The sequence below is a fragment of the Pseudomonas phytophila genome, assembly GCF_025643095.1.
In the GTDB taxonomy this organism is placed as follows: Bacteria; Pseudomonadota; Gammaproteobacteria; order Pseudomonadales; family Pseudomonadaceae; genus Aquipseudomonas; species Aquipseudomonas quasicaspiana.
Map to the genome: position 1 here is coordinate 3,901,122 of NZ_CP081201.1, position 57,671 is coordinate 3,958,792.

51 protein-coding genes (2 of these 51 cut by a window edge) are annotated in these 57,671 nt (G+C 58.2%); 27 read left to right on the forward strand and 24 right to left on the reverse strand.

What is annotated here, in order from left to right; all coding sequences use genetic code 11:
• The 3 genes in view from K3169_RS17595 to K3169_RS17605 are tightly spaced (at most 50 nt apart) and all read right to left on the reverse strand, a layout consistent with a single transcriptional unit that may run on beyond the window.
• Window positions 1–38, reverse strand: partial view of a TRAP transporter substrate-binding protein gene (locus tag K3169_RS17595; protein WP_027900488.1) — the 5' end (the start) only. 988 nt of this gene lie to the left of the window's left edge; 38 of the gene's 1,026 nt are visible here — the first part of the coding sequence; the start codon lies at window positions 36–38; the stop codon falls past the left edge of the window.
• A 50-nt stretch (window positions 39–88) separates the two neighbouring features.
• Window positions 89–1,369, reverse strand: a complete 1,281-nt coding sequence (locus tag K3169_RS17600) for a TRAP transporter large permease subunit (protein WP_263267267.1) — start codon at window positions 1,367–1,369, stop codon at window positions 89–91.
• Window positions 1,366–1,929: a TRAP transporter small permease gene (locus K3169_RS17605; protein WP_099269412.1), complete on the reverse strand. Its 564-nt coding sequence runs from the start codon at window positions 1,927–1,929 to the stop codon at window positions 1,366–1,368. The genes K3169_RS17600 and K3169_RS17605 overlap by 4 nt, the downstream gene beginning before the upstream one ends.
• Window positions 1,930–2,408: 479 nt before the next feature.
• Between K3169_RS17605 and K3169_RS17610 the strand changes: the two genes are divergently transcribed.
• The 14 genes from K3169_RS17610 to K3169_RS17675 all read left to right on the forward strand — a co-directional run bounded on the left by K3169_RS17610 (window position 2,409) and on the right by K3169_RS17675 (window position 19,513).
• Window positions 2,409–2,864: an NUDIX hydrolase gene (locus K3169_RS17610; RefSeq protein WP_263267268.1), complete on the forward strand. Its 456-nt coding sequence runs from the start codon at window positions 2,409–2,411 to the stop codon at window positions 2,862–2,864.
• A gap of 69 nt (window positions 2,865–2,933) precedes the next feature.
• Window positions 2,934–4,628, forward strand: a complete 1,695-nt coding sequence (locus tag K3169_RS17615) for a diguanylate cyclase (protein WP_263267269.1) — start codon at window positions 2,934–2,936, stop codon at window positions 4,626–4,628.
• Between the two features lie 142 nt (window positions 4,629–4,770).
• Window positions 4,771–6,567: a methyl-accepting chemotaxis protein gene (locus K3169_RS17620; RefSeq protein WP_231677105.1), complete on the forward strand. Its 1,797-nt coding sequence runs from the start codon at window positions 4,771–4,773 to the stop codon at window positions 6,565–6,567.
• 279 nt (window positions 6,568–6,846) lie between these two features.
• The gene (locus tag K3169_RS17625) at window positions 6,847–7,992 is read left to right on the forward strand and encodes an ABC transporter substrate-binding protein (RefSeq protein WP_263267270.1); all 1,146 of its coding nucleotides are present in this window, start codon (window positions 6,847–6,849) and stop codon (window positions 7,990–7,992) included.
• A 9-nt stretch (window positions 7,993–8,001) separates the two neighbouring features.
• Entirely contained in the window at window positions 8,002–9,087 is a 1,086-nt protein-coding gene (locus K3169_RS17630) for a FecCD family ABC transporter permease (RefSeq protein WP_099269407.1), read from the forward strand.
• The gene (locus tag K3169_RS17635; protein WP_049826912.1) at window positions 9,084–9,872 is read left to right on the forward strand and encodes an ABC transporter ATP-binding protein; all 789 of its coding nucleotides are present in this window, start codon (window positions 9,084–9,086) and stop codon (window positions 9,870–9,872) included. The genes K3169_RS17630 and K3169_RS17635 overlap by 4 nt, the downstream gene beginning before the upstream one ends.
• Before the next feature lie 302 nt (window positions 9,873–10,174).
• The gene (locus tag K3169_RS17640; protein WP_027900148.1) at window positions 10,175–11,227 is read left to right on the forward strand and encodes an ABC transporter substrate-binding protein; all 1,053 of its coding nucleotides are present in this window, start codon (window positions 10,175–10,177) and stop codon (window positions 11,225–11,227) included.
• A gap of 714 nt (window positions 11,228–11,941) precedes the next feature.
• Window positions 11,942–12,871, forward strand: coding sequence for an ABC transporter permease (locus K3169_RS17645; protein ID WP_027900149.1), 930 nt, complete (start codon window positions 11,942–11,944; stop codon window positions 12,869–12,871).
• Window positions 12,872–13,669 carry an ABC transporter permease gene (locus K3169_RS17650; protein WP_027900150.1) on the forward strand — a complete coding sequence of 266 codons (798 nt, stop codon included), beginning with the start codon at window positions 12,872–12,874 and terminating at the stop codon, window positions 13,667–13,669.
• A gap of 252 nt (window positions 13,670–13,921) precedes the next feature.
• Window positions 13,922–15,382 (forward strand): NAD-dependent succinate-semialdehyde dehydrogenase, encoded by a 1,461-nt coding sequence (locus K3169_RS17655; protein ID WP_263267271.1) that lies wholly within the window; start codon window positions 13,922–13,924, stop codon window positions 15,380–15,382.
• Between the two features lie 130 nt (window positions 15,383–15,512).
• Window positions 15,513–16,598, forward strand: a complete 1,086-nt coding sequence (locus K3169_RS17660; RefSeq protein WP_231671289.1) for an ABC transporter ATP-binding protein — start codon at window positions 15,513–15,515, stop codon at window positions 16,596–16,598.
• Window positions 16,599–16,896: 298 nt separating this feature from the next.
• On the forward strand, window positions 16,897–18,186 hold the full coding sequence (gene gabT / locus K3169_RS17665) for a 4-aminobutyrate--2-oxoglutarate transaminase (RefSeq protein WP_263267272.1): 1,290 nt from the start codon (window positions 16,897–16,899) through the stop codon (window positions 18,184–18,186).
• 109 nt (window positions 18,187–18,295) lie between these two features.
• Window positions 18,296–18,982 carry a hypothetical protein gene (locus K3169_RS17670; protein WP_263267273.1) on the forward strand — a complete coding sequence of 229 codons (687 nt, stop codon included), beginning with the start codon at window positions 18,296–18,298 and terminating at the stop codon, window positions 18,980–18,982.
• A 39-nt stretch (window positions 18,983–19,021) separates the two neighbouring features.
• The gene (locus K3169_RS17675) at window positions 19,022–19,513 is read left to right on the forward strand and encodes an Lrp/AsnC family transcriptional regulator (RefSeq protein WP_027900155.1); all 492 of its coding nucleotides are present in this window, start codon (window positions 19,022–19,024) and stop codon (window positions 19,511–19,513) included.
• Between the two features lie 170 nt (window positions 19,514–19,683).
• Here K3169_RS17675 and K3169_RS17680 read toward each other — a convergent pair whose 3' ends face one another.
• The 3 genes from K3169_RS17680 to K3169_RS17690 form a co-directional block, all read right to left on the reverse strand.
• The gene (locus tag K3169_RS17680) at window positions 19,684–20,967 is read right to left on the reverse strand and encodes an NAD(P)/FAD-dependent oxidoreductase (RefSeq protein ID WP_263267274.1); all 1,284 of its coding nucleotides are present in this window, start codon (window positions 20,965–20,967) and stop codon (window positions 19,684–19,686) included.
• 74 nt (window positions 20,968–21,041) lie between these two features.
• Window positions 21,042–21,746, reverse strand: coding sequence for an HAD-IA family hydrolase (locus K3169_RS17685; RefSeq protein ID WP_099268336.1), 705 nt, complete (start codon window positions 21,744–21,746; stop codon window positions 21,042–21,044).
• A gap of 141 nt (window positions 21,747–21,887) precedes the next feature.
• On the reverse strand, window positions 21,888–22,835 hold the full coding sequence (locus K3169_RS17690; RefSeq protein ID WP_122705321.1) for a LysR family transcriptional regulator: 948 nt from the start codon (window positions 22,833–22,835) through the stop codon (window positions 21,888–21,890).
• A 148-nt stretch (window positions 22,836–22,983) separates the two neighbouring features.
• Between K3169_RS17690 and K3169_RS17695 the strand changes: the two genes are divergently transcribed.
• Complete coding sequence (locus tag K3169_RS17695; RefSeq protein ID WP_263267275.1) at window positions 22,984–24,411, forward strand: aldehyde dehydrogenase family protein; 1,428 nt, start codon at window positions 22,984–22,986, stop codon at window positions 24,409–24,411.
• 1,260 nt (window positions 24,412–25,671) lie between these two features.
• Here the strand turns inward: K3169_RS17695 and K3169_RS17700 are convergent.
• The 3 genes from K3169_RS17700 to K3169_RS17710 all read right to left on the reverse strand — a co-directional run bounded on the left by K3169_RS17700 (window position 25,672) and on the right by K3169_RS17710 (window position 29,643).
• Window positions 25,672–27,348, reverse strand: a complete 1,677-nt coding sequence (locus tag K3169_RS17700; RefSeq protein ID WP_263272320.1) for a GMC family oxidoreductase — start codon at window positions 27,346–27,348, stop codon at window positions 25,672–25,674.
• A 15-nt stretch (window positions 27,349–27,363) separates the two neighbouring features.
• Window positions 27,364–28,401, reverse strand: a complete 1,038-nt coding sequence (locus tag K3169_RS17705) for an ABC transporter substrate-binding protein (protein WP_122395171.1) — start codon at window positions 28,399–28,401, stop codon at window positions 27,364–27,366.
• Window positions 28,402–28,689: 288 nt separating this feature from the next.
• Complete coding sequence (locus K3169_RS17710) at window positions 28,690–29,643, reverse strand: LysR substrate-binding domain-containing protein (RefSeq protein ID WP_263267276.1); 954 nt, start codon at window positions 29,641–29,643, stop codon at window positions 28,690–28,692.
• 108 nt (window positions 29,644–29,751) lie between these two features.
• Here K3169_RS17710 and K3169_RS17715 point away from each other — a divergent pair, with 108 nt between their 5' ends.
• From K3169_RS17715 to K3169_RS17725, 3 genes are all read left to right on the forward strand, one after another.
• Window positions 29,752–30,837, forward strand: coding sequence for a tartrate dehydrogenase (locus K3169_RS17715; RefSeq protein WP_099268331.1), 1,086 nt, complete (start codon window positions 29,752–29,754; stop codon window positions 30,835–30,837).
• 472 nt (window positions 30,838–31,309) lie between these two features.
• Window positions 31,310–32,140, forward strand: coding sequence for a DUF1206 domain-containing protein (locus tag K3169_RS17720; RefSeq protein WP_263267277.1), 831 nt, complete (start codon window positions 31,310–31,312; stop codon window positions 32,138–32,140).
• Between the two features lie 111 nt (window positions 32,141–32,251).
• On the forward strand, window positions 32,252–32,581 hold the full coding sequence (locus K3169_RS17725) for a hypothetical protein (RefSeq protein ID WP_027899337.1): 330 nt from the start codon (window positions 32,252–32,254) through the stop codon (window positions 32,579–32,581).
• A 154-nt stretch (window positions 32,582–32,735) separates the two neighbouring features.
• Here K3169_RS17725 and K3169_RS17730 read toward each other — a convergent pair whose 3' ends face one another.
• The 9 genes from K3169_RS17730 to K3169_RS17770 form a co-directional block, all read right to left on the reverse strand.
• Window positions 32,736–33,833, reverse strand: coding sequence for an SMP-30/gluconolactonase/LRE family protein (locus tag K3169_RS17730; protein ID WP_263267278.1), 1,098 nt, complete (start codon window positions 33,831–33,833; stop codon window positions 32,736–32,738).
• 140 nt (window positions 33,834–33,973) lie between these two features.
• Window positions 33,974–34,711, reverse strand: a complete 738-nt coding sequence (locus K3169_RS17735) for an SDR family oxidoreductase (protein WP_122395167.1) — start codon at window positions 34,709–34,711, stop codon at window positions 33,974–33,976.
• 237 nt (window positions 34,712–34,948) lie between these two features.
• Window positions 34,949–35,209 carry a hypothetical protein gene (locus K3169_RS17740; protein WP_263267279.1) on the reverse strand — a complete coding sequence of 87 codons (261 nt, stop codon included), beginning with the start codon at window positions 35,207–35,209 and terminating at the stop codon, window positions 34,949–34,951.
• An 87-nt stretch (window positions 35,210–35,296) separates the two neighbouring features.
• Window positions 35,297–35,731, reverse strand: coding sequence for a GNAT family N-acetyltransferase (locus K3169_RS17745; protein WP_263267280.1), 435 nt, complete (start codon window positions 35,729–35,731; stop codon window positions 35,297–35,299).
• A gap of 115 nt (window positions 35,732–35,846) precedes the next feature.
• Window positions 35,847–37,958: a TonB-dependent siderophore receptor gene (locus K3169_RS17750; RefSeq protein WP_263272321.1), complete on the reverse strand. Its 2,112-nt coding sequence runs from the start codon at window positions 37,956–37,958 to the stop codon at window positions 35,847–35,849.
• A gap of 136 nt (window positions 37,959–38,094) precedes the next feature.
• Entirely contained in the window at window positions 38,095–39,123 is a 1,029-nt protein-coding gene (rtcA, locus tag K3169_RS17755) for an RNA 3'-terminal phosphate cyclase (protein WP_263267281.1), read from the reverse strand.
• A gap of 5 nt (window positions 39,124–39,128) precedes the next feature.
• Window positions 39,129–39,923, reverse strand: a complete 795-nt coding sequence (locus K3169_RS17760) for a nucleotidyltransferase domain-containing protein (RefSeq protein WP_263267282.1) — start codon at window positions 39,921–39,923, stop codon at window positions 39,129–39,131.
• Window positions 39,924–39,953: 30 nt separating this feature from the next.
• Window positions 39,954–41,294 carry a HEAT repeat domain-containing protein gene (locus K3169_RS17765; RefSeq protein ID WP_263267283.1) on the reverse strand — a complete coding sequence of 447 codons (1,341 nt, stop codon included), beginning with the start codon at window positions 41,292–41,294 and terminating at the stop codon, window positions 39,954–39,956.
• Window positions 41,295–41,298: 4 nt separating this feature from the next.
• Entirely contained in the window at window positions 41,299–42,525 is a 1,227-nt protein-coding gene (locus K3169_RS17770; RefSeq protein ID WP_263267284.1) for an RtcB family protein, read from the reverse strand.
• A gap of 269 nt (window positions 42,526–42,794) precedes the next feature.
• Between K3169_RS17770 and rtcR the strand changes: the two genes are divergently transcribed.
• Window positions 42,795–44,411, forward strand: coding sequence for an RNA repair transcriptional activator RtcR (rtcR, locus tag K3169_RS17775; RefSeq protein WP_263267285.1), 1,617 nt, complete (start codon window positions 42,795–42,797; stop codon window positions 44,409–44,411).
• Window positions 44,412–44,447: 36 nt separating this feature from the next.
• Window positions 44,448–45,194, forward strand: a complete 747-nt coding sequence (locus tag K3169_RS17780; RefSeq protein WP_231677000.1) for an NUDIX hydrolase — start codon at window positions 44,448–44,450, stop codon at window positions 45,192–45,194.
• Between the two features lie 12 nt (window positions 45,195–45,206).
• On the opposite strand, the gene K3169_RS17785 is transcribed toward K3169_RS17780, so the two are convergent.
• Complete coding sequence (locus tag K3169_RS17785; RefSeq protein ID WP_263267286.1) at window positions 45,207–46,103, reverse strand: serine hydrolase domain-containing protein; 897 nt, start codon at window positions 46,101–46,103, stop codon at window positions 45,207–45,209.
• A gap of 176 nt (window positions 46,104–46,279) precedes the next feature.
• Between K3169_RS17785 and K3169_RS17790 the strand changes: the two genes are divergently transcribed.
• A complete protein-coding gene (locus K3169_RS17790; RefSeq protein WP_027901468.1) occupies window positions 46,280–46,687 on the forward strand; it encodes an SRPBCC family protein in 408 nt (135 codons plus the stop codon).
• A gap of 125 nt (window positions 46,688–46,812) precedes the next feature.
• Window positions 46,813–47,664 (forward strand): CAP domain-containing protein, encoded by an 852-nt coding sequence (locus tag K3169_RS17795; protein ID WP_027901469.1) that lies wholly within the window; start codon window positions 46,813–46,815, stop codon window positions 47,662–47,664.
• 153 nt (window positions 47,665–47,817) lie between these two features.
• Here K3169_RS17795 and K3169_RS17800 read toward each other — a convergent pair whose 3' ends face one another.
• From K3169_RS17800 to K3169_RS17820, 5 genes are all read right to left on the reverse strand, one after another.
• Entirely contained in the window at window positions 47,818–47,949 is a 132-nt protein-coding gene (locus tag K3169_RS17800) for a YHYH domain-containing protein (protein WP_122395202.1), read from the reverse strand.
• A gap of 89 nt (window positions 47,950–48,038) precedes the next feature.
• Complete coding sequence (locus K3169_RS17805; RefSeq protein ID WP_263267287.1) at window positions 48,039–48,476, reverse strand: YqaA family protein; 438 nt, start codon at window positions 48,474–48,476, stop codon at window positions 48,039–48,041.
• A gap of 25 nt (window positions 48,477–48,501) precedes the next feature.
• Complete coding sequence (locus tag K3169_RS17810; RefSeq protein ID WP_099268319.1) at window positions 48,502–50,556, reverse strand: PAS domain-containing sensor histidine kinase; 2,055 nt, start codon at window positions 50,554–50,556, stop codon at window positions 48,502–48,504.
• 93 nt (window positions 50,557–50,649) lie between these two features.
• On the reverse strand, window positions 50,650–52,269 hold the full coding sequence (locus K3169_RS17815) for a methyl-accepting chemotaxis protein (protein WP_263267288.1): 1,620 nt from the start codon (window positions 52,267–52,269) through the stop codon (window positions 50,650–50,652).
• Window positions 52,270–52,561: 292 nt separating this feature from the next.
• Entirely contained in the window at window positions 52,562–53,398 is an 837-nt protein-coding gene (locus K3169_RS17820; protein WP_099268317.1) for an IclR family transcriptional regulator, read from the reverse strand.
• Between the two features lie 250 nt (window positions 53,399–53,648).
• Here K3169_RS17820 and K3169_RS17825 point away from each other — a divergent pair, with 250 nt between their 5' ends.
• The 5 genes in view from K3169_RS17825 to K3169_RS17845 are tightly spaced (at most 24 nt apart) and all read left to right on the forward strand, a layout consistent with a single transcriptional unit that may run on beyond the window.
• Window positions 53,649–54,677, forward strand: coding sequence for an ABC transporter ATP-binding protein (locus K3169_RS17825; RefSeq protein ID WP_122395150.1), 1,029 nt, complete (start codon window positions 53,649–53,651; stop codon window positions 54,675–54,677).
• Window positions 54,674–55,546: an ABC transporter permease gene (locus K3169_RS17830; RefSeq protein WP_027901475.1), complete on the forward strand. Its 873-nt coding sequence runs from the start codon at window positions 54,674–54,676 to the stop codon at window positions 55,544–55,546. Before K3169_RS17825 ends, K3169_RS17830 begins: the two co-directional genes overlap by 4 nt.
• Window positions 55,547–55,549: 3 nt before the next feature.
• Window positions 55,550–56,344, forward strand: a complete 795-nt coding sequence (locus K3169_RS17835; RefSeq protein ID WP_027901476.1) for an ABC transporter permease — start codon at window positions 55,550–55,552, stop codon at window positions 56,342–56,344.
• A gap of 24 nt (window positions 56,345–56,368) precedes the next feature.
• Window positions 56,369–56,659: a (2Fe-2S)-binding protein gene (locus K3169_RS17840; protein WP_099268313.1), complete on the forward strand. Its 291-nt coding sequence runs from the start codon at window positions 56,369–56,371 to the stop codon at window positions 56,657–56,659.
• Window positions 56,656–57,671, forward strand: the 5' portion of a protein-coding gene (locus K3169_RS17845; protein WP_263267289.1) for an FAD/NAD(P)-binding oxidoreductase. The gene runs 355 nt beyond the window's last position; only the first 1,016 of its 1,371 coding nucleotides appear in the window; the start codon lies at window positions 56,656–56,658; its stop codon lies beyond the right edge, outside the window. Before K3169_RS17840 ends, K3169_RS17845 begins: the two co-directional genes overlap by 4 nt.

Sequence of the window (57,671 nt, forward strand, 5' to 3'; positions counted from 1 at the left end):
CAGGCACCTGCCAGCAGGGTTTTCATCAGTTTTTGCATGTCACTCTCCATATTGTTTTTAGAGTCGAGTTACGGAATGCCCACCGACATCAGCCGGTGAAAAACTTCAGCGGTACAAGCACCAGCGAAGGGAACAACACCAGCAGAAACAGGACCACAAACTGCGCCAGCATGAACGGCCAGACACCGCGGATGATTTCATCCATGCTGATTCTGGACACGCCGCACACCACGTTCAGCACCGTGCCCACCGGCGGCGTGATCAGGCCGATGGCGCAATTGATCATGAACAGCACGCCGAAATACACCGGATCGATACCGGCCATGACCACCGCGGGCATCAACACGGGAGTCAGCAGCAGAATCGTCGGCGTCATGTCCATGGCGGTGCCGACCACAATCACCAGCAGCATGATCACGACCAGGAGAATCGTCTGATTGTCCATGAACGGCTCAAGCACGCCAGCCAGTTGCTCAGGCAACTCGGCGATCGTTACCAGCCAACCGGAGACCATGGCTGCAGCGACCAGGAGCATCACCACTGAGGTGGTTTTCGCGGACGAAAGGATCAGGTCGTACAGTTGGTTGATCTTCAACTCCTTGTAAATTACCAATGCCACAAACAGCGAGTACACCGCTGCGACCACTGCGGCCTCGGTCGGCGTGAAAATACCGAACTTCAGACCGAAAACGATGATTAGCGGTAAGCCCAGCGCCCAAAGGCCTTCGATCAACACGCGCATGACTTGCGCAGCACTCTGCTTGGGAGGCGGCTGGATATCTTCCTTGCGAGAGACGTACCACCAGGCCACTGCAAGCGAAGCGCCGAGCATAATCCCCGGGACGATCCCGGCCAGAAACAGCTTGGAAATCGAGACGCCGGACGCCACACCAAACACGATGAACCCAATGCTTGGCGGGATCACCGGGGCAATAATCCCCCCTGCCGCAATCAAGCCCGCCGAGTGAGCCCGGTTGTGCCCGGCCCGCACCATCATCGGCACCAGCAGTGCGGCGAGCGCAGCGGCATCGGCCACGGCAGAACCCGACAGCGAGGCCAGCAGGCAGGAGGCCAGAATAGCCACGTAACCCAAACCACCGCGCTTGTGCCCCACCAATGCCATGGCAATGTTGACGATGCGTTTGGACAGGCCGCCCGCGTTCATGATTTCGCCAGCCAGCATGAAAAACGGCACGGCCATCAACGGGAAACTGTCGGCACCGTTGAGCAGGTTCTGCGCAATGATCTGCGCATCGAACAGATCAAGCTGCACCATCAACGCCACGCTCACCAGCAACAAGGCGAAAGCAATTGGAATGCCCAGCGCCATGGTGGCGATCAGCGAACCGAGAAAAATAACCAGAGTCATGGGTGAGTTCTCTCGGTGGTCGATGACGGGGTATGGATATGCTTGATCTCCTCGGCGGCATCGCTGTCAGTGACCATCACCAGCTCGTCGTCCGCCAGTTTGCCGCTCAACACCAGGTACAAGTCATACAACAGAATGACCGCAGCACAGGCACCGAAGACCAGCCCGGCCGCGTAGAACAACGCCATGGACAGCCCCGACGCGGGCGCGACCACATCCAGATTGATAACCGCTTGTTGCCAGCTTCCGCTGAAAATCAGCCAGCAGATGTAGAGCATCAGCACATGGCCGATCACCAGACAGAAACGCTTGCCACCCGCCGGCAAACGACGCACCAGACTGTCGAAGCCCATGTGCGCACGTTCTTTGAGCGCTACCAGCGAACCAAGAAAGATCATCCAGACGAACAGCCAGCGCGACAGTTCTTCCGAGACGCTGATGCCTGAGTTGAAGGCGTAACGGAGCACCACGTTGCCGAAAACCAGAACGAGCATGCCAATCATGCAGAGCACGATGAGCAACTTGAGCAGCTTGAAATACAGGTCGACTATTCTTTTCATTATTATTGCCTCGCGGAAACCCTGAACCTGACGCGATTAACCCGGCATCGCTGTTACCGGGCTGAACCGGTCTGAGGTGCGCACGCGCAAACGCCGCGAGCCATTACATTCGGGGATAACAGTCGAGCACAGAGAGGGGGATCGAGAACAAGTAATTGCGGTCGCATGAGGGTGGCTCCATTGTTTTTATTGTCCCTTCGCTCTGATGGCAAAGGTTTATGACATGGAAAATGTACTAACCGGTTAATTCGGTCAATATCCAAAAACGTTGGTTATCGACCCTTAATCCGAAAAGATGCGTATCGAATATTCTTGAAATTCCTCGAAAACCAACCTCTGCGAAGACATTTCCTTCGAAAAAGCGGATCAAAATAGCCGCAGTAGCACGATTCACGAAATACAAAAGCGTGCGATTATCGATTATTTATCCGACTAAAAGCGGCTTCTCCGCCCTGAAGTTGCACACCAGGCCCCAAGACATGCCGAAGCATCCGCCATTCTCCGGCGCTAAAATCGCCTTGCTTTGCGAAGGCTTGATATTGAGCTACCTGCGCGATGACACACCTTCTATTCCGTGGCCTGGCCTCTGGGACCTCCCCGGTGGTGGACGCGAGGGCGAAGAAACGCCGCTGGCGTGCGCACTGCGTGAAACCGAGGAGGAGTTTGGGCTGACCATTGCCCCTGAACATATCGTCTGGACTCGGGTTTACCCGGGCCAGGGGCTGGGCGGCCTCGATACCTGGTTCTTCGTGGCACAGGTTCCGTCGGGAACATTCGCCAACATACGTTTCGGCAACGAAGGCCAGCGCTGGGCTGTCACGACCATAGAGGCTTTCCTGGCGAATAACGTCGCTATAACGCACTTTCAGCATCGGCTCAGGGAATATCTGTCGAGCCGCTCTGGTGACGGCCCCGAACCATCAGCACGTAACTAAAAAACGCCACTGGCGGCTGGCACGACTTGCGCATAACATGCCGTGATTCCACATAGCCAGATATCACCCATGATAATAGCCAGCCTGCGCAGCCACCTGACACTCTGGTTCGCCGGGTTGTCGCTGCTCGCTCTGCTGAGTGTGGGTTTCTATGTCGGCCATATCGCCACGGAGCAAATCAAACAGGCCAGTGGCAGTTCGCTGCTGAGCACCGCCAAGTCAGCGGCAATGATGCTGGGCACTCAGTTACGCGAGCGTCAGCTTGAGATATTCCTGCTGAGCCGGGAGCCACATCTGGTACGTGGCAACCTGGATGACCCGGACATTCTGCCGTCGATGGAGTTGCGCACCCAGTCTCACTCCGAGTACGCCTGGATGGGTGTCGCTGATATCAAAGGCAACGTTCGGCAGGCGGTGCATGGCCTGCTGGTCAACCAGTCCGTGCTGGAACGCCCATGGTTCAAGGCCGGATTGCAAGGACCGTATACCGGCGATCCTCATGAAGCGGTATTGCTCGCCAAACTGCTGCCCGCCAATGCCAGTGGCGAACTGCTGCGTTTCATCGATTTTGCTGCCCCGATCAGCACCGCAGACGGCACCGTAGTTGGCGTGCTGAGCGCTCACGTGCACTGGAGCTGGATGACCCGAATTGTCGAATCGGCCATTCTGCGTGAAGGCGCGACCGCTGATTTTGAAGTGCTGATCGTCAATGGCGATGGCGTGGTGCTGTATCCACAACAGATGATCGGCCAAAAGCGACCCGAGTTGCTGGCAACGCAGCGACTTTCCACCAGCGAGAAGCCAGCCGGCACCCCAGAATGGACAGAAAATGCCGACTATCTGTCCAGCGTGTTGAAGGTCCCGACGCCACCGTCCGCCAATCTGGCCTGGTTCATCGTGGTTCGCCAGCCTCTTGATACCGCGCTGCAGCCCGCACGGATCCTGTTTTATAAACTGTTGATACTGGGTGTGGTCGCCGCGCTGGCATTTGGCCTGGTCGCTTACTACCTGGCGCAGCACATGAGCCGCCCTATCGAGCAATTGGCCAAGGCTGCCAAACAGGTCGAGGCCAAACAGCCCGGCGCAGATTTCCCTCAAACGCATTCGGTCCGGGAGATCGCCCAACTGGGCCAGTCCATTCAGAGCATGACCGAATCGCTGCTGACCAAGGAACGCGAACTGCGAGACACCAACGCGTCTCTTGAGGCCACCGTCGAGCAGCGCACCGCTGCCCTCACCCAGGCCAATGCCGACCTGTTGAAAATGGCGACACATGACGCCTTGACCGGTGTTTACAACCGTCGCCGCTTTGACGAAAAGCTTGCCGAATGCAACCAGCTGTTTGAACGCAGCGGCCGCCCCTTCGCCCTGCTGTTCATCGACGCGGATCACTTCAAAAACGTCAACGACACCTACGGCCATGCCACCGGTGACGACGTGTTGCATCAACTGGCTCAGATCATTCAGGAAAACACCCGCGCCACCGACTTCGTGGCCCGTTACGGCGGTGAAGAGTTCGCCGTATTGCTGCCAGAGCCGGAAGGCGCGGAAAGTCCGGAAGTTGTTGCAGAAAGAATTCGCAAGGCCGTTGCCGATGCAACCTTCGACCTGGTCGGGCAAGTGACCGTGAGCATCGGTATTGGCCTGGCCGATACCGCAGATGCCAATACAACTGCGTTGATCAAGCGGGCCGATCAGCAGCTTTATTATGCCAAGGCGTCAGGCCGGAACAGAGTGGCGAGCAACGCCACCGTGGACCTATAAAAATATCCGTCAGATTGCTGACAATCTGGCGGGTTCGCTTCTGTTTACAGCTGCCTACGACCGTTCAGGTTAAAGCTTTGGCCTCAGCGGTCGAAGATTACCCATTAAAGAATAATTAATAAGTTTTCCGAGGAGCAGCGGCATGGGGACATTCAAGGCCTTGTATGAGTCCATCGAAATGCAGTTTTTCGATTCTCTGACGAAAAAGCTCTCCAGCCTTTTTCTGCTGGTTGCCGTCAGTGGATTGCTGTACTGGATTGCCTTGAGCATTCGTGCAGACATCGTTCAGCAGTTACGCGGCGCACAACTGGACGCTGCCCTGCTCGGCCAGATTGAAGGCAGCCTGAACGGGCTCAGCAACGCCATCCTGTTCAGCACGCTGTTTACGCTGTTCATGGTCAGCTTCATGGTCTGGTATTTTCGCCACCTGATCGTGCGCCCGGTCACGCACATGACCAATGCCCTTGCAGAGATCGCCAACGGTGAAGGCGACCTGTCCAAAGACCTGCCCCTGCTGACCCACGACGAGATTCGTGTGCTGGCCAGCACCTGCAACCGTTTCCTGGGCAAGCAGCGGGAAATCATCAGCAACGTCCAGGCCCTGACCGTACACATCGCCGTTGAATCGGCACGCTCGCTGAAAAACATCAGCGACTCCAGCGACAGCGCCACCCATCAGGCACGCTTTGCCAAGGAAGTGATGGATCAGAGCAACATGGCGGTAGGCAATATCCAGGAGGTTTCCCAGCAGACCCAGGGCATCTCCAGCACCACCGCGCAGAACCTGAGCATGGCCCGCGACTCCTACGCCGAATTGCTGGAAGTCACCGGTAACATCAGCGAAATATCCAGCAGCCTCAATGAATTCGGCACTCTGGTGTCGGCGCTCAATCAGCGCTCGACGAGTATCAAGTCTATCGTGGGCCTGATCCAGCAGATTTCCTCGCAAACCAATCTGCTGGCGCTCAATGCGGCCATCGAAGCAGCCCGCGCCGGAGAAAGTGGCCGGGGCTTTGCGGTGGTCGCCGATGAAGTCCGCACTCTGGCGCAGAACGTCAGCAAAGCCACTGACGATATCTCGCAGAACATCGACGCCATGCTCAAAGAGGTGAGCTCTACCCACGAGCAAACCACACAGATCAGCCATAGCGCTCGGGAAACGCAAAAAGTCGTAGAACGCGCTTCGGGTCATTTCGAGAGCATGATCGGCGACTTCGAATCCACCAACGGCAAGCTCGCTGATATCGCCGAGCACATCCTGCAGTTCGCGGAAAGTAACACCGGGATCAACGACCGGGTAACGCAGATTTACGCCGACAGCCAGTCCATTGACCAACGCATGCAGCATTCAGCGACAGCAACCCGTGATCTGTCGGGCGTTGCCGAACGTGTGCAAACCATGCTCGGCAAGTTTGTGCTGGGCCATGGCGCGCTGGATGCCGCCATTACCCGCGCCAGCCAGTGCCGGGACATCTTGCAGGAGCGACTGGCAGAATTGCACCGCAGCGGGCTTAACCTGTTTGATCAAAGCTACAAGCTGATCCCCGGCACAGATCCCAAGCAGTACCTGACCAGCTACACCGAACGCTTCGCCCAGGTCTGCCAGGAAGAGTGCGACAAGCTGACCAAGGGCACCAAAGGCGGCAAGGTGTCTTTCATCGTCGACACCAAGGGTTACTGCCCGGTGAACAACAGCTGGGTATCCAAACCACCGACCGGTGACCGCGCCATCGACCTGCCGGTGTGCCGCAACAAACGCATGTTCTCCGACCCGATCGGCCTGCGCGCGGCGGGCAACACCCAACGCTTCCTGCTTCAAACCTACCTGCGCGACACCGGCGAAATCATGACCGAGATCGACGTGCCCTTCTTCTTCGACGGCCGCCACTGGGGCAACCTGCGGATGGGCTTTGATGCGGCGGTGTTGTTGGCGGAGTGATTGCTGATCAGTGGGTCACGGGAATTCCCGCCGCCGATTTTGATATTGCCCCATGATTTGAGCCGGTCGCTGGACCGGTGGGAGCCGAGCTTGCTCGCGATAAGGCGCATGCGATCTGAGGTCCATCGCGCTCATCCTTATCGCGAGCAAGCTCGGCTCCCACAATGCTAAAAACTGACGAATGAGAACAATTCCGTTACCCTGTGCGCACTTTTTTACGGCGGATATGTCGTGCTGCCTGCGGCCGATTCGTCCTCATCTCTCGGTATGGGTAATTCAATGCGCCTGTTCACACATCTCGCAGTCGGCGTCAGCCTGCTGCTAGCCGGTCAGACCCTGGCCTTCGCAACCACCTATCCAGTCACTGTCACCGACGTTGCCAACCGTCAGGTTGAAATCCCCGCCGAACCCAAACGCATCGTTTTGCAGGACGGCCGCGACCTGTTCACCCTGGCCCTGCTCGACCGAGCCGATCCGTTCCAGCGCGTTGTGGCGTGGAACAACATCATCAAGCGTTCCGATCCCAACACCTGGAAAGTCTTCGAAAACCAGTGGCCAAAAACCGCCAATCAGGCCACCGACATGAAGTTCGGTGACGACGGTGATCTCAACCTCGAAGCCGTCGTGGCCGCTCGCCCGGACCTGCTGGTATTCCAGACCCGCGCCCGCGCTTCGCTGGAGAACGCCGGTGTGGCGCAGAAACTGGCCGCGCTGAAAATCCCGGTGCTGTTCGTCGACAGCGATCTGGAGCCGGTGGTCAACAGCCAGAAAACCGTAGCCCTGCTCGGTCAGGTGCTGAACCGCGAAGAAGAAGCCAAGGCCTACATCGATTTCTACAAATCCCGACTGGCTAAAGTCGAAGCCATCACTCAGGAACACAACAAGAAACCCTTGGTGTTCGTCGAAGCCAAAGCTGGCCAGGGCGGTGCATCGGCCTGCTGCTTCACCCACGGCGATGTGTACTGGGGCAAGCTTGTTCAAGCGGCTGGTGGCGTGAACCTCGGTTCGCAACTGCTGCCGGGCGCGACGGGCGACGTCACGCTGGAGACCGTATTGGGCAAACAGCCGGACGTGTACGTCATGACAGGCACCCAGTTCCCGGGCAATACCTCCGTCTCGCCACCATTTGGCTTCGGTGACAGCGTCAAACTCGACGCCATCCAGCGTCAGTTGAAGTTGCTAGAACAACGTCCGGGCTTCGCTCAACTCAAGGCCAGCCAGAACGGTCGTGTTTACGGTGTCTACCATCAGTTCTACGCCAGCAGCTGGAACATTCTGGCAGTGGAAAACCTGAGTCAGGCGTTCTATCCGGACAGTGCCAGTCAACTGGATGCAGACGCCAGCCTCAAGGCGCTGTTCGCCCTGACCGGTATCAAGGCAGTTCCTGCGATTCTGTACGCCCCTGCACCTGCTACCGGTAAATGACCCGCAACCATGACGACCTCTATCGGTAACGCTTCATCTGACACCAGCAGCTACCAGACCCGCTACACCCACACCGTGTGGAAGCGCACGGTGTTGCTGATCAGCCTGCTGGTGATCGCAGTGGTGGCTTTCATTGCCGACCTGATCGTCGGTTCAGGGACGCTGACGTTCGGTCAGGCCATGAGCGGACTGTTGCAGCCTGACAGCGTCGACGCCAGCACCCGCGTGATCCTCTGGGAGCTGCGCATGCCCATGACGCTCATGGCGGTGCTCGCGGGCACTTGTCTGGCGCTGGCCGGGCTGATGATGCAGACGGTACTCGACAACCCGCTGGCCGAACCCTTTACGTTGGGGATTTCCTCGGCGGCGGGCTTTGGCGCATCGCTGGCATTGGCTTTCAACTTTTCCCTCGGCAATGCCCTGCCGGGGTTCGGTGCCGACCTGTTGGTCACCGGCAACGCCTTTCTGTTCTCGTTGCTGACCGTGGGCATCATTCTGCTGCTGACCCGCGGCCATGTAGGCCTGCAAGCGATTACCCTGCTGGGGATCGCCGTGCACTTCGTGTTCAGTTCGTTGCTGGGTCTGGTGCAATACGTGGCCAGCGTCGATCAACTGCAAAGCATCGTGTTCTGGCTCATGGGTTCGCTGCTGCACGCGACCTGGAACAAGGTCACGCTGTGCGCAATTATCGCGGCAATTGCCATTCCGGTGGTGCTGGTTCAGGCCTGGGCGCTGACCGCACTGCGCAGTTTTGGTGAACAGGCGGTGGTGTTTGGTATTCCGGTGCGACGTATTCGGACTGTGATGCTGATGCTGGCTGCATTACTGGCCGGTGCGGTGACCTCCGTAGTTGGCATCATCGGCTTTGTCGGTTTGGTGGCACCCCACGTTGCGCGCTTGCTGGTGGGCGAAGATCAACGCTTCACCATCGGTGTGACCATTGCCTGCGGCATCATCTTCGTCACCCTCGCCTCGCTGGCCAGCAAGTTGATCGTGCCGGGCGCAGTGCTGCCTATCGGCATGGTGACTTCACTGATTGGCTTGCCATTCTTCATCATTCTTATCCTGCGCGACCGGAGACTGACTTCCCGATGAGCTTCTCCACTGCTGACTATCGCGTCACGATCCACGGCCGGACCATCCTCGACGGGCTGGCGGTGAAGGCCGAAGCAGGCCGTACCCTGGCGCTGCTGGGTGCCAACGGCGCGGGCAAATCAACGTTCATGAAAGGCCTGTGCGGGCTGACCAAAGCGCAAGGTTCAGCCACCATCGACGGCATCGACCTGCTGGGGTCATCTGCAGCGGTACGCGCCAAACTGATTGGCTACGTCGCCCAGGATCTGGCGCATCTGGACGTCCGTCTTTCCACCTATGAACTGCTGCTGCTCGCTCAGCACGGCAGCGCACGCGGTTGGGCAACCGGCAAGGATGCGCAGCGCAAAGCCAGTGAAATGCTTGAGCTGCTGGGTTTGCAGCGTTTTGCCGAATGCCAGCCGGGGCAGTTGTCCGGAGGCGAACGGCAGATGATTTCCCTGGCACTGGCTTTGGTCCGCAGCCCGCGCCTGTTGCTGCTCGACGAACCCACTTCCGCGCTGGACCTGGCCAATCAATTGCAGATTCTCGACGCGGTCAGCGCTTATACCCGCAAGGAAAACATCGTCACCCTGGCGATCTTCCACGACATGAATCTGGCCAGCCGCTACGCCGATGACACGTTGATGCTGCATCACGGCCACGTTCACTGCAGCGGCCCGACGCGCAGCACATTGACCCCGGAAAACCTTGCCCATGTGTATGGCGTGGACTGCCGGGCGATCAGCGTCGACGACGGGGCCTTCACCGCGATTTATCCGGTGTCGGTGCTTAAAGCTGCGAGCTGACATACTCTCTCTGTAGGAGCTGCCGAAGGCTGCGATAGCGTTCAACCTGACACACCGCTATCGCAGCCTTCGGCAGCTCCTACAAACACCGCGTCGCTGACAGAGAAAACACTTGGCGGCCGTTCAGCGCACGACATGCCGTCCCTCCTCCCCTTTTCGCAATAAAGCACTTCTGCGCCGCGCATTTGTGCCCGCTTCATTTCCCGACATGCCAGTAAATTAAAGGCACGGTCCCGCAGAGCGACCGACAGCAAATCTCCAGCTCGCTCAAGAAATCTGCCAACCATCGGGGAGACCTTCATATGACAGCATCGAGTATCCGCAGCTTCAAACTGGCGAGTCTGGCAATCCTTACCGGCTGCGCCAATATGGCGTTCGCTGAAGACATCACATTTGTATCCCAGGGCGGCGCTTATCAGGAAGCGCAAAGCAAGGCGATCCTCGAGCCTGCCGCGAAGAAACTCGGCCTTACGCTGAAACAGGACAGCTCGCCCAAAGCCTATCCGATCATCAAGACCCAGGTCGAAAGCGGCAAAGTCACCTGGGATGTGGTGGACCTGCCCACCGGCGACTGCGTTCGCGGCCAGCAGGAAGGTTTGTTCGAAAAGCTCGACCTGGCGCTGATCCCCAACGCAGCGCAATTGCCTGCGGACCTCAAGGATGATTACAGCGTTGGCTACATCAGCTACTCCACCGTGCTGGCTTACCGTACCGACGCTTTCAAAGACGACAAGGCACCGAAGACCTGGGCTGATTTCTGGGACACGAAGAAATTCCCCGGCCAGCGTTCATTGCGCAACCTGCCACGCCCGACCCTGGAAATAGCCCTGCTGGCTGACGGCGTAGCCCCCGACAAGCTCTACCCGCTGGATGTAGAACGCGCCTTCAAGAAACTGGAAGAAATCAAACCGCACATCGCGACCTGGTGGACATCGGGCGGCCAGTCCGCACAACTGATCAGCGACGGCGAAGTGGACATGATTCAGGCGTGGAACGGCCGCATTACAGCGGTGCAGGCCGACGGCGCACCGGTCGCCTTCGATTACAACCAGGGCGTGTTGGAAACCAACTCGCTGTGCGTGCTCAAAGGCTCGCCACACAAGGTCGCGGCCATGAAGTTCGTCAACGAAGCCATCGACGCAAAACTGCAGGCGGCATTGCCGATGATCATCGATTACGGCCCGCTGAATCCGGAAGCGTTCAAGACCGGCACGATTCCGGCCGAACGTGCTGCCAAGCTGCCTTCAGCACCGGAAAACATCTCACGCCAGGCTTTGCTGTCGGCCAAATGGTGGGCATCGGCAGACGGTATCAAGGCAGAGGAACGCTGGCTGTCGTTTGTGCAGAAGAAGTAACAACTGAACGCCTATCCCGGTAGGAGCGAACTTGTTCGCGAGGCGGCAGCACTGACTCACCGCATCAGCCCTCTCGCCAACAAGTTGCCTCCTACCTGACATCGCCGCCAAATGGGCGTCGGCACCAAGGCCTAAAAAACCTGGTTGTCGTTTATGCAGAAGAAGCAACAACTGAACGCCTATCCCGGTAGGAGCGAACTTGTTCGCGAGGCGGCAGCACTGACTCACCGCATCAGCCCTCTCGCCAACAAGTTGCCTCCTACCTGACATCGCCGCCAAATGGACGTCGGCACCAAGGCCTAAAAACCCTGGTTGTCGTTTGTGCAGAAGAAGCAACAACTGAACGCCTATCCCGGTAGGAGCGAACTTGTTCGCGAGGCGGCAGCACTGACTCACCGCATCAAACCCTCTCGCCAACAAGTTGCCTCCTACCTGACACGGCGGTGGGGCTGGATACCGTGCCAGAAGCCTCAACGCAGGACATGCCGTCTACCCGCCTCATTACGCAATAAAGCACTTCGGTGCAGGGCATTTCAGCGGCTTCCGTTGGCGACATATGGGTACATTGGAAATTGCACGGTCCCGCAGAGCGACCGGAACAGCAACACACTCGCTTTCAGCATCTGCCCCCACTTTTCGGGAGTCGTTCATATGCCAATACTCAAGCAGAGCGCCTTCCAGCGCTTCAGCCAGAACCATTGACGGGAGACAAACATGTCCAATGCTTATCTCGCCAAGTCCCTGCCCGAATCCGACAATCACAAGCAGCAACCGCCGCTGACCAATAGCGATGCCCTTGCCCGCGAAGAGCGCAAGGAAAACACATCGATGATGTTGCTGCTCACCCCGGCGCTGGTCATGGTGGTGGTGCTGCTGATCCTGCCAATGTGCTGGCTGGCGTTCCAGTCGGTGCAGACCGAAGAAGGCTTCTCCCTGGCCAACTATGTCCGTATTTTCGAAGAGCGAATCTACTGGGACACCTTTGTCCTGACTTTCAAGATCAGCCTCATTGTCACCGTGCTGTCGATTTTCCTCGGTTTCCCCATCGCTTATGCCGCGTCGCGCCTGCATGGCTTCTGGGCGAACCTGATTCTGATCTGCGTGATTATCCCGTTCTGGACCAGCGTGCTGGTGCGCTCCTACGCCTGGCTGGTCCTGCTGCAACGCCGTGGGCTGGTCAACCAGACGCTGATCGACATGGGCATCATTGATCAACCGCTGAACCTGATGCACAACACCACGGGCACGGTAATCGGCACCCTGCACGTCATGCTGCCGTTTATGGTTCTACCCCTGTATTCGGTGATGAAAAAAATTCCGCAGGACCTGATGCAAGCCTCGGAAAGCCTGGGGGCCAAGCCCTTTTACACCTTCCGCCGGGTGTTCTTGCCGATGGCTGCTCCCGGAATCATGGCAGGGTCAATTCTGGTCTTTGTCATCTGCCTGGGCTTTTTCATTACCCCTGAACTGCTGGGTGGTGGCCGCACAATCCTGGTATCGATGCTGGTCCAGCGTAACGTTGAGCTTTATCACGCCTGGGGCGCCGCGAGTGCGGTCGGTCTGGTGCTGTTGTTGGTGGTGTTCCTGATTTTCTGGGGTATCAACAAGTTCATCCCTATCGAACGCATTCTGGGAGCGCGCTAAATGAAACTGGTTGCCTATCTGCGTCAGGTCCGCGTCTCCCATTTGCTTTTCACGGTGTTGGTAGCCGCCATCCTGCTCTACCTGATCCTGCCGGTTCTGATCGTGGTGCCGATGTCGTTCTCGGAGGCCCGCTTCCTGCAATTCCCGCCCAAGGAGTGGTCGCTGCGCTGGTATGCAGCGTTCTTTGAGAGTGCTGAATGGATGTCGGCGGCACGGGTCAGCCTGATCACCGCGGCCGTCACCACGCTGGTAAGCCTGCCCATCGGTATGGCTGCCGCTTACGCCATCAACAGCTCAAGCCTGAAGGTGGTGCGCACACTGCAAATCATTTTGCTGCTGCCGATGATGGTACCGATCATCCTGATCGCCGCCGGAGTGTTTTTTGTGTACGCCAGGGTAGGCTTGATCAGCACCATGACCGGGCTGATTCTGGCGCACATCATGCTGGCACTGCCCTACGTGATCATCGCCCTGCTGGCCGGATTGCGTAATTTCGACATGTCACAGGAGATGGTCGCCCGTAGCCTGGGCATGAACCGCTTCCGGGCATTCATGGCCGTAACACTGCCGCAAATCAAGCCAAGCCTGGTCTCGGCCACGCTGTTTGCCTTCATCACTTCGCTGGATGAAACCGTGGTGGCGCTGTTCATTTCCGGCGGCGACAACCAGACCCTGACCAAACGGATGTTCACCGCCCTGCGCGATGAAATCGACCCGACGATTGCGGCGATCAGCTCAATCCTGATTCTGGCGTCGCTGTTGTTGGTGGTGATCGCGGGGCGCAATAAACCGAGCTGAATCTGGCACTGAATTGGAATGGGGACTGTGGGAGCAGAGCTTGCTCGCGATGAGGCTGGACGCGATTCACTTTAGACCCTGTCCAGCCTCATCGCGAGCAAGCTCTGCTCCCACAAATAAAGCCAGCAACATCTGCCGCCAGCAGCGCAAATTCAGCATCTACCACCCGCTCCAGCGGCCATCTCGGCATCGGCCACCGGGCAGACATTCTTAAAATGAGTCCATCGTTCGGACCCTCAAGGCACCCTGATCATGTTGAAAAATACCCTGCGTGACCCTTCCCTTCTCGTTGAGCGCGCCTACGTCAATGGCGAGTGGATCAGTGCCGATGACGGCGCGACGCTGGACGTGACCAACCCCGCCGATGGCAGCGTTATCGCCCGGGTGCCAGCCCTGCAAGCCGCTGAAACCCGCCGTGCCATCGAAGCAGCCGAAGCCCGCTTCGTGTCCTGGCGCGAAGTCCCGGCGGCCGAGCGAGCGCGTTTTCTTGAAGTCTGGTTCAAGCTGATCATGGACAACCAGGAAGACCTGGCGCTGATCATGACCGCCGAGCAAGGCAAGCCCCTCGCTGAGTCACGTGGCGAAATCGCCTATGGCGCCAGCTTCGTCAAATGGTTCGCTGAAGAAGCCCGCCGGATCTACGGCGACACCATTCCTTCACCCGTCGCTGATCGACGGATCATCGTCCTCAAACAACCGATCGGTGTCGTCGCGGCGATCACCCCGTGGAACTTCCCCAACGCGATGATCACCCGCAAATGCGCACCGGCTTTGGCGGCCGGCTGCCCGGTACTGGTCAAGCCTTCGGAGATGACCCCGCTGTCAGCCCTGGCGCTGGCGGTGCTGGCAGAGCGCGCCGGAATCCCGGCCGGCGTGTTCAACGTATTAACCGGATTGCCTGCCGGGGTCGGTGGTGAAATGACCAGCAATCCGGCAGTACGCAAGCTGTCATTCACAGGCTCGACCCGGGTCGGCCAATTGTTGATGAGTCAGTGTGCGAGCACCATCAAACGCCTGAGCCTGGAGCTGGGCGGCAATGCGCCATTTATCGTCTTCGACGACGCTGACCTGGACCTGGCCATTGCCGGGGTCATGCAAAGCAAATTCCGCAACGCCGGACAAACCTGCGTTTGCGCCAACCGGATTCTGGTTCAGGACGGGATTTATGACCGCTTTGCCGAGCGCCTGAGCGCTGAAGTCGCCAATCTGAAAGTCGGTGACGGCCTGGAAACCGGCGTCACGATCGGCCCGCTGATCAATGCCGCCGCCGTCGACAAAGTGGCCCGCCATATCGGCGATGCGCTGGAAAAAGGAGCCAGCGTGGTCATTGGCGGCGCGCCTCAGGGAAATGGCCTTTACGTTCAACCCACCGTGTTGCGCGATGCCAAAGCCGACATGCTGCTGGCCAGCGAAGAAACGTTCGGCCCTGTGGCACCGCTGTTCCGCTTCAAGGACGAGGCCGAAGCGCTGGCGCTGGCCAACGCGACGCCGTATGGCCTCGGTGCGTATTACTTCACTCAGGACATGCGTCGTGCCTGGCGCGTAGGTGAGCGACTGGAGTTCGGCATGGTGGGTCTGAATACCGGGATCATTTCCATGGAAGTCGCCCCCTTTGGCGGCATGAAGCAGTCAGGCACCGGCCGTGAAGGCTCGAAGTACGGCCTGGACGAATTCCTCGAAGTGAAGGCCTGGCATATCGGTGGTCTGGACTGACGGCCAGCGTTGGACACGGATACCGCCGGGCAGCAGATCCTGTTTTCCCGGCGGCTTAAAACGGCACGAACACAGCCAGCGCCTGTGTTCAGATGGATGCAGACACCCGCTCTGCACAGGAGGACGCTTCATGAATTTCACCGAAGGTTTTGAATCAGTCAGCGTCAATCAGGTTTGCAAGGACTACGGCAGTTTGAAGGCGCTGAACAACGTGAACCTCAAGGTGGAAGCGGGAGAATTCATGTCCCTGCTAGGCCCTTCCGGGTCGGGCAAAACCACATTGCTGAGCATTCTGGGCGGCTTTATCCGGGTCAGCTCCGGCAACATCCTGTTTGGCGAGCGCGACGTCACGCTGATGCCACCGCACAAACGCGAAATCGGTGTGGTCTTTCAGAACTACGCGCTGTTCCCGCACATGACGGTGGGCGAAAACGTTGCTTTCCCTCTGCGCGCCAGAGGTGAAAGCGCCGCCAAAAGCCTCGGCCGCGTGAAACAGGCGCTGGCAACGGTTGAATTGAGCGGCTACGAAAACCGCTCCATCGCAGCGCTTTCCGGCGGCCAGCGACAACGGGTGGCACTGGCCCGGGCGATTGTCTTCGAACCCAAATTGATCCTGATGGACGAACCCCTTTCCGCGCTCGATAAGCAACTTCGCGAAACCATGCAGATTGAGCTGCGCGCCCTGCACAAACGCCTCGGCGCAACAATGATTTACGTGACCCACGACCAGCGTGAAGCGCTGACCATGAGCGACCGTATCGCGATCATGCGTGGCGGCCAGTTGGTACAAGTCGATACGCCGCGTCGCTTGCACGATCATCCATCCGATGATTTCGTCGCCAGTTTCATTGGCGAAAGCACGTTGATTCCGTTGCAACGCAGTGAAAGCGGCCTGAACCTGGGCGCGACGGCTCTACGTACAACCCGTCCAATCCCGCCGTCGGGGGATGTGTTCCTCGCGTTACAGTCGGAAAAGCTGTTGCTGGACAACGACAGTTCAGGCCCCGAGTGGAATCATCTGCGCGGACGGGTTTCGGACATCGTGTTCCAGGGCGAAAGCCTCAAGGTCTTCGTCGATCTGGAAGGCGGCCCCACCGTCAGCCTGCGTCAGCCAAGCCATCACGAAGGCAACCTGAGCCTGCCGCCTATTGGCTCTCCGCTGCTGATGCGTTTACACCCGGAAGACACCATTGTTGTGCCGCGGGCTATGAGTTGAGACATCATCTTCGTCAATGAACTGTGCAGACTGTGTGGGAGCGAATTCATTCGCGAAAGCGGCATTCCAGCAGATAAATGTCTGCCGAATGTACCACCCTCTTCGCGAATGAATTCGCTCCCACAGGGGGTTGACCTTCACGCAGGATCCCCGGCAACACCCCACAGTGAAATATGTCGCAACCTCCCCCTAAAACAGTCGATCACAGCACTGGTCCGGGCAACTTCAGTGCTTGTGGTTCCGACCAGTGCTTATCCTGATCACATCACCTGCCACCCCGGCGATCACGGAGATTGAGATGAATTCTGCACTGACTGAAACCCAACGGTTGCTCGCACTGCGTGAGCAACACATCCCGCGCGGCATCATCACGGCTCACCCGGTTGTAGCGGCACGCGCCGAAGGGGCGCAGCTGTGGGATGTGGACGGCAAGCGCTATCTGGATTTCGTCGGTGGCATCGGCGTACTCAACGTTGGCCATAACCACCCTAAGGTTGTCGATGCGGTACGGCGTCAGGTCGGTGAAATTTCTCATGCCAGTTTTCAGGTCGCGGCCTACGAAAGCTACATCGAAGTCGCCGCGCGCCTGAATACGCTGATTGGCGGCGAAGAGCACTACAAAAGCATCCTGTTTACCTCGGGTGCCGAAGCGGTGGAAAACGCGATCAAGATCGCTCGCAGCCACACCAATCGCACCGCAGTGATTTCCTTTCGGGGCGGCTTCCATGGCCGGACCCTGCTCGGTGTGACCCTGACAGGCATGAGCCAGCCCTACAAACAGAATTTCGGCCCCTTCCCGGCCGAGATCTACCACGCCACCTACCCAAACCCTTATCGCGGGATCAGCAGCGATGACGCGCTGGCCGAGCTGGATGAACTCTTCGCCACCGATGTCGCACCTGACCGGGTTGCGGCAATCCTTATCGAGCCGGTTCAGGGTGATGGTGGTTTCATTGCCGCCTCCAGCGAATTTCTCCAGGCCTTGCGGGCACGCTGCACTCAACACGGCATCGTGCTGATCCTCGATGAAATCCAGACCGGCTTTGGTCGTACCGGCACCATGTTTGGCTTCCAGCACTCGGGCATCAAACCTGATCTGGTGACCGTTGCGAAAAGCCTGGCGGGCGGTATGCCGCTATCCGGTGTTGTCGGCCGTGCCGAGATCATGGATGCGCCGACACCGGGTGGCCTGGGCGGCACCTATGGCGGCAACGCGGTGGCTTGTGCTGCGGCACTGGCAGTACTGGACCTTTTCAAAGAGCAGGATCTGCTGGCCAAGGGCGCGAAACTCTCCCCCCAGTTGCATGAAGGTTTACTGGCCTTGCAAGCGCGTTACCCGCGTATCGGTGATGTAAGAGGCCTGGGCTTCATGCTGGCCATTGAAATGGTGGCAGCCGACGACAAGCAAAGCCCGGACGCTGCGCTGGCGCAAAAGGTCATCGATGGCGCGCGCAACGCCGGCCTGCTGGTCATCAAGTGTGGCGTACACCGTAACGTGGTGCGATTCCTCGCGCCGCTGGTGACAACCCCGGAACAAGTGGCCGAAGCTTTGCAGATGCTCGATACCGCACTGGCTGCGGCCTGCTGAGGCACGCGCGGCAAGACCTGGCCCGGCCTGTTCATGCAGCGCAGGGCCCGGGTTCGGAACACGGGTGCGGAACATGATGGAACCGACAGCTGTTACTCAGGAGCGAATCATGAAAGTCACCCAGTACAAGGCATTGGGTTTTTCCTTTGGAACACTGGTTGATCGAGAACGGGGCATTCTTGAGGGGCTTCGACCGCTGGCAGTGCAAGGCAATCCGGCGATCAGTGACGAACAATTGCTCAGCGCCTACCGACAGACCGCCGACCTGCTGATCAGCAGTGGACCAGCAAGCAGCCCGAGCGCGTTTCACGGCCAGTTGTACCAACGTCTGGCTCACCAATTGCATACCATTCCTGACTGGGATCAGAGTGTTGCTTTCAGTAGCTCCTCTGACCACTGGCCCATATTCGAAGATGTTCCAGGTGCCTTGCAGTACCTGAGCAAGTTCTACCGTTTGATACTGATTGCCCCACCTCACGGCATCAACGTGAGCTCGCTGACCAGCCGGTTGCCGGTGACGTTCGATGCCGTCATCGATCCCGTTGATACCGACTGGCACACGAGCCTGGACGCCGCGTTACTCCAGCTGGAACTGGAGCGATCAGAATTGTTACCGGTGCGCAGTACCGAGATGGACGACCCGTGGAACGAGCGGGTGGATTTCCCGGTATGTACGTTGCGACGGGGTCATAGCCAGCCGTGGAATCACTCACCGCAGGCACTGGATGGCAAGCGCTGTGAATACGCCAGCCTGGCAGACCTCGTCCACGCGCATCAAAAAGCACTGCACGCCTGAGGTGGGCAGTCTGGATTTTGAAATGGCGAGGACTGAACCATGGACGCTGCAACGAAGCTCGATCGTATCGACATCAACATCCTGGTCCAATTGCAGAAAGACGGGCGAATGACCAACGTCAGCCTCGCCGAAGCCGTCGGTCTGTCCCCCAGTCCTTGTTTGCAGCGGGTCAAACGTCTTGAGTCGGCCGGTTACATCAGCGGCTACGAGGCCCACGTCAATCTCGCCAAGTTCGCCAACTCGGTCACTGTGTTTACCGAAGTCACCCTCTCCGACCACAAACGTGGCGACTTCGTGAAATTCGAATCCAGCATCCGCAACATCGACGAAGTGCTGGAATGTCATTTGATCAGCGGCGGCTACGATTATCTGGTGCGCTTCCTGTGCAGCAGCATCCAGCACTACCAGGAATTGATGGAATCGATCCTCGACAAGAACATCGGGATCGAGAAGTACTTCAGCTACATCGTGATCAAATCACCGGTGGTGAAAAGCACCGTGCCGCTGCGGAGTCTGGTCAGGGCGGTTTGACACACAAGACTCGGTGACTCCTGGCAAACAAAATTGCACCATCCGATCTGGAATGCTTTTTCTGTAGGAGCTGCCGAAGGCTGCGAAGCATTCAATCTGATGCACCGCCATTGCAGCCTTCGGCAACTCCTACAGATCCAATGTTTGAGGCAGATAGCGTGGTGCAATGATCACCGGCCGATAACATCAAGGAATTGCTGCCATCCTGCCGCCAGGCGTACGCCGGGAGCGCGGAACGCGTGCATGGGAATGGGTTTGAATTTATCACCGCAAAGCAAACCCAGGTCGACCTTCTCTCCGGACGTCATTTTCGCCAACAGCCCGCCCATGTACGTCGACATGGCGACCCCGCCGCCGTTGTAACCAATCGAGTAGAAGCTGCGTTCATCCAGTTGCCCGGCATGAGGCAGATAGTCCAGCGTCATGGCAACCAGGCCGGACCAGCGAAAATCAACCTGGTAATCACGCAGTATCGGAAATACCTCACCCATGCTGCGCTGCAAGGTACGGAAGGCGCTCTCGGAATCGTTCTTGCCAAACGCCCCCCGCCCCCCAAAAATCAGCCGGTCGCCGACAACCCTGAACCAGCGCAACATGCGCTTGGTATCACCGCACACCTGACCGCCCGGCATGATCTGCGCCAGTACATCAGCGGGAAGCTTTTGAGTCGCGATGATCGCACTGCGAAACGGAATCAAGCGTCGATGCAGGGTGTCAGTGACCCGGGTCTGGTCGGAATAACCATTGGTGGCGTAGATCACCTGGCGGGCGCTGATTCGCCCTTGCGGAGTCATGACGATAACGCGGCCGGCCTCATGACGCACCTGGTTCGCAGGGCTGTTGATGTACAACTTCACGCCGCGATCACTCAAGCTTTGCGCGATGCCACGGGCGTAATTAAGGGGGTGAATACCGCCTGCTTTGGGTGTCAGCAAGCCGCCGGTAAAAATCGTCGACCCGGTGGCTTCACGAACCTGCTCGGCGCTGATCATCAGCGACGACGAGCCACCGGTTTCCCGCTTGATCCAGTTTGCCGTGGACTCAAGCCCGCCTAACGCATGAACGTTGTGCGCAGCAGCAATGTGACCGCCCATGTGCAGCTGGGCCCCTGACAGGCCAAGGCTTTCGACCATTTCCACCAGACTGTCCACTGCCGCATAACCTGTGCGATACATCTGCAAGGCCGTGTCACGACCAAAACGCTCCATCAGCGTTGGAAAGCCTACCCGAAACTTGGGCGAAACTACCCCGCCGTTACGCCCACTGGCGCCCCAGGCGAGGGTATTGGCCTCGACAATCAACGGTTCGCGACCGCCAAGCGCAATGTGATGCGCCGCAGCCAAACCGGTGTAACCGGCACCGACGATCACCACGTCGCACTGGCGATCGCCTTCAAGGGATTGCAGCGCGGGAGAAGGCTGGGCAGTGGCCGCCCACAGGCTCTGAACAGTCATGGCGAACATCCAGCTAAAAAGAGAAAAGGCGCTCGCAGCAAGGCCAGAGCGCCAGAGTCGTCACCCAGCGTCAGTCAACCCAGCTCTTTCTCGACCGCGTCCGCCAACTGCGCCAGCGAAGTGAAGTGGTAATGCGGTTCCACGCGATCAGACTCAAGCGTGCCCCCGGTGCCCTTTTGCGCGAAACGGCGTTCGATCCAGCAGGTTTGATAGCCCAGACGCATCGCTACGCCAATGTCATGGTATTGACTCTGCGCGACGTGCAGGATGTTTTCGAACAGGATGCCTTGAGTCGCCAGCACGCCTCGGGTGTAGGCAAAAAACTGTGGATCAGGCTTTTCAAAGCGTACGTCGTCAACGGTCACCCGCACATCAAACGGTTCCTCCAGCGTTTTGGCCATGAAATCCAGCGCCCAGATCTGCGAGTTGGTGGTCGCGACCAGTTTGAAATGCTTGCGCAGACGCTTCAGCGCTTCAATCGAATCGGGGAACGCCGGGAAGTTCTTCACGGCAAGGCTCAGGCCTTTGGCGTATTCGTCGCTGTCCGGCAGCCCCAGTTTCGAGGCGATGACGTGGTAGCAGCGCTCCAGGTCATCCGGCCACCAGCCTGAATCGGTCTGTGCACGAGCCTCGCGATAAGCTTTGAGAATATCGTCATCGCTATGGGCTTTACCCGCTTCGCCCGCCACCTCACGAACATGAGCGAGAATGCCTGCTTCAAAATCAATGAGGGTGCCGACGACATCGAACGTCAGGGCTTTGAACTGCTTGAATGACATAGGGCGCTCCGCAAGATATTCATGGGGGTAGAGCAAGCTGGTTGACCCATTATCAGCCTGCTTTCCTCACGAAATATTCCGTTTTTCACGGACCTTGAAGCATAACCTACGGTTTTTCCACTCTGTGCGGCACACCTGATCTCAACGACCCGAGTGGAGAAGTGCCGACAGCCCCAAATGAGGGTAAAGCGCGTCCACTTTTGCGACGTCGGCACGCATCTCTTCGATGATCCAGTCACGAACACTTTCGACCACCGGGCGCACCGGACGATTCGCTGGAGTCACCAGACAACACCGACGCTGTGTGACATGAACCTGTTCGGCGGCGGGCACCAACTCGCCTTTGACCAGGCTGTTCGAGACGACGGTTAACCAGCCCAGCGCCATCCCCTGCCCCAACAAGGCAGCCTGCACGACCACCGCATAGTCAGAAAAAATCAGGGCATTTTCCACGCGCCCGGACGAGCCAAATTCCAGTGTCCAGTCCCGATCCTGATTGTCCATGCAGATCATCGTCGGTGGCTGTTTTTTGCCTGCATCCTGCAAGACCTGCTGGAAATACTGGGGGTTGCAGACGGGCAAGGTTATTTCCGGAACAACCAGTGTATCCGTGGCTTTCAGGCTGCCTGAATCGATGTAACGCATGCCCAGATCGACATCCACCAAGGGTCCACCGATTCGGCCAGACATCAGCTGATATCGCATGTCCACACTGGGAAATCGCTGACTGAAGCGGCTCATGCGCGGCATCAACCAGTGGGTCGTGAACGCCGTTGAAACGGACAACGTGACGGTTTCGATGCCCGTTGCGCGGGATTCAATTTCGCTGATCGCCGACTCGATGGTGCTGAATCCCTCCTGCACCCGCCGGTACAAAATACTGCCGCTCTCGGTGAGTCGTGCACCGCCCCGAGTGCGCTCGAAAAGCTGCACACCGAGATGCTCCTCAAGACGGGAAAGCATTCGACTGACCGCTGGCTGGCTGACGCACAGTTCATCCGCCGCCCGGGTGAAGCTGCCACACCGCGCAGCCGCTTCGAAGACGAACAGGGAACTTGAACTGGGAAGCTTTCGACGAAGATTAGACATGACCTGAGCTTATGCCTGAAGCAACTATTAGTAAATTGCCGGATGCAGAAATTGATGCTTATTCTTGCGAGCGACCGAGTGTGTGTTTTGCAACGATCAAGATCCTCACTCGCCCTTTTCTGCTCTTCCCGACGAGGCCCGCCTGATTATGGAAAACGCTCTGAAGTTTTATATCGATGGTGGTTGGATAGCACCCGCCGGGGACTCGCAGTTGGCAGTCATCAATCCGGCCACTGAACAGCCCTTCAGCCAGATAGCCATGGGCAATCAGACCGACGTGGACGCAGCAGTTTCGGCAGCACGACGTTCATTTCCGGCATTTGCCCGCACGACGCCCAACGAGAGAAGAGTTCTGATCGAACAGATACTCGACGTATTCATGCAGCGCTACGACGAGATTGCCGAGGCGATCATGGCCGAAGTCGGTGCACCCAAGGCACTTGCGTACGATTGGCAGGCGGGTATCGGCAAGCGTCATCTGCAACAACTGCTGCGCACGCTGGATACGTTCGCGTTTCAGAAAACCAATGGTAATACGCTGATCAATCTGGAGCCGGTGGGGGTCGTTGCACTGATTACACCCTGGAACTGGCCCATCAATCAGATCGTCTGCAAGGTCGCGCCAGCACTCGCGGCCGGTTGCACGATGATCCTCAAACCCAGTGAAGTAGCCCCGCTTAATGCCTTGCTGTTTGCTGAAGTCATGCACGAAGCGGGTGTGCCCGCCGGGGTGTTCAACCTGATCAATGGCGACGGGCCAACCGTGGGTGCTGCACTGGCAGCGCACCCTGAAGTGGACATGGTTTCATTCACCGGCTCGACGCGTGCGGGTGTGGAAGTCGCGCGTCTCGCGGCGCCTGGCGTGAAACGTGTGCATCAGGAACTGGGCGGCAAATCGGCGAATATCCTGCTGGACGATGTTGATCTGGAGAAAGCCGTGACCTCTGGGGTCAATGGCTGCTTCGGAAACAGCGGACAGTCCTGCAATGCGCCGACCCGCATGCTGGTGCCTGTTTCATTGCATGATCGAGCGGTGGAAATCGCCCGGCGTGCGGCTCTCGCCCATCAGGTTGGCGATCCCGCCAATCCGCAATCGACGATGGGACCGGTGATCAGCGACCGGCAATTCCAGGCCATCCAGCGAATGATCGCCATCGGCATCGACGAGGGTGCGCAACTGATCTGCGGTGGCCTGGGCCGCCCCGAAGGCCTGGAGCGTGGCTACTACGTGCAGCCGACAGTGTTCGCCGGAGTGACGCCGGACATGACCATTGCCAGGGAGGAAATCTTCGGCCCGGTGCTGGTGATTCAGGCCTATGACGATGATGAGCACGCGGTTGCGCTGGCCAATGACAGCGTTTTCGGTCTGGCCGGTTACGTGCAGTCCTCCAACCTGCAGCGAGCCCGGGAGATTGCTTTGCAGCTACGGGTCGGCGGCGTCTACATCAACCATCCCGACTGGAATCCAAGCGCGCCGTTTGGCGGTTACAAACAATCGGGTAATGGCCGGGAATATGCCGAGTGGGGATTGGAGGCGTTTCTGGAGACGAAGGCGATTGTGGGCTTCTACTCTTGATGGCCCCACCCTATCGCCCGCCGGCTCAAATCCCGGTAGGAGCGAATTCATTCGCGAAGAGGCCGGTACATCCGCAGCCAATGTGTGCTTTGAAAGACCGCATTCCCGAATGAATTCGGTCCCACAGGGTTCTGCGTCTTGCCCAGATTACCGGTGGGAGCGAATTCATTCGCGAAGAGGCCGGGACATCCGCAGCCTGTGTGTTGCCTGAAATACCGCCTCCCGAATGAATTCGGTCCCACAGGATTCTGCGTCTTCCCCAGATCAAAGGTAGGAGCGAATTCATTCGCGAAGGGGCCGGGCCATCCACAGCCTGTGTGTTGCCTGAAATACCGCCTCCCGAATGAATTCGGTCCCACAGGGTTCTGCGTCTTACCCAGATCAAAGGTAGGAGCGAATTCATTCGCGAAAGGGCCGGTACATCCGCAGCCTGTGTATTGCCTGAAATACCGCCTCCCGAATGAATTCAGTCCTACCGGGTTGTATGTCTTGCCCAGGTCAAAGGTAGGAGCGAATTCATTCGCGAAAGGGCCAGTACATCCACAGCCAATGTGTTGCCTGAACCACCGCCTCCCGAATGAATTCGGTCCCACAGGATTCTGCGTCTTGCCCGAGTTACCGGTAGGAGCGAATTCATTCGCGAAAAGGCCAGTACATCCATGGCCTGTGTGTTGCCTGAAATACCGCCTCCCGAATGAATTCGGTCCCACAGGGTTCTGCGTCTTCCCCAGATTACCGGTGGGAGCGAATTCATTCGCGAAGAGGCCGGTACATCCGCAGCCTGTGTATTGCCTGAATACCGCCTCCCGAATGAATTCGGTCCTACCGGATTCTGTGTCTTGCCCAACTCAACGGTAGGAGCGAATTCATTCGCGAAAGGGCCAGTACATCCACAGCCTGTGTGGTGCCTGAAATACCGCCTCCCGAATGAATTCGGTCCTACCAGGTTCTGCGTCTTGCCCGAGTCAACGGTAGGAGCGAATTCATTCGCGAAGAGGCCGGGACATCCGCAGCCTGTGTATTGCCTGAAATACCGCCTCCCGAATGAATTCGGTCCCACCAGGTTCTGCGTCTTGCCCGAGTCAACGGTAGGAGCGAATTCATTCGCGAAGGGGCCGGGCCATCCGCAGCCAATGTGTTGCCTGAAATACCGCCTTCCCGAATGAAGTGGAGCGCCACCCCGGTCGGTCACACAGGTTCGTCATTGTCATGATGGGTAAAAGCTGTGCCTGTACCGGCGCCTCGCGAACAAGTTCGCTCCTACCCGGCCTTGATCAAATCTGCGATCCGCTCGGCAATCATGATTGTGGGCACGTTGGTATTGGCGCACGGGATGGAGGGCATCAACGACGCATCACATACCCGCAAGCCGGTGACGCCAATCACTCTCCCATCACTGAGGGTGACCGCCTGCGGATCATCGGCCCGGCCCATGCGACAGGTGCCCGATGGATGCCAGGTGCCACCGACATTTCGCCGGACAAATCCGGTCAAGGCCTGATCATCGGCGAGCAGTTTTTTCAGCGTCACTCCCTGAGTGACCAACCCGTGAACAAGCCACGTCCGAAACGGCCCGGCCACGTCCAGCAACAGGCTTAATGCGCCGCGCAACATGCCATTGATCAAGCCTGGCTGAGCGACTTTGGCGACCCGGGGCGAATAGCTGGACGGGAACGCCACGCTACGCAAGGCACCGAGTTGGGCGGCTGACAGCGTCCCTGCCCCAAACTTCAAGGCCTGCTTGAGGCGCTCCAGGTCCCGTGGATCAGAAAGCATGTTGAAGTCCACCTCCGGTTCCTGCGCCGGATCACTGGAGACCAGTCGCACACGGCCCCGGGAATAGGACTTGTTGACCCAGAAAAACATCGTGCCCAATCGATACCCCAGCGAGTGCCAGCCGGATCGGGACAGAATCGCGCCATGCATGTCGCAAGGCACCGTATCCGGCAAACCCGAGGAAAAGCGCACAATGGCCTGCTCGTGGTGCTCGTTGGCGAACGCCGTGCGCCCCGCCTTTTTCAACAACGCAGACACCGCAATCGATGGATGCTCCATGAGGTTGCCGCCGACTCCCGGACGATCCGCCACCACAAAAATCCCCAGTTGAATCAGCTCATCGGCAGGACCAATACCGCTGCGCATCAAAACTGCCGGGCTGTGGATCGCCCCGGAACAGACGATCACTTCTTTGGCGAATAGATCCATTGAGGTGCCATCCGCCTGCACAATACGCGCCCCTATCGCCTGATGGGACTTGAACAGCACGCGGTCGACCAGGCATTCAGTGCGCACTTTCAGATTGCTGCGTTGGCGGACCTCATCGGACAGATAACAGACCGACGTGGGAATGCGTTCTCCTTCCGGGCTGACGCCAATTGCCCCAACGAATACGCCCGGCTCCCAAGGCCCGTTCTGATCAGCTTTGGTAGCCAGTCCACTTTCACCCAGCACCTTCATCACTGCTTTGACGAAGGGAGAAAGAAACTCCTGCGCAGTGCGGCGGATCCGCAGTGGTCCTTGCTTGCCATGCAACGGGCCGTCGAAATCGGTATCGTTTTCCAGCTTGCGAAAGTACGGCAGGCAATTGTCCCAACTCCATCCCTCGGCACCGAGTCGCTGCCACTCGTCATAGTCGTCGGGCGCGCCGCGATTGGTCATCAAGGCATTGATTGCGGAGCCTCCGCCCAGCAACCGTGCCTGTTCATAGCGACGTTCGGTGGAACGCTTGCCCATCAGCGCCGTCAGCTGTCGCCAGATATTGCGCGTGTCCAGGTAAGCACGCCCGGGATAGCGGCTGCGAATCTCGGCAGGCATGTTACCCGCCGAGATGTCCCGCCCCGCTTCCACCAGGCACACACGTTTGTCTGCATCCTCGGACAGCCGCGCAGCCAGCACGCAGCCTGCCGAACCGCCGCCCAGAATCAGGTAATCGAGCACTTTCAAGATGACGACCTACTGAACAAACTTGAGCCAGCGATCCTTGGCCGCAATGCCCGCAGCCGACGACCACCATTCTTCAGACATCAATGCCTGCCTGGCGGCGTTATCCGGCGAACTTGGCAGCTCTTTGGCCCGTTCGGCGGTCAACTTGCCGGTGCTGAATGCAGCCGGGTTACCTGGCCCGTAATCGATATACATCGGCAGGTTGGCCTGCAGGTCCGGTGAGAGCGCTTCGTTGACGAACTTCACAGCAGTTGCGTAGTTCGGCGCGCCTTTGAGGATGCACAATTGGGTGTTTTGCAGAATGCCGTCGTTATAGGTAAAGGCGACGTCAGGATTGTCCTTGCGAACCGCACTGGCGCGACCGTTCCAGATCATCAGCATGTCGACCTCGCCATCGTTGAGCAGTTGTGCCGATTGCCCACCGGAGCTCCACCACACGGCGATATCCGGTTTGATCTGCTCCAGCCGCTTGTAGGCGCGATCAACATCCAGCGGGTAGAGTTTGTCACGAGGCACGCCGTCCGACAGCAGTGCCGCCTCCAGGGTCCCCATCGGGTCGTTACGTAATGAGCGAGTCCCCGGAAAATCCTTCACATTCCAGAAGTCGGCCCAGCTCTGCGGCACCTTCTTCAATGTTTTGGTGTTATAGCCCAAGACTGAAGAATAGAACTCATAAGCGACGGAGTAAGGCGTGCGATAGGCCTCCGGCATAGCTTGAACATTGGGCATCTTGCTCAGGTCGAGTTTTTCGATCAGCCCTTCGTTGCCGCCGCGGATGCAGTTGGACGGCGGCGTATCGATCACGTCCCAGACCGGCTTGCCCGCCGATCCCTGAGCCTTGACCATGGGCAAGGCGTCGGGAACGCTATCTTGTTTGATGGTGATGTTCAGGCGCTTGGCTGCCGGATCAAGAATCGCCTTGGTCTGGGCTTCCTGATAAACCCCGCCTTGGGAAACGAAGGTGATTTCTTCTGCCGATACCGACATCGCGCATGATATCGAAACGCACAACAGGGATAAGACTGAACCCAATGAAACGGTTTTCATGGCAAATCTTCCTGAACGTAGAATGATTCGGCAGCTTAAAAACCCTTTTCTGAACACCCTGCAAAACCAACGCATGCTCAGGTTTAAGTTTTATTGTTACCGAGCGGGTCGGCAGGACGTTACAAGAGCCGGGGCCTGTCCGGCAATGCACCAATAATCATTACTGACATGATCTGCGGTTATGAAGAATCTGTGGGAGATTCTATGCTGGTCCTACGGGCCTTCGTACGCTCTGTGGGAGCAGAGCTTGCTCGCGATATGAACACCGCAGTTTCAAGCCAGACCGCATCATCGTTCATCGCGAGCAAGCTCGGCTCCCACAAAGACCTCTTCGCTACGTGCCGCAAACGGCAGTCGTTTAGCCAGTTCCTGCGCAAGGTACCGGGTGAATAGCGAGATGCGCTGCGGGATGTGGCGTCGGTGCTGGTACATCGCATAGATATCGCCGCGCGGCGGTTGATAATCGTCCAGTACCGCCACCAGCCGCCCACTTTCCAGATGCGCCTGCACATCCCAGCGGGAACGCAAAATCAAACCGTGGCCGTCAAGCGCCAGATTCATCGCCACTTCCCCGTCGTTGCTCGACAGCGTGCCACTGACCTTATGGGTAAAATCCTGGCCGTCTTTCTGAAAACGCCAGATGGCGTAATCACTGCCGAACTGACGCAGCACGATGCAGTTGTGCTCGGCCAGATCCGCTACGCGCGTCAACAGAGGCCGACCTTCCAGATAGTGAGGTGACGCACAGAGAATTCGCGGATTCTCCAGCAGGCGGATACCGATCAGCCGCGAGTCCGGCGGCTCGCCCATGAACACGCCGATGTCGAACTGATCATCGAGCAAACTGACGGGCTGGCTGGTCAGTTCCAGGGAAATCTCCAGTTCAGGATGCAGCCGGGCAAAACCGGACACCAAGGGCGCCAGATGCCGTCGACCGAAACCCAGCGTGGCGTTGATTCGCAAACGACCATGCAACGTCGGCTGGCGACTGTTCAGGGCGCTTTCCAGCTCTTCGAGCTGCCGCAGGATCGGCCGCCCTCCCTCCAGATAGAGCACGCCTTCCGGGGTCAACGATAACCGGCGCGTAGTGCGCTGCAGCAACTGCACGCCAAGCCGGGCTTCCAATTGGCTCAAGCGCTTGCTCACTGCGGGCAGCGACAGCCCCATCTGCCGTGCAACTTCGGTCAGGCTGCCCCGCGTGGCCACCTGCTGAAAGAAGCTCAGGTCATCGATCATGCTCATGGATTGTTTCCTTGAATCTAAGAATGGCTTTCGCGATTGACTAATTATTAATCCAGAAACACTGCATACACTGAGCTTCGTCCACCATCAACCCTGGAGTCGCAACTCATGAGCAAGGCCCATTACAAAATTGCCGTCATCCCTGGCGATGGCATAGGCAAGGAAGTCATGCCCGAAGGCGTTCGCGTGCTGAACGTGGTGGCCGCGCAGCACAACCTGGAGTTGCAGTGGGACTGGTTCGACTTCGCCAGTGCCGATTACTACCTGGCCCACGGCAAAATGATGCCGGACAACTGGTTCGAGATTCTCAAAGGCTACGATGCGATTTACTTCGGCGCAGTGGGCTGGCCGGATGTAGTGCCTGATCACATTTCCCTGTGGGATTCGCTGCTGCAGTTCCGCCGCGAGTTCGACCAGTACGTGAACCTGCGCCCTTGCCGCCTGATGCCTGGCGTGAAAGCACCGTTAGCCAATCGCAAACCGGGTGACATCGACTTCTGGGTGGTGCGTGAAAACACTGAGGGCGAATACTCCAGTGTTGGCGGCAAGATGTTCCCGGGCACCGACCGGGAAATCGTCCTGCAGGAAACCGTCATGACCCGGGTGGGCGTCGACCGTATCCTGAAATTCGCTTATGACCTGGCCCAGAGCCGTCCGAAAAAGCACCTGACTTCTGCGACCAAATCCAACGGCATCGCGATCACCATGCCGTACTGGGATGAGCGCGTTGTGGAAATGGGCAAGAAATACCCGGATGTGAACGTCGACAAGTACCACATCGATATCCTCACCGCGAACTTCGTCCTGCATCCGGACTGGTTCGATGTTGTGGTCGCCAGCAACCTGTTTGGCGATATCCTTTCCGACCTGGGTCCGGCCTGCACGGGCACCATTGGCATCGCGCCTTCGGCCAACATTAACCCTGAGCGCAACTTCCCGAGCCTGTTCGAGCCAGTGCATGGCTCAGCTCCGGACATCGCAGGTAAAGGCATTGCCAATCCGATCGGCCAAATCTGGTGCGGTGCGATGATGCTTGAGCATCTGGGCCATCCGGAGGCCGGTGCGGCAGTGCTAACCGCGATTGAAACCGTGCTGGCCATGGGACCGGAAAACGCCCCGCTGACTGCTGATATTGGCGGCAAGGGCAATACTGAAGCGCTGGGCAAAGCCATCGCGGCTGCGTGTGAGCGATAAGGAAAGTCGGCATTTACTATTGAACAAAACGCAAACCACTGGATAGATACGATCTTGTGTGGGGAGATTCTATGTTGGCCTGCAAGCGTTGATCCTGGTGGGAGCGAATTCATTCGCGAAGAGGCCGGTACATTCGCCGCCTTTTCTGCCGCCTGAAATAGTCTTCCCGAATGAAGTGGAGCGCTACCCCGGCCGGTCCCACAGGTCGATCATGAACTGAAGATCAGCGCCAACATGTGCGGTGCTTGCCTTGGGCGGCATTCCGACGATAAACGATAACGCGGTATGTCTTCGAGCTGCGTCTCATGTATCGCGGGCAAGCACCGCTCCCACATGGGAACCGAGTTGCGTCAGGGACACTGGGTGAGCTCCAAGGAGATGGTTTGTTTAGCACCGGCTACACACCAATTAAACCGAACCCCGCGTGCCGACATCGGTCTGCTCCTGTATCACTTTCAGGAAGATCGCCTTTATGTCCCCGCAACGCAGCCTCACTCTCCTTGCCCGAAGCGGCTATGCCGCTCGTGGTGTGGTGTATTTGATCATTGGTATTTTTGCCCTGCTCGCCGCCCAGGGTGCGTCTCAGCCCAAAGACAGCCATAGCAGCCTTGAAGCGCTGTTGAGTCAGCCTTTTGGCAACGTCATGGTTGCGATTGTCGTAGTCGGCCTGCTGGCGTTTGCAGCCTGGCGAATCCTGCAGGCCACTCGCGACGTGGATCATCACGGCACAGAATTCAAAGGTTTGGTGATTCGCACAGGCCTGCTGGTCGGCGGCGTGACCTACGGCGCATTGGCCTTTTTTGCCTTGGGTCTGTTAATCAGCGCACTCAAAAGCTCCGGTGATTCAGGGGGCAAAACCCAGGACCTGCTTGCCACGATTTTGTCCTGGGATCATTCGAATATCCTTGTTTATCTGGTGGCACTGGTGCCGCTCGGCGTGGGCATCACCCACATCATCAAAGGCTGGAAGGCGTCTTTCGAGAAGTACTTCGAAGCCGACGAAGAAGTCATGCGCTACGTCCGTCCGGTTTCGCAATTCGGCCTGATCGCCCGAGGTGTGGCATTCATCGAAATCTCTGCGTTGCTGGCCATCAGCGGTTCAAGCTATCAGGCCATGCACCCGCCGGGTCTGAAAGACGCGCTTAACGGCCTGCAGGATCTTCCCGCTGGAGGCATCGTGCTGATGATTGTGGCCTTGGGACTGATCGCATTTTCGGTATACAGCTTCGCCGAAGCTGCCTGGCGCAAGATCAATATGGACGTGCCCGATGCGCCGCATGCCGTGACCCGGCATTTCAACTGACCGTTAAGCGTCAGGTGAATTTGTTCCGAAATAATACCTATTGCTGGCCCCTCGCCTCCTAGCGAGCTTGGCAAACTTGCTTTCTTTTCAGAAGCTTAGGGGCTGGCATTTATGCGGATTCTTGTATTGACCGTAGCGACGCTCGCGCTGGCCAGCGTTTCACTGGCGTCGCAAGCCAAGGACGTTACTCAGAGCGGTCGATCGATTTGCACATGGGGTTCGGGCATCGCCGCAGGCGCCCAGGAATCGAAACTCGCCGGAATCACTTTGTACGGCGCACGCAAGAAATTGCAGGGTCGCAAGTTCAAACAGCCCTGGATGCGCATGACCGCCATGGGCATTACCGAGCAGACCTATAAAAGCACCTCGCGACTCAAACCTGCGGCCATCAAGCAAACCTATTACGAACAGTGCATCAAGCACGAGCTGGCGAAACGCTGATCCCAGGAGAGGTGTTTGTTTCGCGGCAAACACGGGTCTGTAGTAGCTGCCGAAGGCTGCGATGGCGGCGTGTCAGGAGAAATGCTTCGCAGCCTTCGGCAGCTCCTACAGAGACCGAATTACGGCATGACAACGCAGTGTCATGTCCCCCCAATCAAACGAACGTCGCGCCGCGTGTATTCACGAACAACGAGTAGACCGAGTGGCTGCCCGCCATGAACAACCGGTTACCTTCGCGCCCGCCGAAGCACAGGTTCGGGCAACGCTCCGGCAAGGAGATGTGACCGATGGCTTTGCCATCCGGATTGAACACTCGAACGCCATCGAGCTTTTCCGGATCAGCCTTGGGATCACTGTTACTGCCCCAACCACACCACAAGTTACCGCTTTCATCGCACTTGATGCCGTCAATACCGGCGAACTCCAGCCCTTCAATGTGTTTGCGACGCAAACCCAGCGTGCCGTCATCGTTGACCGCAATGGCCCAGATGATCCGGTTGGGTTTGGCTCGACCTTCAACCACGTAGAGGGTTTTTTCGTCCGGCGAGAAACACAGGCCGTTCGGCCCTGCCAGATCGTCAATCACCCGGCTGACCTTGCCGCTCACGCCATCAATGCGATAGACCGCGTGGGGCAACTCCGGGGGGACTTTGTGTCCTTCGTAGTTGTTACCCGTCTGGAACGGAGGATCGGTGAACCACACTGAACCATCGCGTTTGCAGACGATGTCGTTGGGCGAATTGAAGGGTTTGCCCTCGTAGTTGTCGGCCAGCACGGTGATGCTGCCGTTGTACTCGGTGCGGGTCACGCGGCGGCCTTCCTTGCTGGTCGTCGAGCCTTCGCAAACCAGTAGGCGACCCTGACGGTCACGGCACATGCCGTTGGAGAAGTTGGAGTTATCGCGATACACCGACAGGCCACCGGTGACTTCATCCCAGCGCATGATGCGGTTATTGGGGATGTCGCTGAACAGCAAGTAACGACCGTCACCCACCCAAACAGGGCCTTCTACCCAACGCAGGCCTGTCGCCAGGCGTTCAACGCTGGCATTGAAAATGCGCAGGTCCATGAAGCTGTCATCAAGGATGTTGACCAGCGGATCCGGATAACGCTGACTCAATGGCTCGGCACTGGCCAATCGAGGTAACGCCAGGCTGCCCAGAGCCGCCACACCGGCGGATACTGCCAGCGACGTTTTGAGGAATGCTCTGCGACTGTGGTCGGCGGTGGTGTCCTGTTGCGATGAGTCCATCGTGCATCTCCGTTATTTTATTGTTGGACGGGGTGCTCGTTGTACATCGGCTTAAGTCATCGTACAAGTGTTAAGGACGAGGGTTTGCCCGATATCAACGTCGCGGAAAACCCTCGCGGCCACTACAGATACCAGGTAAATCAATAAGGACTGGCAGTAGGACGAACGATCAATTCACTGACATCGACATCGGCTGGCTGCTCAACGGCGTAGGCAATTGCCCGAGCGATGGCCAGTGCCGGAATGGCGATTTTGCGGAACTCGCGCATTTCGGCGCGCCCGCCTTCATCAGAAATACTGTCGGCCAGTTCGGACTCGGTGACGCCTGGGGAAATCACCGTAACGCGGATGTCTGCCCCTGCTTCCTGACGCAAGCCTTCGGAGATCGCCCTGACGGCGTACTTGGTTGCGCAGTAGACGGCCGCCGTCGGGCTCACCGCATAAGCACCGATGGAAGCGATATTGATGAACTGCCCGGATTGCTGCTTCTGCATCAATGGCAGGCCGGCCGCAATGCCGTGCAATACGCCACGAATGTTGACATCGATCATCTGATCCCACTCGGACACCTTCAACGCATCCAGCCTGGACAGCGGCATGACCCCGGCGTTATTGACGATCACATCGACGCGACCAAACTGGCTAACGGCATAGTCGACGAAGGCTTGCACATTGGCCCGATCGGTCACGTCTACGGCCTGATACTGCGCGCTGCCACCGGCGGCAACCAGTTCTTTGCAGAGTTCTGCCAGGCGCTCGGTACGCCGCGCACCGAGCACAACGTGCGCGCCCTTCTCGGCCAGCAGCCGCGCCGTGGCTTCGCCAATACCGCTGCTTGCGCCGGTGATTACCACGACTTTGTTTTTGATGTTCGACATGATTATTGTCCTTATCCGAATGATGAGCCGGTAGCTCGATACGCATTCAGAGTAAGGCGATAACGCGGGAGCAATTAGACCGATCCTTCGGAGTGATTGCCTGATTCTGCGGTGGGGTTTGCGAAGAAAAACGAATAGCTGTAGGACCGGGCTTTAGCCGGGAGAGCGTTATCCTGACCGGGAAACAGGGTGGATTTAACGCCCCTCTCCCGGCTAAAGCCGGTCCTACGGTGTGTATCAGTTCTTCTCAGGTGTCTTGAGCGACTCTGGAACCTGGGTGGTTGGCACAAAGGTCTTGTCTTCTTCGGCCTTGGCTTCTTTAGACTCGGCCTGCGCTTCTGCAGCCTTGGCATTTTCCTTGGCCGCATCGGCGGCTTTGTTCTGTGCTTTCTCAGCGTGCTGTTGGGCTTCCTGCGCCTTGTCTTCGGATTTCGGATCGCAAGCGGCCAGGCCAATGGTGGAAGCCAGCATCAGACTGTAGGCAAGAGTTTTAAGCATGGGGTGAATGTCCTGATTGAGAATGTACTGCTTCGAACCGCAGGCTAGAGCGTTGGTTCCATACAAGCAGCACGTTCCCTGCATCCATCACGCGTTGTCGTTACCAGTCCGGATGAAAGAGTAGCGGTCAATGTCTGTCCTTAATTGCCAACCTTGCCTGACCCAATAATCGGCAGCAGTGTGATTGGTTTTCAAGACATCGATGTGGCACTTGAAAATGCCTTCGCGTTCCAGACTTGCAAGGCAGCGCTCCACCAACTGATTGGCAATCCCCTGGCGCCGATAATTATCCAGCACCAGCAAATGCTGCAAATACCCTCTTCGGCCATCGTGGCCGCACATCACGCACGCAACCAGTACGGAATCCACTTCAGCAACGAAGCTCATTCCGGGGTTGCGTTGCAGATACCTTGAGGTTGAATCGCGAGAGTCTGCGTCCCTGACCGAGACACCGGGGGTGCTGCTCATGAGCGCAATGACTGCGTCGTAGTCGTCCATGGTCATGGTGCGGATGGTGAACATTGGAAAGCCTGACGCCGCTGATTAGAAGTTCGGCAGGCTAACAGAAGATTCGGCGAGATAGATGACAGAAGCGCTGCCGGAGGAATCTCCGGCAGCTTCTTCAGAGCAGGGGTAATTAGAAGGTAACGCTGGCAGTCAAACGCGCAGTACGCGCTTCACCGACGTTGATCTGTACTTCGCTGCTGCCCGTACCTGACGGGTAGTACTCTTTGTCGAAGAGGTTATCGACGTTCAACTGCAAACGGGTCTTGTAGTCTTTGGTTGGCAGGTCCCAACGCAGGAAAGCGTCAGCAACGGTGTAGCTGTCCATGAAGAAAGTATTTTCTTTGTCACCTGCGCGCTCGCCCACATAACGTGCGCCTCCACCAACATGCCATTGCCCGGTCTGCTCAGGGAAAGCCAGGTGGTGTGTCAGATACAGGCTGGCGGTATGCATCGGCGCGTTGGTCAGGCGCTTGCCTTTAGCCTGCGCATCATCAAGCACTTCAGTGTGGGTATAGGCGTAGGTGCCGATCATGTCCCAGCGCTCGGCCAGTTTGCCTGTGACGTCGAGTTCCAGGCCTCTGGAGCCTGCTTTGCCTGTCAGCTCATTGGTGGTAATGGTACCTACCGTGACGGGAGTCACCACGTTTTTCTTGACGATATCAAACACAGCAACGTTGACGTTCAGCCGATCCGAAGGATTGTACTTGAGGCCAACTTCGTAGCTGCGGCCCTCTTCGGGATCAAAGGTTTTGTTGTCATCCGAAACGGTTTCGTTAGGTACAAACGATTCGCTGTAGTTGCCATACAGGGAAAGCGCTTCGGTGGGTTGATAGACGACACCGACAAACGGAACGAAGGCGTCGCCATTGTCGTCACGCCCTACTACGCGGGTAACCAACCCCTGATCACTGTATTGATCGTAGTGCTGCTGACGTCCACCAAAGACCAGAATCCACTGGTCATTCAAATGCCAGTTGTCCTTGAAATAAACGGACGTTGAGGTCAGCTCATTGCGAGCATTGCTCTGGACTGCGTTAACAGTGCTGGGTTCAGCCAAACCACCATATTGAGGGTTATCTATATTGATCGAGCCCACGCCATTCCTGCCAATCGCATTTCGGTAGGTCTTGCCGCGGTATTTGTCGAGCGCCTCATTGTCCACGCCAATCAGAATGTCGTGGCGCTGGCCGAACAACTGCTGCTCGCCGATGAAGTCGAGGCTGGTATACCGTGTCTCGTAATCGTAATGACCACCATTGGCACGACGAGTCAGCGTGCTGCCAGTCAACGTATCGGGCTGCGCAATCGCCAGACTATACCGATCATTGTTCCAGCCATACGTCACCCGGGTTTTCCAGTCGTCATTAAGCTGGTACTCAAACTTCGCGGTGGCGGTTTCGCTGATGCCGACGGTCTTGGCCCAGCGCTCATCCAGACGATCCTTGTAACTGGCCGCTGCGGGCCTGCCATTGGCGAACACGGTGCCACGGTCGAACGGGCTGGAATAGTCGTTGTATTCGTAAGCCAGGGTCAGCTTGGCGCGCTCGCCGGTCCAGCTCAGGGAAGGAGCCACAAGCGTGTGCTCGTTGACCCCGTAGTTGCGCCAGTAATCTTCGTGGCCGCGCTCGGCAACCAGCCGGTAAGCAAGCCCGGTATCTTCGATAGGCCCGGTGGTGTCGACGCTGAACGTGCCACCGCCTTCGCTGTAACCGGAGCCGGTGATGGTGGTGCTGCGGGTGTATTGCGGCTGCTTGCTGACGACGTTGATCAAACCGCCCGGTTCGATTGCGCCGTACAACAGCGACGCCGGCCCTTTCAACACTTCCACGTGGTCAGTGGTAGCCCCAAGGTTATGCCCTACCACCGAGCGAATACCGTCACGCAAAATAGCCCCGTCATCGTTGGTGCCGAAGCCACGCTTGATCAGCGCGTCCTTGGTATTACCAAGGGTGTTGGACTGCGACACCCCGCTGACAAACTTCATCGCATCGTCCAGCGACTTGACCTGAAAATCGTCAAGGGTTTGCTGGGTGACCACGTTCACTGACTGTGCTTCATCCCTGATCGGCACTTCCGATTTGCTTGCGGTGCTGCTTGTAGAACGCACATAAGGGCTGCTTTCGATATCGCCCGCAGCCTGAATATCGGTGGCAGGCAGCTCGGTAACGGTGTCTTCAGCGTGGGAGAAGGCAGGCAGCAACACACAACCGAAAGCCAGGGAAACGCAATAGGCGCGACGCATTGGGATGAACACAGAGGACAATTCCGGGCATTAATGGGAATTGTTATTATCTACGAACCGTTACCAAATGTGTAGCTCTTTGCCTGCTGTCAAAATGGACGGATCGTCGCAGGACGTTTTGACGGGAAACCTGACCCTATCCAAGTGAATGGCACTCCACCCGCAGCAGGTTTTCAGCCTGTTGCTGGCAGCCGAAACGCACCGGCAGAAAGCGCTCAATGACAGAAATGTTGCTCTGCAAATGCTCCGTCATTGAGGGCGTGGTGAAGCTTCCAGCACCCGCGATTGCCATGGGCAGCAGTAATTGATCCGCCAAATGCTCGCCAACGGCCGCAGGGCTGCCCAGCCAGTGCCGGGCCTGCTCTACCGCACCTTGCGCCACCACCTCGGCACGCAGTCTTGACTGACCAAAAGCACTGAACAGCTCAGTGACCTGTTCGCAGGCGAACTCCAGCATCAGGACGTTACCCGGGCCACGCTCATCAGCCAGCACGACACAGTGCCGGGCTTCAGAGGCGATATCCAGACTCGTCCCGGCGTGCAGCAGTTCACGTTCTGCAACCTGCCTGGCCAGCCCGGCAATCAATGCGATAGCCCGCGATTCAAGCAACCTGCCTCGATCCGCCAGATGCAACGGCTTCAGCATCGAGGGCTTGATATGCACTTCCAGCTCACCGCCACCGGCCGGTACAAACCCATGACGCAACAGGTTCAGCTCCACGTCAGCGCCCATGCGCCGCAATTGCGGCAACCACGCTCGCTCGATGAAGTCCGACGGCGGCGCCAACGGGTTATGAGTGCCACCGGAGATCGTCACCCTGCTCGGTTCCGACGCCTGCAACAGCGCAGGCAGCAAAGTCTGCAGCACCAATGTGCAACTTCCAGCCGTACCAATGGCGAAACGGTAATCGCCGCCATGAACAACCCCTGGCTCGAAACGCAGACGTTGTGAACCCAACTCCGCACCCGAGACGCTCGCCCCACACACCTGCGCAGCGGCAAGCACAGCGGTCAGGTGTTGACGCAGCAATCCCGGACGGCTGCGCCGGGCCCTGATGTTTTCGATCTGCAACGTCCGACCGGTCAACATCGACAAGCTCAAGGCACTGCGCAACACCTGACCGCCGCCAATGGATCCGTCCAGTTCAATCATGTCCTGCTTCATCTGTTTCACCCTTCTGCGTAATGTCGAACCATTTGCCGCAGGTATTCGTCCAGTAACCCATTGTCTTCAACCGTACGCTTCAGCACGGGCACCGGACGCCCAAGCTCTGCCGTGATGAAGGCATGCAACGCGACTCGCCGCGGGCCATAAGCGGCCTCATCGGCATTGCGCTTGAGAACCAGCAGCTCGGCGACTTCATCAAGCAGCGCTTGATCGTCAACCGTGGTCAACAAGTCCGCGAACGTCATGGGCGGCCTTCCCCTGCCCTGGTCGATCCAGCGCACCGCCAGCAACGGACGAAGCACGTAGAAGTACTTCTTGAGCCGCACCTCGTCACCTTGCAGATAACCGCGAAAATTCTTCTTCGCCATCGACAGATAATGATTGCGTGCTGCTGGCGGACTGTAGAACGCCTCCGCAAGCTCGCGCAGACGCCGGGTAGCATCGGTTTCGCTGCGATAAACCAGCGGCGAGTCGAGCCACTCCAGCAACGTCGGATTGGACTTGCGCAGCAGGCCGAGGGTCTTGCGCAACTCCCAGCCACTGATGTCCAGCTCGTCATCCAACGGGCGCTCGATCACATCCCGTGGCGCGTCGACCTGAACAAACCATTCCGGACGCTCGACGTACACAAAACGCACATCGTAATCGCTGTCAGTGGACGCAAAACCCCAGGCGCGACTGCCTGATTCACAGGCATACAGCACTGTGACGTTGCGCTCGCGCTCTATGCGCTTCAGCTCATCCAGCACCCGTTCGCGCATGGCGCTACTGAGGGGATGAGCGACTGCATCTTCCATTCCCATAATCCTGTCCTTCATGTTTCATATTTAACGCAGGCGACGTACCGTGCCTGACTTCAAATCACCTGAATCTTCCATAGCCTTTAAACGCTGCAATAGCGCCTCGCGCTGCGCTTTCGGCGTAACCGGATCCACCAGCGTGTACTGAGCGTCACACCAGACGACGATATGATTTAGCCAGGCATCAGCATCCACCGTGGCCTGATCGTAACGTCGCAGCAGATACTGCAACTGAAGCCACACGGGCTTCAGGCCCAATAACGCCCCACGACGCTGATCACTCAGGACATGCCAGTCGCTGTCCAGGCGCTGATCGAGTTGCGCATCGAACCGCGACCAGGTCTGGTGACTCAACAGCTGCACCGCGCCGCGGAACACCTTGTCAGACTGATCGTCCAGCGCCGCAAGTTGCCGCTCCAGCCCCGCTTCCCCCAACAATTGCAGCGCCTGCACACGAACAACGGCGACAGGCGACTCCAATGCAGCTTGCAACACCGAAGCAGGGAGTGGTTCATCCAGCTCTTTCGCCAGCCCGAGCAACCCCAGCCATTCGCGCTTGCTGGACGGAACGTCCTTGTCCAGTCGAGACAGCAATACTTCCCGGCTGTCCACGGCGTAACGCGGCGCAGCCCAACGAGCCAGACAGCGAACGGCCGAGGAGCCATCGAGCAGGCCAGCCTGCAAATGCTCACGCGGATCCTCCAGCATGCTCAACAAGCCCCGCAGCGCTTGCACGCGCAGACTGGCCGCCGATGATTGCAGTGCTCGTTCAAGCAACGGCACAGCGTCTGTCGTCGGCAAGTCAGCGCAGGCAGTGACGGCCTTTTGCCTGACCGTGACGTCCTCGTGCATCAACGTGGCAGTCAGAAACGACGGCCGATCCACACAATGCTCAAGCAACAGATCGAAGACAAACCGCGCCGCCTTGCCGCGGCATGAAGCAAACGCTTGCCCGACCTGTTCCCGCAATTGCGGCAGTGATAACAGGCTGCGGGCCTTGAGCAAGGTGTCGCGATGATCAACGCGCTGCTTGTTTCCCAAGGCCAATAGCGGCGTCAGGGCTTGCAGTAGCAGGTCAACCCGCTCGATAACCAGAAACTGCTCAAGCGCCTTTTGTGCCTGTTGCCTGACCTGCGGCACCCAATCATTCAAGCGCTCCAGGATCGCAAGCAGCGCCTCAGTGGAGGCCTGCCCGGCAAGCCTTTGCACAGCTGCCTCCCGGACAAAACCATTACCGAACCGACTCAGCGCCACCAGGGCTCTGGCCGCATCATGAGTTTCCTGGATTTCCCGAACATACCTGGCCTCAAGGTCAGTCAGCTGGTAATGCCAGTCTCGCAGGTGTTCGAACGTCATTACCTCATTCATCGCCCTATCCTTTAACGCATACGACCTGTCGCAAGGTATGCAGCACTTCCACCAACTCACGCTGGGCGTGCATGACCTTATCGATGTCTTTGTAGGCCATTGGAATTTCGTCGATCACTGCGGCGTCCTTTCGGCACTCAACGTGAGCCGTGGCGCGAATCTGGTCTTCCACAGTGAACGTGTTCTTGGCTTTGGTCCGGCTCATGGTGCGCCCGGCACCGTGGCTGCAAGAGCAGAATGCCTCTTCATTGCCCAAACCGCGGACGATGAAGCTCTTGGCCCCCATGGAGCCGGGGATAATCCCCAGTTCGCCCTTCTTCGCCGACACCGCACCTTTGCGGGTGATCAGCACTTCCTCACCAAAATGCTGCTCTTTTTGCACGTAGTTGTGGTGGCAGTTGACGGCTTCCAGCGCCACTTGAAACGGTTTGCTGATCACCTGACGTGTGGCCTGAATCACCGCCTGCATCATCAGTTCTCTGTTCTGCCGGGCAAAATCCTGCGCCCATCCCACGGCTTCCACATAATCATCGAAGTGCTGACTGCCCTCTTCGAAATAGGCCAGATCACGATGCGGCAGATCCGCAATGTGCTGCCGCATGTCTGCCTGGGCCATCTGAATGAACAGGTTACCGATGGCGTTCCCTACCCCGCGGGAGCCGCTGTGCAACATGAACCAGACACGGTTGGCCTCGTCCAGGCAGACCTCGATGAAGTGGTTGCCGGTGCCCAGCGTTCCCAGATGCTGGCGGTTGTTGGTGTTAGCCAGCGAAGGGTATTTATCGGTGATCAATTTGAAGCGCGGATACAGCGCGCCCCACACGTTATCCGCCTGTTGCGGGATTTCGTCCCAGGCGCCTTTGTCCCGACGGGAACGAGTCGACGTCCGGCCATGGGGCACCGCTTTCTCAATGGCGCTGCGCAGCCCGGCCAGGTTGTCCGGCAGGTCCGCCGCCGTGAGAGAGGTTCGCGCGGCAATCATGCCGCAGCCGATATCCACACCGACAGCCGCCGGAATGATCGCCCCCACCGTCGGAATCACACTGCCGATCGTGGACCCCTTGCCCAGATGAACGTCAGGCATGACGGCCATGTGTTTGAAAATGAACGGCATGCGCGCCGTATTCATCAATTGCTCTTTGGCTTCGTTCTCTACCGGCACGCCCTCGGTCCACATTTTGATGGGTTTGCCGTTGATGACTTCCAGCAGTTGGTAGGTGTTCGTTTCCATGATCTCTACTTCTATTCAATGGCCGCTATTCATAAAGATGGGCCTGGATTGCATTCCGGCGGTTGGCGTTCAGCGCTACAACTGCCCCTTGCTATGAACAGGTAATTGCAGCGGGCATGCCAACATCTAGAAGAAGGCATGCAATCTTTTATAACTAATTGTTTTTAATAGAAATATATTTTTAAACGGGCAAATGTGCAAAAACCACAAGACAGTTCAGGCCCGATTTATCTATCCTGCTGTATCGCGTCTTATCTTTTGAGATAACCATGTCTGTAATACGCACTGTAGCCATCGGCTTCATCGGTTCAAAACTCGACCGCGTCGGCAAGGGTGCCAACCGCTGGAATCACTGGCGTCCCAGCGTTGGTCTGTGCCAGCAAGAGGATATGCAGATTCACCGACTGGAGCTGATTCACGGCGTGACCGCCCGGGACGTCAGTCTGGCGCAGCGAGTGGCCGAGGATATCCGGCAAATATCCCCGCAGACTGAAGTTCGCCTTCACCCCATGACGCTTCGCAACGCCTGGGACTTCGAGGAGGTATATGGCGCGCTGCATGACTTCACCACCGCCTACGATTTCGACACTGACAATGAGCAATACCTGGTGCACATCACCACCGGGACTCACGTCGCACAGATATGCTGGTTCCTGCTCACCGAAGCCCGTTACCTGCCCGCCCGACTGATTCAGACTTCCCCGTCTCGGCGAGACAATGATGAAGCGCGAGCCACCGGCACCCATTCGCTGATCGATCTGGACCTCTCGCGCTACGACCGCATCGCGTCACGCTTCACCCATAAAAGACTGGAGGGCCTCGCGTTTCTCAAGTCAGGCATTGCTACGCGCAACGCTGCGTTCAACCGCTCCATTGAGCAGATCGAACAGGTCGCCGTGCGCTCCAAGGCACCGATGCTGCTGATTGGTCCGACCGGCGCAGGCAAATCGTTTCTGGCAAGACGCATCTACGAACTCAAGCGCAGCCGACACCAGATCGAAGGACGCTTTGTCGAAGTGAACTGCGCCACCCTGCGCGGTGATGGCGCCATGTCGACCTTGTTCGGGCATATAAAAGGCGCGTTTACCGGCGCTCTGGCTGCTCGCGAAGGCCTGTTGCGGGCAGCCGAAGGCGGCATGTTGTTTCTGGACGAAATCGGTGAACTGGGCGCAGATGAACAAGCGATGCTGCTGAAAGCCATTGAGGAGAAACGTTTCCTGCCCATGGGCTCGGACAAGGAAGTGGCCAGCGACTTCATGATTATTGCCGGCACTCACCGCGACCTGCGCGACCGGGTGGCGCAGGGGCTATTCCGCGAAGACCTGTACGCGCGGATCAACCTCTGGACGTTCAACCTGCCAGGCCTGGCCAGACGACGCGAAGACATCGAGCCGAATATCGACTTCGAGCTGGAACGTCACGCCCGCGAACATGGGCGCTTGATACGCTTCAACCGCGAAGCCCGGCAGCGCTATATGGCGTTCGCCAATCATGAGGACTCGATATGGTCTGGCAACTTTCGCGAGCTGTCAGCCTCGATCACGCGCATGGCAACGCTGGCTGACAGCGGACGCATCGATGAAACCCAGGTCGAAGAGGAACTGCAGCGCTTGCGCTACGCATGGGCGCTGAACGACGATCGGAACGACGGACAGGATGAGCCATCACCGATACTGGACGAAGGTATCGAACTGGATCTGTTTGACCGTTTGCAACTGGAGGCGGTGCTCAAGGTGTGCCGCAATGCTCGAAGCCTGTCGGATGCCGGACGCAAACTGTTTGACGTCTCGCGTCTGAACAAGGCGAACCCCAATGACGCAGATCGTCTGCGCAAGTATTTGGCGCGTTTTGGCATTGAGTGGAAGCAAATCAATGGACAGGATTAAACTCACCGCACTGACCTCCGTCATCCAGGACTTTCAATGAAGTACAAGCTGAACGATTACAACGGCGTGATCATCGATCCGACGTCTTTCTCTTTTGAAAAAGCCGATCTTGAAATCGCCATCAAAGGCTTTCTGCTGTACATGGAAACCGAAAAGAAGGGTCTTGCGTGGATCACTTTGCCCATCGCCCGATGCGCGAGTGTCGAGCAGTTCGTGGCGCACGGTTTTATCTTTCACAGCTGCCTGCCCGAAAGCCTCACGCTGGTTCGCAAGCCCCAGGAATCGACTTACGTGCCGTTCATGCCGACGCACATCGTGGGTGCCGGGGCCATCGTGATCAATCAGCACAACGAGATTCTGGTGGTCAGGGATCAAGGCGCTACCAGCTTCAATTTACCCGGTGGCCACGTGGATCCTGGTGAGCGCATTCAGGACTCTATCGTCCGCGAGGTTCTGGAGGAGACCGGCGTCGAGGTCAGCTTCGATGCGATCCTCGGCTTCACGACCCGGCATCCCTACGAGTTCGGCAAATCCAATATTCACTTCATCTGCCGCCTCAAACCGCTGACCGAAGCCATTAATGTCATCGACACCGATGAAATTGCCGAAGCCAAGTGGGTCTCGGTTGAAAGCTATCTGGCAGACGAAAAGAACGGCCTGACCAATCGCGAGATCGTCAGCCAGATCGCTGACAGCAAAGGGCTGACAATCGCTGACTTTCAGAGCAACAGCGGTCGATTCAAAAAGCAGGAAATCTTCATGGCGGTAGAGGCGAAGCTGTAAATTGCCGAGCTATCACTGGGCGAGGCCAAGAGCTGCTCTCACATGGCTTACCATTTCTGCTTCGACCAGAGCCTCGTCCGCACTTTCATGAAAAACTGCACAGGTCGCAGTGCTCCGACCGTGAGTGCAGCGATACACCGCCACAACGCTACCCGGCCCTACGCCGTTGTGGCCGCTCAATGTCAGGCCTCCCGCTACGCCGCCACGCATCAAGCCCAGGCCGTAACCCGGAGTCAGCCACGGACGGCCTGGCAACGGACCACCCAGCACAAGCGCAGCCTGCATGTCTTCCAGTAGCCCGTGCGGCAGCAGGTTGCCCGACAGCAAGCGATCCAGAAGCAGCGCCGCTTCTGCCAATGGCCCGATCAATAAACGGTGATAAACCCAGCCGGGGTCGTAGCCAGGGGCGATGCCCTGACACGCAACCTGCATGTCTTCCCCGGCGTTTGCCAAACGCGCCCGCGTAATCCTCAATGGAGACAGCACGCGCTGAACGAGTGCCTCTTCAAGTGAAAGCCCCGTCAATCGCTCGATCAACCGGGTTACAAACAGATAGCCAACATTCGAATAGCGCCAGCCTTCGCCGGGCGTGTAGCGCAATCGGGTGGCGTCCAGGCGCAGCAGCATTTCATCCGCAGGCCAGGGACGCGCACCGCTGGCCACCGCAGTATGGTATTCCGGCAATTCGCTGTAGTCTGCGAGACCCGCTTGATGACGCAATAATTGCCGCAGGGTAAAAGGGCCCTCAGCAACCTGATCGTCAAGCCCCACAAGACCATCACGAACCAGCGTCAGCGCTGTTGCGGCCAGGACGGTCTTGGTGAAGCTCCACCACGGGATGACTGTCTCAAGCGCTTCGGGCGGTTCGGTCACGGCCGGGGAACCGTTGGTTATGAGCGAGAACGACATGGGCAATAGCTCTGGGACTTTTGCGCAAGGATAAGCTGCAGCTCCAATGCACGCTAGACGGTCAGGGACATGGAACCGGATGGCTTACATGAAGATCCACAGCGAGATAGCCGCCACGGTGTCAGTCGCAACGCAATTGCGTTTACTATCCCCTCATTCCCTCAGGAGCAAATCCCATGGCAACGGCCTCTGCAAATATTCGTGTACCCGTATCAGCCGATAAAGTATGGCAATTGGTGGGTGGTTTCCTGTCCCTGCCGGACTGGCTGCCGTTCATTGCCAGCAGCGAAGCCTCTGAAGGCGGACGTGTCCGGACGCTGACCACAGCCGACGGCGCAGTCATTGTCGAGAAGCTGCAGACGTTCGACGAAGCCAACCGTACATACAGCTATTCGATCGTGAAAGGCCCGTTCCCGGTGACCAACTATCTCGCCACCGTCGTGGTCGCAGCAGCAGGCGATCACGAGGCATTGATTACCTGGTCAGGCAGCTTCACCCCTGACGGTATCTCCGACGCAGAGGCTGAAGCACTGTTTCTTGAGGTCTATCAAGGCGGGCTGGACGCTCTTAAAGCCAATTTCTGACCCTCGAAGACCTGCGGTACTGAACTGACAGCGCTCTTGAGCCTCAATATTGCTTCGATAAATGGCATTTCGCAGCACAGCGCAAAATCGCGCATCATGGGCGCGGTCAGTTCAAGGAGACATTAATGCGCGTTACTTTATCTTTTTTGCGTTTTGCCACCTTGTCACTGGGATTGGTATTTACCGCCACCGCGGTGGCATCGGAAGAGTCTCAACTGGTCGACTCCATCAACAATTTCCGCAACCAGTCACAGCGTTGCGGCGATCAGGTTTCACAAGAGTTGCCTCCACTCAACGTAGACACTCGGCTGGTACTTTCAGCTACCAGCCCGGTAGATCTACAGGAAGCCATGGCCCGCGCCACTTATCCGATGGTCAATGTGCAGGCGATCAGCCTGTCTGGCCCTCGGGATGCACAGTCGGCCATGAACACCATCCAGGAAAGCTTCTGCCGCGTCGTGCTCGACCCACAGTTTGTCGATATCGGTGTGAGCCGCGAAGGACGCGACTGGCGCATCGTGCTGGCCCGGCCCTTACTGACCGCGCGTCTCGGAGACTGGCAGGCTGAAGGTCAAAAGCTGTTGGCGCTGATCAACACTGCGCGAGCACAATCTCGCCAATGCGGCGCTCAGGCCGTGGCTGCTGCCAAGCCGCTGACCTGGAACCCGGCACTGGCCTCGGCGGCGGAAAATCATAGCCGGGGCATGGCCAACAACAATTTCTTCGACCACATGGACCGCGACGGTCGCATGCCAGGTGATCGGGCAGAACTGGCGGGTTACTCAGGTCGGCAGATTGGCGAGAACATCGCTGCAGGACAGGGCAGTGTCGCCAAGGTCGTCGAGGGCTGGCTGGCGAGCCCCGGTCACTGCGCCAACCTGATGAATCCGGCGTTCAGCGAACTGGGCGCGGCCTACGCGGTGGATCCCAAGAGCGATGCGGGGATTTACTGGACGGGCGTGTTTGGCGCCCAGTGATGGGTTTGGAGGTGAAGCCCTCGCGGCTAAAGCCGCTCCTACGGACCTCTCACTCACGTAGGACTGGCTTTAGCCGGGAGGGCGTCAACCGAGTCACCATGTACGATCAGAATAATGCTTATGTAACTGATGCTGCCTGGACCATTAGTTGACTCAGTGACAGTGATAATCGCCAGTCTTGTGGTTGCGATGGCAACCCTTGGAGTCGGTGCCACCGCTATGGGCCAGGGCGGTGACTGAAGCCATGGACAGGAATGCGACGATTACGACGGCAAGCAACTTCATAGACGGCTCTCTGCGCTGGTCAGCGCGAATGGAATGATCAGGCGCATAGTATGGCTCATTGATATCACTCAGGATAGCGCGTCGTTAATTCACGTCCAGCCCGGGGTCGCGGCCGTCAGCAGCAAATACCGCATGCCTTTGGCAAACGTGACGATCAGCAGAAAACTCCACAGCGGTTCGCGCATTACGCCAGCCACCATCGTCAGCGGATCGCCAATGATGGGTACCCAGCTCAATAGCAACGACCAACGTCCGTAACGCAGATAGAACCGCTGGGCTTTCTCCAGTTTGGCTTCGCTGACAGGGAACCAGCGTTTATGGCGAAAACGCTCCACCGAACGACCCAGTATCCAGTTCAGCAATGAGCCGAGCACGTTGCCCAGCGTCGCAACCAGCAGCAATGTTGCGACGGTGTAATGCCCGGACAGCAGCATGCCCACCAGCACCGCTTCGGACTGCATCGGCAATAGTGTCGCCGCACCGAACGCAGCGAGGAACAACCCGGCATAGCTGGAAATCTCGAACACTCAACCCTACCCCATCAACGGATCGTCAAACGGCCTTGATCAAGTCCTTGATCCGGGAAGCCAGCGCTTCCAGCGCGAAGGGTTTGGTCAGCACTTCGGTCAGTGGCTCAAGGTGGCATTTATCGAGCACAGCGGTTTCTGCATAACCGGTGATGAACAAGACCGGCAGGCCCGGTCGACATTGCCGACCCGCATCGGCCATCTGCCGCCCGTTGATTCCACCGGGCAAACCGACATCCGTTACCAGCAAGTCGATTCGCACGTCCGATTGCAGAATACGCAAACCCGCCTGGCTGTCGGCGGCCTCAATGGCCACGTAGCCGAGACTGCTCAGTACCTCGGTGACTAACATCCGCACCGATGACTCGTCATCCACAACCAGAACCGCCTCACCCTGCCCCGTCAAAGCTGCACGACTGACCGGCGACGCAAGTTCCGGAAGCTCCAGCCCACGCTCGTGACGTGGCAACTGCAGGCAAACCGTCGTGCCCAGATCAACCTCCGAACGAATCCTGATCTGGCCGCCTGACTGGCGGGCAAAGCCATAGATCATCGACAGTCCAAGGCCTGTGCCCTCGCCGACCGGTTTGGTGGTGAAGAATGGCTCGAAGGCTTTGGCCGCGACTTCGGCACTCATGCCGCAGCCGCTGTCAGTGACGCGGATACTCAGGTAATCCCCCGGCAGCACCTCAGGGTCGAGATCGTGACTGTCGTCCAGACACTCATTGCGTGTCTCGATCAGAATGCTGCCGCCGTGGGGCATGGCGTCACGCGCATTGATACACAGGTTGAGCAGCGAGTTTTCCAGCTGCGCCGGATCGATCAATGCAGCCCACAAATCTGCGTCGGCCCGAACCTGAATATCAACCGAAGGCCCGACAGTACGCCGGATCAGCTCCTCCATGTCCATGATCAAGGCATTGACGTTGGTGGGAATAGGCGCGAGTGTCTGGCGGCGCGAGAACGCCAGCAGCCGGTGAGTCAGCGCTGCCGCTCGTTGCACCGCGCCTTGAGCGACCACCAGATAACGATCAACATCCGCCACCCGGCCCTGACCCAAACGCATCTGCATCAATTCCAGACTTCCGGAAATACCCGCCAGCAAATTATTGAAGTCGTGGGCAATACCGCCGGTAAGCTGCCCGACCGCTTCCATCTTCTGCGACTGACGCAGCGCTTCCTCAACCACTTCACGCTCGCTGATGGCTTCACGAATGCGCTGTTCCAGCGTCTGGTTGAGCTCCTGCACCGCCGCTTCGGCCCGTTTCCTGGCCGTCACATCAATGGACGAGCCAATCAGACCGATGACTTCACCCGTTTCGCTGAACAACGGTGACTTGATCGACAGCCAGGTCGCTGCGGAGCCGTCAGCCAGGCTGACCTGTTCCTCCACCTGTTCAGACACCCCAGCGCTCATGATCCGCTCATCAGTGGCCATGATCACGCGTGCCTGATCCTTGTCCTCAAGGTATTCAAAGTCGGTCTTGCCGATATAAAACTCGGGAGGTTTGCCGATCAGCTCGGTGGTGCCACGGTTGGCAACCAGCATGCGCCCCTGGCGGTCCTTGGCGTAGACCACGCCTGGAACTGCTGCTGTGAAGGTGCGTAACAGCGTCGTGATCCGGTCGCGCTCGACTTCAGCCTCGCGGCGCAGCTCGATGTCCATGAGCACACCCAGAAAACGGGTCGGCTGGCGTTCCTCGTCGAACTCGACGCGGCCTTTAGCCTCAAGCCAGCGATAAGTACCATCGCGGTGCAATACACGGTACTCAGATCTGAAGACACCGCCGCGCAGCAAGGTCTGACCGATTTCGCTTTCGACGCGCGCCCTGTCATCCGGGTGGATTGAGGCCGTCACCCTCTCCAGAGGCAGGCCTTCCACGGCCTCCTGTGCAGTCAGGCCAAACGTTGCGGCATAACGCTCGTCACCGATGACATGGTTATCCTGCACATGCCAGACCCAGGTGCCGATGATCGCATCGGCATCCAGGGCGAGTTGCAGCCGCTCAGCCGCATCTCTTGCCGGAAACTCAAGCGGTTCGCTGTTATCTGGCCATTCATCCTTAAAATCGCTGCTCATGCCCTACCATTGTTTATCGTGATGCCAAAGCCTGGCGGCCGATTGCGGTGAATGGTGCCGGTGCGGGCGAGGTATTACAAGCCGCTGCGTTGATCAGGCGCTCAAGCGTGAAATAACATCATTCAACCCCACAGACAGCCCGTGCAAATCGTGGCTCGCCGCCTGGGTGCGTTTGACGTTGTCCTGATTGGTACTGGCAATCGCAGTAATTTCCGTGAGATTGCGGGAAATATCCTCGGCCACCGACGTCTGCTCCTCAGCTGCTGTCGCGATTTGCCGGTTCATGTCGCGGATGGCCTCCACGGCACTGGTGATCCGGTTTAGCGTGGCGCTGGCATTACTGACCTGCTCGACACTCTCCTCACTGCGGGTCTGACCGCCCTGAATCGCAATGACCGCATCGCTGGCACCGGTCTGCACTGAGTTAATGATCTGGTTGATCTCGGCAGTGGACACTGCCGTACGTTGCGCCAACGTCCGCACTTCGTCAGCCACCACGGCAAAACCGCGTCCGGCTTCACCGGCTCGCGCAGCCTCGATGGCCGCATTGAGCGCCAGCAGATTGGTCTGATCAGCGATACCACGAATCACTTCGAGGACTTTGCCGATGCGCACGCTGTCAGTTTCCAGACGCTGAATGACATTGGCGGTATTGCCGATTTCACTGCGCATCAGATTGATGGTGCTCATGGTCGACTGCATGACCTTGTCACCTTCCCGGGCATGATGATCAGCATCATCCGCGGCCTTGGCTGCCTGAGCCGCATGTCTGGCGACCTCCTGTGCAGTCGCCGACATTTCAGTCATAGCGGTGGCGACCTGGTCGGTGCGCTCGAATTGCTCGTGAGTGCCCTGCGCCATCAGCGTAGCGATGGACTTCAACTCGTTGCCAGCAGTGTCCAGCTCCGACGTGCTGCGCTTGAGCCGGTTGAACGTATCCGCCAGAAAATCGCGCAGGATATTGGCCGCTACCGCCAGATGACCAAGCTCATCCTGACGGGTAATATTGACTCGCTCACCAAATTTGCCATGGCTGAGCTGCGAAACGTAGTCGATCAACATGCGAATCGGCACGATCAGGTTGCGATTAACCACCCACCATGTCAGCAGACCGACCAACACTGCAGAAGCCAGCATGATCAAGGCCCCAAACAGAATCGTCCGGTCGGCCGCATCGCTGATCAAAACCGACTGTTCGCCGCTGTTCTTGCGCAACGAGTCCACCAACTGACTCATCTGCTCGCTGGCCGCACGGTCGACGCCCTTCACCGCGATATCACCCGCCACCGGATCACCGCCCGCTGCAACAAAGGCATCTCGGCCCTTGCGATAAGCCACACCCAGCGTTTTGTGTTCATCCATCAGCTTCTGTACCTGGGCCAGCGTCGACGATGGTACGCCCGGCACCTGCCCCAGTTTGCCAAGGGACTCCTGAACCTGGCGCTCCTGCTCTTCGAACTGCGCCCAGAACTTGTCACGATCTGCGGGTAACTTGCCACGCAGCAAAACGTTCTTCCATTCCTGGACCTGGATCTTGAACTCAAGGTTGGCCTCGTCGACCAGTTGCGACGCATGCACCGGACCTTCGAGCAAGCCGCGATAGGACTGCACGTTGTTGGAAAGAAACTGGAAACAGGCCAGAGCAATGAGCAGCACAAGCACAAGACTGCCGCCCAGCATGCCCAGTATCTGGAGTCGAAGGGATTTAGCCATAAAACGAAGACCTCGGGAGGGTTATCTGCGGCAGCGCGCAGACCGGAAAATGTCGACTTCCCTGTACAAACGTTAAGGGCGAGAGCCTCATAACGTGCTTGTATGCGCATCGGCTTGGGGGGGTGGGTTCTTGAGGGCCGCTGATCGTTCTGAGTGTGTCGGGGGATTTCTGATACACCGCTATCGCGGCCTAGCGGTGCTCGTGCGCTCCTACAGGCCCAATGTTTGCTTCGCGACAGCGCTGTGTCGAAGACGGGCGCTACCCCACAGAGAACCTATTCCAGCGAGCTTATTAATCCACCTGCCCAAACACCTGACTCGGCCGCCGCAACGTCGGGTCAAACGGGTTGATCCTGGCGCTGATAATCGCTGCTTCACGCTTGAGCAGTTCCACCACCGTCAATAACCGATCCGGCCCGAGGCGGTCGCTGATGGTGGCGACGCTAAGGGCGGCGACCGAGCGGCCTTCGCGGTCGAAGATGGGGACTGCGAGACCGGCCATGCCAGGCAGCGCGCCGGTATTGCGGGCGGCGTAGCCGAGGCGGCGGACATTCTCGACTTCAGAGCGCAGGAACACTTCGTCGTACAGGTGGAAATCCTTCAGACGTGGCAGGTTGTAGCGGATGACCGTGTCGCGCTCTTCTTCCGGCAAATACGCGAGTATCGCCAGGCTGCCTTGCCCCACGCCCAATGCGACACGACCACCGATGTCGCCGGTGAAGGTGCGAATCGGGTATGGGCCTTCACTGCGATCCAGGCAGACTGCATCGAAGCCACTGCGCGCCAGCAGGAACAATGAATCCCCCAAAGAGGCAGAAAGCCGCAGCATGCTCGGCCTCACCACGTCACGCAGGTTGCTGGTCTTGCCTGCTTTTGCGGCCAAAGCGAAGAACTCGATGCTCAGGCGATAGCGTTTACTGCGCTGATCCTGCTCGACCATGCCTTCATCCATCAGGCTGCGCAGCAGACGATGCGTCGTGGGTTGCGAGAGACCCACTTGCTGAGCGAGTTGAGTAACGCGCTCACCCTCTTCGGAGCAATCACCCAGGCAGCGCAGCACCGCGAACAACCGCGAGACCGCACCCACACCGGCATCCTTTGAATTTTCATTCCGCTCAGTGGAATTCATATGATCACTTATCAATAACTAATTCATTGAACGAAAGAACTGAAAGAAATATACCATCCAGTGAAATTCACCCTTTCGCCCATCCTAGTCTTCGTCTTAATCTCAGTCCACAGGGCGATTTGAACAAAACCTGGTAGCCGACCCAGATCGAGCACCAACGTCCACAGCAACTGCAAAGCTTTCATTTCGCATCTGCCCATAACAAAAACGCACCGCAACGCTGTGCGTGATGAAAAGGTGGAACGCAGCTATGGCTTTTTTGCAGCTTGAAGGTCTCTCCAAACGCTACGGCAGCATCGACGCCGTGGTCGCCACGAATCTGGCGGTGGAGAAAGGCGAATTCGTTTCTCTGCTGGGCCCGTCGGGCTGCGGCAAGACCACTACCCTGCAAATGATCGCCGGCTTCGTTGACGTCAGCGACGGTCGCATCATTCTTGATGGCCGTGACATCACTCACGCCAAACCCAGCAGCCGCGGCCTGGGGGTGGTGTTTCAGAGTTACGCCCTCTTCCCCCACATGAGCGTTGCCGACAACGTCGCCTTTGGCCTGCGGATGCGCAAAGTGCCCGCCGCAGATATTCAGCGCCGCGTGGCAACCGTGCTGGAACTGGTCCGCCTGAGCCAGCACGCCCAGCGCTACCCGCGCGAGCTGTCTGGCGGTCAGCGGCAACGGGTTGCATTGGCGCGAGCGCTGGTGATTGAGCCGCCGGTACTGCTGCTCGACGAACCGCTGTCCAACCTCGACGCCAATTTGCGCGAAGAGATGCAGTTCGAGATTCGCCGCATTCAGCGCGAAGTGGGTATTACCACGCTGATGGTGACTCACGATCAGGCAGAAGCGCTGTCCATCAGCGACCGCGTAGTGGTCATGCAGGCCGGGCGTATCACCCAGATCGACGAACCGTACAAACTGTATGAACACCCACGCACCCGATTCATCTCCGGCTTCGTTGGCAAAGCCAATATGCTGCCCGGTGATCTGGACAGCGAAGGCGCTGCGCAGGTACGCCAAGTCCCTGGCGACGGCACGCTGACCCTGAGCCTGCGCCCGGAAAAGATTGATCTGGTGGCCGCTGGCACAGGGCGCCTGCAAGGCAAGGTCATCACCCGCTACTTCCTCGGCAGCCAATGGCTGTACCGCATTGAAACCGCCATCGGCGAGTTGACCGTGGTCCGTCGCAACGACGGCGAAGCGCCCATGGAAGAAGGCACCGCAGTGGGCATGGACTGGCCAGCCGGTCTGCTGCGCGTACTGGATGCCGACGAGGTGCACCCATGAGTCTGCTGAGCGATATGCGCCGCGGCGGCCGGGGCTACTTACTGTCGGCACCGGCACTGGTGATGTTTACCTGCCTGCTGCTGGTCCCACTGGCACTGACCCTGATCCTGTCGTTCAACGTGTTCGACTATGAAGTCGGGGTCAAAAGCGACTCTTACACCCTGGCCAACTATGGCGAGGTGCTGACCGATTCGTACTTCTACGAAATCTTCCTGCGCACCTTCTGGATCAGTGCGCTGGTCACCTTGCTCTGCGTGGTGATCGGCGTGCCCGAGGCCTATATCCTGAGTCGCATGGGCACGCCCTGGCGTTCGATTTTTCTGATTCTGATTCTCACGCCGCTGCTGATTTCCGTGGTGGTGCGTGCCTTCGGCTGGAGCCTGCTGCTGGGTGCCGACGGCCTGATCAATCAGGGCATACAAGCGCTGGGCGGCCAACCGATCAAGATGCTCTACACCCCGTTCGCCGTAATCATTGCGCTGGTCCATGTGATGCTGCCGTTCATGATCATTCCGATCTGGACCTCCTTGCAGAAGCTTGACCCGGCGGCTGAGCAGGCCGCCCTGTCCCTCGGCGCCAGTCAGGCCAAGGTGATGCGTCTGGTGGTGCTGCCTCAGGTCATGCCCGGCGTGCTGTCCGGCACGCTGATCGTCTTCGGCCTGTCGGCCAGTTCTTTCGCCATTCCAGGCCTGCTAGGCGGACGTCGCCTGAAAATGGTCGCCACGGTGGTCTACGACCAATACCTCTCGGAGCTGAACTGGCCCATGGGCGCAACCATCGCGGTGGCGCTGCTGCTGATCAACCTGCTGGTCATGCTGTCCTGGAACCGCATGGTCGAAGGCCGCTACAAGAAAACCCTGGGGGAATGAGCCATGTCTAAAAACGGTCCTTTGGCCCTGTCGTTTCATGCCCTGGTGGTGGTGTTCATGCTCGCGCCGCTGGTGGTGGTCTGCCTGGTGGCCTTTACGCCAGAGAACACCCTCAGCCTGCCGACCTCAGGCTTTTCCCTGCGCTGGTTCCGGGCGATCTTCGAGCGTGCCGACTTCATCGACTCGTTCTACAACAGCCTGATTCTGGCCTTTGTCGCCGCCACACTGGCGACGATTATTGCCGTACCGGCAGCGCTGGCCATCACCCGTCACCAGTTTCCGGGGCGCAACTTCCTCAATGGATTGTTCCTCTCGCCGATCATCATTCCCCATCTCGTGCTGGGCGTAGCAATGCTGCGTTTGTTCGCGCTGATGGGCGTCAACGGCAGCTTCTTCTGGCTGACCCTGGCCCACGTGGTGATCATCACGCCGTATGTGCTGCGGCTGGTAATTGCAGCGGCCATCGGCATCGACCGCAGCGCCGAACAGGCCGCTGAATCACTGGGCGCCAGCCGCTTCACGCTGTTCCGCAAAATCACCTTGCCGATGATTCTGCCCGGCGTGGCCGGTGGCTGGCTGCTGGCGTTCATCAACAGCTTCGACGAAGTAACGCTGTCGATCTTCGTCACCTCACCTTCGACCCAGACCCTGCCGGTGCGCATGTACGTCTACGCCACAGAGTCCATCGACCCGATGATGGCCGCCGTTTCCGCGCTGGTTATCGCGCTGACCGCCGCCACCATGATCATCCTCGACCGGGTTTATGGCCTGGATCGGGTGCTGGTCGGCAAACACTAACCTGAGGCCGGGAGCGCGAACCTCATGGCATTGCTCAAACGTTTGGCCGAACAAGACCGTCCGGCGCTGGCCTTCACCCTCGACGGCCAGCCTGCCAGCGGGTTGCAGGGCGACACGTTGCTCACGGCGGTACTGACCAGCAGCGAACACTTGCGCGGCAGCGATTTCAGCGCCGAACCCCGCGCCGGGTTTTGCATGATGGGCGCCTGTCAGGATTGCTGGGTGCGCCTGGGCGATGGTCGCCGGGTACGCGCCTGTTCGACATTGCTCGAAGGTGGGCAAATCGTCAGCCGCGATCCGGGACGGCAGCTATGAATACGAATACCGGGCAATCGGTAGTGATCGTCGGCGCAGGTCCTGCGGGCATTCGCGCTGCGCAAACCTTGCATGCCCACGGAGTGAAAGCCTGTCTGCTGGACGAGGGCCTGCGGGGCGGCGGACAGATTTATCGCCGTCAGCCCGAGAACTTCCGTCGCGATCCAAAAGCGCTGTATGGCTTTGAAGCGGGCAAGGCTATCGCCGTGCATCAGACCCTCGACGAACTGGTATCGCATATCGACTATCGTCCGCAAACACTCGTGTGGAATGCCGAAGATGGGCGACTCGATACCCTGCACGAGAACCATGCCGGGAGCATCGATTACAGCCATCTGATCATCGCGACCGGCGCCACCGACCGCATCCTGCCGGTGCCTGGCTGGACTTTGCCCGGTGTCTACAGCCTGGGTGCGGCGCAGATTGCCCTGAAATACCAAGGCTGTGCCATCGGCGAAAGAGTGGTGTTTGCTGGCAGTGGTCCGCTGCTTTACCTGGTCGCGTATCAATATGCCAAAGCCGGTGCGAACGTGGTCGCAGTGCTCGACAGCGCGCCCTTTTCCGCCCAGTGCCGCGCCCTGCCCGCGCTGCTCGGCCAACCGATGACGCTGGCCAAAGGTTTGTATTACCGCGCCTGGCTGACCGCACATGGTATCGCCGTCCATCAAGGGGCGACATTGCAACGTATCGATGGTCACAAGCGCGTCAATACCGTGCAGTGGCAAGGCAGCAACCGTGTACAAACGCTGGATTGCGACGCCGTGGCGTTCGCTCATGCACTGCGCAGTGAGACGCAACTGGCTGACCTTCTCGGCTGCGACTTCCAGTGGAGCGCGCTTAATCGCGCCTGGCTGCCCGCGCGTGATGACGCCGGCCGCAGCAGCATTGCAGCGATTTATCTGGCAGGTGACGGCGCAGGAATCATGGGCGCGGATGCAGCGGAAATGGCCGGGGAACTGGCGGCGCTGGCCTTGCTTGCCGATACCGGGCAGAACATTGATAACGCTCGTAG

What these genes read in the sequence shown, in the direction of transcription:
- K3169_RS17600 (WP_263267267.1), bottom strand. Translation starts at nt 1,369, where the DNA reads ATGACTCTGGTTATTTTTCTCGGTTCGCTGATCGCCACCATGGCGCTG.
- K3169_RS17605 (WP_099269412.1), bottom strand. Translation starts at nt 1,929, where the DNA reads ATGAAAAGAATAGTCGACCTGTATTTCAAGCTGCTCAAGTTGCTCATC.
- K3169_RS17610 (WP_263267268.1), top strand. Translation starts at nt 2,409, where the DNA reads ATGCCGAAGCATCCGCCATTCTCCGGCGCTAAAATCGCCTTGCTTTGC.
- K3169_RS17615 (WP_263267269.1), top strand. Translation starts at nt 2,934, where the DNA reads ATGATAATAGCCAGCCTGCGCAGCCACCTGACACTCTGGTTCGCCGGG.
- K3169_RS17620 (WP_231677105.1), top strand. Translation starts at nt 4,771, where the DNA reads ATGGGGACATTCAAGGCCTTGTATGAGTCCATCGAAATGCAGTTTTTC.
- K3169_RS17625 (WP_263267270.1), top strand. Translation starts at nt 6,847, where the DNA reads ATGCGCCTGTTCACACATCTCGCAGTCGGCGTCAGCCTGCTGCTAGCC.
- K3169_RS17630 (WP_099269407.1), top strand. Translation starts at nt 8,002, where the DNA reads ATGACGACCTCTATCGGTAACGCTTCATCTGACACCAGCAGCTACCAG.
- K3169_RS17635 (WP_049826912.1), top strand. Translation starts at nt 9,084, where the DNA reads ATGAGCTTCTCCACTGCTGACTATCGCGTCACGATCCACGGCCGGACC.
- K3169_RS17640 (WP_027900148.1), top strand. Translation starts at nt 10,175, where the DNA reads ATGACAGCATCGAGTATCCGCAGCTTCAAACTGGCGAGTCTGGCAATC.
- K3169_RS17645 (WP_027900149.1), top strand. Translation starts at nt 11,942, where the DNA reads ATGTCCAATGCTTATCTCGCCAAGTCCCTGCCCGAATCCGACAATCAC.
- K3169_RS17650 (WP_027900150.1), top strand. Translation starts at nt 12,872, where the DNA reads ATGAAACTGGTTGCCTATCTGCGTCAGGTCCGCGTCTCCCATTTGCTT.
- K3169_RS17655 (WP_263267271.1), top strand. Translation starts at nt 13,922, where the DNA reads ATGTTGAAAAATACCCTGCGTGACCCTTCCCTTCTCGTTGAGCGCGCC.
- K3169_RS17660 (WP_231671289.1), top strand. Translation starts at nt 15,513, where the DNA reads ATGAATTTCACCGAAGGTTTTGAATCAGTCAGCGTCAATCAGGTTTGC.
- gabT (WP_263267272.1), top strand. Translation starts at nt 16,897, where the DNA reads ATGAATTCTGCACTGACTGAAACCCAACGGTTGCTCGCACTGCGTGAG.
- K3169_RS17670 (WP_263267273.1), top strand. Translation starts at nt 18,296, where the DNA reads ATGAAAGTCACCCAGTACAAGGCATTGGGTTTTTCCTTTGGAACACTG.
- K3169_RS17675 (WP_027900155.1), top strand. Translation starts at nt 19,022, where the DNA reads ATGGACGCTGCAACGAAGCTCGATCGTATCGACATCAACATCCTGGTC.
- K3169_RS17680 (WP_263267274.1), bottom strand. Translation starts at nt 20,967, where the DNA reads ATGACTGTTCAGAGCCTGTGGGCGGCCACTGCCCAGCCTTCTCCCGCG.
- K3169_RS17685 (WP_099268336.1), bottom strand. Translation starts at nt 21,746, where the DNA reads ATGTCATTCAAGCAGTTCAAAGCCCTGACGTTCGATGTCGTCGGCACC.
- K3169_RS17690 (WP_122705321.1), bottom strand. Translation starts at nt 22,835, where the DNA reads ATGTCTAATCTTCGTCGAAAGCTTCCCAGTTCAAGTTCCCTGTTCGTC.
- K3169_RS17695 (WP_263267275.1), top strand. Translation starts at nt 22,984, where the DNA reads ATGGAAAACGCTCTGAAGTTTTATATCGATGGTGGTTGGATAGCACCC.
- K3169_RS17705 (WP_122395171.1), bottom strand. Translation starts at nt 28,401, where the DNA reads ATGAAAACCGTTTCATTGGGTTCAGTCTTATCCCTGTTGTGCGTTTCG.
- K3169_RS17710 (WP_263267276.1), bottom strand. Translation starts at nt 29,643, where the DNA reads ATGAGCATGATCGATGACCTGAGCTTCTTTCAGCAGGTGGCCACGCGG.
- K3169_RS17715 (WP_099268331.1), top strand. Translation starts at nt 29,752, where the DNA reads ATGAGCAAGGCCCATTACAAAATTGCCGTCATCCCTGGCGATGGCATA.
- K3169_RS17720 (WP_263267277.1), top strand. Translation starts at nt 31,310, where the DNA reads ATGTCCCCGCAACGCAGCCTCACTCTCCTTGCCCGAAGCGGCTATGCC.
- K3169_RS17725 (WP_027899337.1), top strand. Translation starts at nt 32,252, where the DNA reads ATGCGGATTCTTGTATTGACCGTAGCGACGCTCGCGCTGGCCAGCGTT.
- K3169_RS17730 (WP_263267278.1), bottom strand. Translation starts at nt 33,833, where the DNA reads ATGGACTCATCGCAACAGGACACCACCGCCGACCACAGTCGCAGAGCA.
- K3169_RS17735 (WP_122395167.1), bottom strand. Translation starts at nt 34,711, where the DNA reads ATGTCGAACATCAAAAACAAAGTCGTGGTAATCACCGGCGCAAGCAGC.
- K3169_RS17740 (WP_263267279.1), bottom strand. Translation starts at nt 35,209, where the DNA reads ATGCTTAAAACTCTTGCCTACAGTCTGATGCTGGCTTCCACCATTGGC.
- K3169_RS17745 (WP_263267280.1), bottom strand. Translation starts at nt 35,731, where the DNA reads ATGTTCACCATCCGCACCATGACCATGGACGACTACGACGCAGTCATT.
- K3169_RS17750 (WP_263272321.1), bottom strand. Translation starts at nt 37,958, where the DNA reads ATGCGTCGCGCCTATTGCGTTTCCCTGGCTTTCGGTTGTGTGTTGCTG.
- rtcA (WP_263267281.1), bottom strand. Translation starts at nt 39,123, where the DNA reads ATGAAGCAGGACATGATTGAACTGGACGGATCCATTGGCGGCGGTCAG.
- K3169_RS17760 (WP_263267282.1), bottom strand. Translation starts at nt 39,923, where the DNA reads ATGGAAGATGCAGTCGCTCATCCCCTCAGTAGCGCCATGCGCGAACGG.
- K3169_RS17765 (WP_263267283.1), bottom strand. Translation starts at nt 41,294, where the DNA reads ATGAATGAGGTAATGACGTTCGAACACCTGCGAGACTGGCATTACCAG.
- K3169_RS17770 (WP_263267284.1), bottom strand. Translation starts at nt 42,525, where the DNA reads ATGGAAACGAACACCTACCAACTGCTGGAAGTCATCAACGGCAAACCC.
- rtcR (WP_263267285.1), top strand. Translation starts at nt 42,795, where the DNA reads ATGTCTGTAATACGCACTGTAGCCATCGGCTTCATCGGTTCAAAACTC.
- K3169_RS17780 (WP_231677000.1), top strand. Translation starts at nt 44,448, where the DNA reads ATGAAGTACAAGCTGAACGATTACAACGGCGTGATCATCGATCCGACG.
- K3169_RS17785 (WP_263267286.1), bottom strand. Translation starts at nt 46,103, where the DNA reads ATGTCGTTCTCGCTCATAACCAACGGTTCCCCGGCCGTGACCGAACCG.
- K3169_RS17790 (WP_027901468.1), top strand. Translation starts at nt 46,280, where the DNA reads ATGGCAACGGCCTCTGCAAATATTCGTGTACCCGTATCAGCCGATAAA.
- K3169_RS17795 (WP_027901469.1), top strand. Translation starts at nt 46,813, where the DNA reads ATGCGCGTTACTTTATCTTTTTTGCGTTTTGCCACCTTGTCACTGGGA.
- K3169_RS17800 (WP_122395202.1), bottom strand. Translation starts at nt 47,949, where the DNA reads ATGAAGTTGCTTGCCGTCGTAATCGTCGCATTCCTGTCCATGGCTTCA.
- K3169_RS17810 (WP_099268319.1), bottom strand. Translation starts at nt 50,556, where the DNA reads ATGAGCAGCGATTTTAAGGATGAATGGCCAGATAACAGCGAACCGCTT.
- K3169_RS17815 (WP_263267288.1), bottom strand. Translation starts at nt 52,269, where the DNA reads ATGGCTAAATCCCTTCGACTCCAGATACTGGGCATGCTGGGCGGCAGT.
- K3169_RS17820 (WP_099268317.1), bottom strand. Translation starts at nt 53,398, where the DNA reads ATGAATTCCACTGAGCGGAATGAAAATTCAAAGGATGCCGGTGTGGGT.
- K3169_RS17825 (WP_122395150.1), top strand. Translation starts at nt 53,649, where the DNA reads ATGGCTTTTTTGCAGCTTGAAGGTCTCTCCAAACGCTACGGCAGCATC.
- K3169_RS17830 (WP_027901475.1), top strand. Translation starts at nt 54,674, where the DNA reads ATGAGTCTGCTGAGCGATATGCGCCGCGGCGGCCGGGGCTACTTACTG.
- K3169_RS17835 (WP_027901476.1), top strand. Translation starts at nt 55,550, where the DNA reads ATGTCTAAAAACGGTCCTTTGGCCCTGTCGTTTCATGCCCTGGTGGTG.
- K3169_RS17840 (WP_099268313.1), top strand. Translation starts at nt 56,369, where the DNA reads ATGGCATTGCTCAAACGTTTGGCCGAACAAGACCGTCCGGCGCTGGCC.